51 protein-coding genes (2 of these 51 cut by a window edge) are annotated in these 56,234 nt (G+C 59.9%); 27 read left to right on the top strand and 24 right to left on the bottom strand.

From position 1 onward, the window contains the following. On the bottom strand, positions 1-232 hold the start of the coding sequence (locus ABD919_RS04030; RefSeq protein ID WP_345234017.1) for a DUF2851 family protein. 1,070 nt of this gene lie to the left of the window's left edge; the window shows 232 of its 1,302 coding nt (coding positions 1-232); its start codon is at positions 230-232; the stop codon falls past the left edge of the window. Here ABD919_RS04030 and ABD919_RS04025 point away from each other — a divergent pair. After that, positions 212-1,126, top strand: coding sequence for a tetratricopeptide repeat protein (locus ABD919_RS04025; protein ID WP_345234016.1), 915 nt, complete (start codon positions 212-214; stop codon positions 1,124-1,126). The genes ABD919_RS04030 and ABD919_RS04025 overlap by 21 nt on opposite strands. Positions 1,127-1,203: 77 nt before the next feature. Here the strand turns inward: ABD919_RS04025 and lolA1 are convergent, their stop codons facing one another. The 3 genes from lolA1 to xerD form a co-directional block, all read right to left on the bottom strand. Next, entirely contained in the window at positions 1,204-1,851 is a 648-nt protein-coding gene (lolA1, locus tag ABD919_RS04020; RefSeq protein WP_345234015.1) for an outer membrane lipoprotein periplasmic chaperone LolA1, read from the bottom strand. A gap of 161 nt (positions 1,852-2,012) precedes the next feature. Then, positions 2,013-5,009, bottom strand: a complete 2,997-nt coding sequence (locus tag ABD919_RS04015) for an FtsK/SpoIIIE family DNA translocase (protein ID WP_345234013.1) — start codon at positions 5,007-5,009, stop codon at positions 2,013-2,015. A 316-nt stretch (positions 5,010-5,325) separates the two neighbouring features. Continuing rightward, the gene (gene xerD, locus ABD919_RS04010) at positions 5,326-6,225 is read right to left on the bottom strand and encodes a site-specific tyrosine recombinase XerD (protein ID WP_345234011.1); all 900 of its coding nucleotides are present in this window, start codon (positions 6,223-6,225) and stop codon (positions 5,326-5,328) included. 164 nt (positions 6,226-6,389) lie between these two features. Here xerD and aroQ point away from each other — a divergent pair, with 164 nt between their 5' ends. The 5 genes from aroQ (at position 6,390) to ABD919_RS03985 (ending at position 10,067) form a co-directional block, all read left to right on the top strand. Further along, on the top strand, positions 6,390-6,836 hold the full coding sequence (aroQ, locus tag ABD919_RS04005) for a type II 3-dehydroquinate dehydratase (protein ID WP_345234009.1): 447 nt from the start codon (positions 6,390-6,392) through the stop codon (positions 6,834-6,836). A gap of 203 nt (positions 6,837-7,039) precedes the next feature. Continuing rightward, positions 7,040-8,107: an aminotransferase class V-fold PLP-dependent enzyme gene (locus ABD919_RS04000; protein ID WP_345234008.1), complete on the top strand. Its 1,068-nt coding sequence runs from the start codon at positions 7,040-7,042 to the stop codon at positions 8,105-8,107. A 90-nt stretch (positions 8,108-8,197) separates the two neighbouring features. Continuing rightward, positions 8,198-8,758 carry a MarC family protein gene (locus ABD919_RS03995; protein WP_345234006.1) on the top strand — a complete coding sequence of 187 codons (561 nt, stop codon included), beginning with the start codon at positions 8,198-8,200 and terminating at the stop codon, positions 8,756-8,758. A gap of 95 nt (positions 8,759-8,853) precedes the next feature. After that, positions 8,854-9,327 carry a ribonuclease HI gene (gene rnhA, locus ABD919_RS03990; protein WP_345234004.1) on the top strand — a complete coding sequence of 158 codons (474 nt, stop codon included), beginning with the start codon at positions 8,854-8,856 and terminating at the stop codon, positions 9,325-9,327. Positions 9,328-9,347: 20 nt separating this feature from the next. After that, a complete protein-coding gene (locus ABD919_RS03985) occupies positions 9,348-10,067 on the top strand; it encodes a tRNA1(Val) (adenine(37)-N6)-methyltransferase (RefSeq protein ID WP_345234002.1) in 720 nt (239 codons plus the stop codon). A gap of 7 nt (positions 10,068-10,074) precedes the next feature. Here the strand turns inward: ABD919_RS03985 and ABD919_RS03980 are convergent, their stop codons facing one another. The 3 genes from ABD919_RS03980 to ABD919_RS03970 form a co-directional block, all read right to left on the bottom strand. Then, positions 10,075-10,770 (bottom strand): ABC transporter ATP-binding protein, encoded by a 696-nt coding sequence (locus ABD919_RS03980; protein WP_345234000.1) that lies wholly within the window; start codon positions 10,768-10,770, stop codon positions 10,075-10,077. Positions 10,771-10,782: 12 nt separating this feature from the next. Next, positions 10,783-11,721, bottom strand: coding sequence for a hypothetical protein (locus tag ABD919_RS03975; RefSeq protein ID WP_345233999.1), 939 nt, complete (start codon positions 11,719-11,721; stop codon positions 10,783-10,785). A gap of 67 nt (positions 11,722-11,788) precedes the next feature. Further along, positions 11,789-13,138, bottom strand: coding sequence for a saccharopine dehydrogenase family protein (locus ABD919_RS03970; protein WP_345233998.1), 1,350 nt, complete (start codon positions 13,136-13,138; stop codon positions 11,789-11,791). Between the two features lie 72 nt (positions 13,139-13,210). On the opposite strand from ABD919_RS03970, the gene ABD919_RS03965 reads away from it, so the two are divergent. Together ABD919_RS03965 and ABD919_RS03960 are read left to right on the top strand one after the other, a co-directional pair. After that, complete coding sequence (locus ABD919_RS03965; protein ID WP_345233996.1) at positions 13,211-13,708, top strand: cytidine deaminase; 498 nt, start codon at positions 13,211-13,213, stop codon at positions 13,706-13,708. A gap of 72 nt (positions 13,709-13,780) precedes the next feature. Beyond that, positions 13,781-14,437, top strand: coding sequence for an alpha/beta hydrolase (locus ABD919_RS03960; protein ID WP_345233995.1), 657 nt, complete (start codon positions 13,781-13,783; stop codon positions 14,435-14,437). A gap of 66 nt (positions 14,438-14,503) precedes the next feature. Here ABD919_RS03960 and ABD919_RS03955 read toward each other — a convergent pair whose 3' ends face one another. From ABD919_RS03955 to ABD919_RS03940, 4 genes are all read right to left on the bottom strand, one after another. Next, a complete protein-coding gene (locus tag ABD919_RS03955) occupies positions 14,504-15,250 on the bottom strand; it encodes an SDR family NAD(P)-dependent oxidoreductase (RefSeq protein ID WP_345233994.1) in 747 nt (248 codons plus the stop codon). Between the two features lie 145 nt (positions 15,251-15,395). Continuing rightward, positions 15,396-16,190: a type IX secretion/gliding motility protein PorT/SprT gene (gene porT, locus ABD919_RS03950; RefSeq protein WP_345233992.1), complete on the bottom strand. Its 795-nt coding sequence runs from the start codon at positions 16,188-16,190 to the stop codon at positions 15,396-15,398. Further along, the gene (gene ubiE, locus ABD919_RS03945; protein ID WP_345233990.1) at positions 16,139-16,867 is read right to left on the bottom strand and encodes a bifunctional demethylmenaquinone methyltransferase/2-methoxy-6-polyprenyl-1,4-benzoquinol methylase UbiE; all 729 of its coding nucleotides are present in this window, start codon (positions 16,865-16,867) and stop codon (positions 16,139-16,141) included. Before ubiE ends, porT begins: the two co-directional genes overlap by 52 nt. 143 nt (positions 16,868-17,010) lie before the next feature. Next, a complete protein-coding gene (locus ABD919_RS03940; protein ID WP_345233988.1) occupies positions 17,011-19,233 on the bottom strand; it encodes an OmpA family protein in 2,223 nt (740 codons plus the stop codon). Positions 19,234-19,725: 492 nt separating this feature from the next. On the opposite strand from ABD919_RS03940, the gene yihA reads away from it, so the two are divergent. The 3 genes from yihA (at position 19,726) to ABD919_RS03925 (ending at position 21,623) form a co-directional block, all read left to right on the top strand. Continuing rightward, on the top strand, positions 19,726-20,343 hold the full coding sequence (gene yihA, locus ABD919_RS03935) for a ribosome biogenesis GTP-binding protein YihA/YsxC (RefSeq protein ID WP_345234061.1): 618 nt from the start codon (positions 19,726-19,728) through the stop codon (positions 20,341-20,343). A gap of 89 nt (positions 20,344-20,432) precedes the next feature. Continuing rightward, a complete protein-coding gene (locus ABD919_RS03930) occupies positions 20,433-20,891 on the top strand; it encodes an energy transducer TonB (RefSeq protein ID WP_345233986.1) in 459 nt (152 codons plus the stop codon). 108 nt (positions 20,892-20,999) lie between these two features. Continuing rightward, positions 21,000-21,623 carry a DUF5606 family protein gene (locus ABD919_RS03925; RefSeq protein WP_345233984.1) on the top strand — a complete coding sequence of 208 codons (624 nt, stop codon included), beginning with the start codon at positions 21,000-21,002 and terminating at the stop codon, positions 21,621-21,623. 75 nt (positions 21,624-21,698) lie between these two features. Here the strand turns inward: ABD919_RS03925 and fbp are convergent, their stop codons facing one another. After that, complete coding sequence (gene fbp / locus ABD919_RS03920) at positions 21,699-22,715, bottom strand: class 1 fructose-bisphosphatase (protein WP_345233983.1); 1,017 nt, start codon at positions 22,713-22,715, stop codon at positions 21,699-21,701. 194 nt (positions 22,716-22,909) lie between these two features. Here fbp and ABD919_RS03915 point away from each other — a divergent pair, with 194 nt between their 5' ends. The 5 genes from ABD919_RS03915 to rsgA all read left to right on the top strand — a co-directional run bounded on the left by ABD919_RS03915 (position 22,910) and on the right by rsgA (position 28,039). Next, a complete protein-coding gene (locus tag ABD919_RS03915) occupies positions 22,910-24,193 on the top strand; it encodes an aspartate kinase (RefSeq protein ID WP_345233981.1) in 1,284 nt (427 codons plus the stop codon). Positions 24,194-24,279: 86 nt separating this feature from the next. Next, complete coding sequence (locus ABD919_RS03910; protein ID WP_345233980.1) at positions 24,280-25,053, top strand: enoyl-CoA hydratase-related protein; 774 nt, start codon at positions 24,280-24,282, stop codon at positions 25,051-25,053. A gap of 118 nt (positions 25,054-25,171) precedes the next feature. Next, the gene (locus ABD919_RS03905; protein WP_345233978.1) at positions 25,172-25,753 is read left to right on the top strand and encodes a peroxiredoxin; all 582 of its coding nucleotides are present in this window, start codon (positions 25,172-25,174) and stop codon (positions 25,751-25,753) included. Positions 25,754-25,790: 37 nt separating this feature from the next. Further along, positions 25,791-27,038, top strand: coding sequence for a 3-deoxy-D-manno-octulosonic acid transferase (locus ABD919_RS03900; protein ID WP_345233976.1), 1,248 nt, complete (start codon positions 25,791-25,793; stop codon positions 27,036-27,038). Positions 27,039-27,112: 74 nt separating this feature from the next. Then, a complete protein-coding gene (gene rsgA / locus ABD919_RS03895) occupies positions 27,113-28,039 on the top strand; it encodes a ribosome small subunit-dependent GTPase A (RefSeq protein ID WP_345233975.1) in 927 nt (308 codons plus the stop codon). Positions 28,040-28,253: 214 nt separating this feature from the next. Here the strand turns inward: rsgA and ABD919_RS03890 are convergent, their stop codons facing one another. Next, positions 28,254-28,895: a fasciclin domain-containing protein gene (locus tag ABD919_RS03890; protein ID WP_345233973.1), complete on the bottom strand. Its 642-nt coding sequence runs from the start codon at positions 28,893-28,895 to the stop codon at positions 28,254-28,256. Positions 28,896-29,038: 143 nt separating this feature from the next. On the opposite strand from ABD919_RS03890, the gene ABD919_RS03885 reads away from it, so the two are divergent. Both ABD919_RS03885 and ABD919_RS03880 read left to right on the top strand, forming a co-directional pair. Continuing rightward, complete coding sequence (locus tag ABD919_RS03885; protein WP_345233971.1) at positions 29,039-29,497, top strand: peptidylprolyl isomerase; 459 nt, start codon at positions 29,039-29,041, stop codon at positions 29,495-29,497. A gap of 145 nt (positions 29,498-29,642) precedes the next feature. Then, a complete protein-coding gene (locus ABD919_RS03880) occupies positions 29,643-30,845 on the top strand; it encodes a hypothetical protein (RefSeq protein WP_345233969.1) in 1,203 nt (400 codons plus the stop codon). A 13-nt stretch (positions 30,846-30,858) separates the two neighbouring features. Here ABD919_RS03880 and ABD919_RS03875 read toward each other — a convergent pair whose 3' ends face one another. Then, positions 30,859-31,428 carry a DUF3109 family protein gene (locus tag ABD919_RS03875; RefSeq protein WP_345233967.1) on the bottom strand — a complete coding sequence of 190 codons (570 nt, stop codon included), beginning with the start codon at positions 31,426-31,428 and terminating at the stop codon, positions 30,859-30,861. A gap of 194 nt (positions 31,429-31,622) precedes the next feature. On the opposite strand from ABD919_RS03875, the gene ABD919_RS03870 reads away from it, so the two are divergent. From ABD919_RS03870 to ABD919_RS03855, 4 genes are all read left to right on the top strand, one after another. Then, on the top strand, positions 31,623-33,875 hold the full coding sequence (locus ABD919_RS03870; RefSeq protein ID WP_345233966.1) for an ATP-dependent helicase: 2,253 nt from the start codon (positions 31,623-31,625) through the stop codon (positions 33,873-33,875). Between the two features lie 232 nt (positions 33,876-34,107). After that, a complete protein-coding gene (locus ABD919_RS03865; protein ID WP_345233964.1) occupies positions 34,108-34,830 on the top strand; it encodes a DUF4290 domain-containing protein in 723 nt (240 codons plus the stop codon). 120 nt (positions 34,831-34,950) lie between these two features. Beyond that, the gene (murA, locus tag ABD919_RS03860; protein WP_345233962.1) at positions 34,951-36,255 is read left to right on the top strand and encodes a UDP-N-acetylglucosamine 1-carboxyvinyltransferase; all 1,305 of its coding nucleotides are present in this window, start codon (positions 34,951-34,953) and stop codon (positions 36,253-36,255) included. A 134-nt stretch (positions 36,256-36,389) separates the two neighbouring features. Further along, a complete protein-coding gene (locus tag ABD919_RS03855) occupies positions 36,390-37,313 on the top strand; it encodes a DUF4349 domain-containing protein (protein ID WP_345233960.1) in 924 nt (307 codons plus the stop codon). A 103-nt stretch (positions 37,314-37,416) separates the two neighbouring features. Here the strand turns inward: ABD919_RS03855 and ABD919_RS03850 are convergent, their stop codons facing one another. From ABD919_RS03850 to ABD919_RS03820, 7 genes are all read right to left on the bottom strand, one after another. Continuing rightward, positions 37,417-37,755, bottom strand: coding sequence for a phage holin family protein (locus tag ABD919_RS03850; protein WP_345233958.1), 339 nt, complete (start codon positions 37,753-37,755; stop codon positions 37,417-37,419). A gap of 26 nt (positions 37,756-37,781) precedes the next feature. Continuing rightward, positions 37,782-38,876 carry an agmatinase family protein gene (locus ABD919_RS03845; RefSeq protein WP_345233956.1) on the bottom strand — a complete coding sequence of 365 codons (1,095 nt, stop codon included), beginning with the start codon at positions 38,874-38,876 and terminating at the stop codon, positions 37,782-37,784. Between the two features lie 124 nt (positions 38,877-39,000). Beyond that, positions 39,001-39,636 (bottom strand): chemotaxis protein CheC, encoded by a 636-nt coding sequence (locus tag ABD919_RS03840; protein ID WP_345233953.1) that lies wholly within the window; start codon positions 39,634-39,636, stop codon positions 39,001-39,003. Positions 39,637-39,693: 57 nt separating this feature from the next. Next, complete coding sequence (locus ABD919_RS03835; RefSeq protein ID WP_345233952.1) at positions 39,694-41,334, bottom strand: chemotaxis protein CheA; 1,641 nt, start codon at positions 41,332-41,334, stop codon at positions 39,694-39,696. 105 nt (positions 41,335-41,439) lie between these two features. Then, a complete protein-coding gene (locus ABD919_RS03830; protein ID WP_345233950.1) occupies positions 41,440-41,826 on the bottom strand; it encodes a response regulator in 387 nt (128 codons plus the stop codon). A 79-nt stretch (positions 41,827-41,905) separates the two neighbouring features. After that, entirely contained in the window at positions 41,906-42,430 is a 525-nt protein-coding gene (locus ABD919_RS03825) for a chemotaxis protein CheW (RefSeq protein WP_345233948.1), read from the bottom strand. 39 nt (positions 42,431-42,469) lie between these two features. Next, a complete protein-coding gene (locus ABD919_RS03820; RefSeq protein WP_345233946.1) occupies positions 42,470-46,996 on the bottom strand; it encodes a methyl-accepting chemotaxis protein in 4,527 nt (1,508 codons plus the stop codon). Positions 46,997-47,274: 278 nt separating this feature from the next. On the opposite strand from ABD919_RS03820, the gene topA reads away from it, so the two are divergent. From topA to ABD919_RS03795, 5 genes are all read left to right on the top strand, one after another. After that, entirely contained in the window at positions 47,275-49,722 is a 2,448-nt protein-coding gene (topA, locus tag ABD919_RS03815) for a type I DNA topoisomerase (protein WP_345233944.1), read from the top strand. Between the two features lie 155 nt (positions 49,723-49,877). Then, positions 49,878-50,453 (top strand): magnetosome magnetite crystal formation protein family, encoded by a 576-nt coding sequence (locus tag ABD919_RS03810; protein ID WP_345233942.1) that lies wholly within the window; start codon positions 49,878-49,880, stop codon positions 50,451-50,453. 117 nt (positions 50,454-50,570) lie between these two features. Further along, positions 50,571-51,734, top strand: a complete 1,164-nt coding sequence (locus ABD919_RS03805) for a serine hydrolase domain-containing protein (protein WP_345233940.1) — start codon at positions 50,571-50,573, stop codon at positions 51,732-51,734. Positions 51,735-51,856: 122 nt separating this feature from the next. Continuing rightward, positions 51,857-52,771: a DUF4846 domain-containing protein gene (locus ABD919_RS03800; RefSeq protein WP_345233938.1), complete on the top strand. Its 915-nt coding sequence runs from the start codon at positions 51,857-51,859 to the stop codon at positions 52,769-52,771. Between the two features lie 128 nt (positions 52,772-52,899). After that, positions 52,900-53,157: a hypothetical protein gene (locus ABD919_RS03795; protein ID WP_345233936.1), complete on the top strand. Its 258-nt coding sequence runs from the start codon at positions 52,900-52,902 to the stop codon at positions 53,155-53,157. A 40-nt stretch (positions 53,158-53,197) separates the two neighbouring features. On the opposite strand, the gene ABD919_RS03790 is transcribed toward ABD919_RS03795, so the two are convergent. The 3 genes in view from ABD919_RS03790 to ABD919_RS03780 are tightly spaced (at most 56 nt apart) and all read right to left on the bottom strand, a layout consistent with a single transcriptional unit that may run on beyond the window. Continuing rightward, the gene (locus tag ABD919_RS03790) at positions 53,198-54,085 is read right to left on the bottom strand and encodes an MORN repeat-containing protein (RefSeq protein ID WP_345233934.1); all 888 of its coding nucleotides are present in this window, start codon (positions 54,083-54,085) and stop codon (positions 53,198-53,200) included. 18 nt (positions 54,086-54,103) lie between these two features. Further along, positions 54,104-56,089, bottom strand: a complete 1,986-nt coding sequence (locus ABD919_RS03785; protein WP_345233933.1) for a hypothetical protein — start codon at positions 56,087-56,089, stop codon at positions 54,104-54,106. Positions 56,090-56,145: 56 nt separating this feature from the next. Further along, positions 56,146-56,234 carry the 3' end of a tetratricopeptide repeat protein gene (locus tag ABD919_RS03780; RefSeq protein ID WP_345233931.1) on the bottom strand. It continues 1,042 nt past the right edge of the window, so the window shows 89 of its 1,131 coding nt (coding positions 1,043-1,131); its start codon lies off the right edge, out of view; it ends in the stop codon at positions 56,146-56,148.

Here is a 56,234-nt window from a genome sequence, read left to right as displayed (position 1 = left end):
GGTCGGTTTGGTGGCTGTGCCGGGCCCAGTCGGAAGCCCGCAGGTGTATCTCCACGGCGCCGTTCCACTCCACCTTGCCTACCCGCAGGCGGGCACCCAGAAAGTCGGGGCCGGCATCGGCATTGCGGTAGCCAGGCTGCAGCACCTGAATTTCCTCGCCCGCCGCCGTGCACAGGTTGGTTTTGTCGAAGTACTGGTGCTGCCAGACGTAGTGGAGGAAATCTTCTTTCATAACTTGCATCAAGTGGGTAGAACTAGAGCCATTTTAGAATATCGACGCCCAAGAAACCGCAAATTATTGACTAGCGAACATAATCAGCCTTTAATTAACCGCCTGGTTCGGACAATAAACCGCGCTTATTTCGGCCGCTACATCTCTAAACGCTTCATTGGCAGAGTAGCGCTTTTGTTGGAAGGGCTAGCACAGGAGGGCAATGCGCTAGCCGCATACTGGTTAGCTACCATTAACTGGGAGGGCTGGGGAGTTCCGACTAACCCGGAGAAAGCTCTAGAGCTCTTTCATTTGGCAGCCGAACATGGCAACCGTGTTGCTCAATACAACCTGGGCGTAGCATATGATAATGGGCTTGGCATCACCAAGAATCAAGCAACAGCCTTTGGATACTTTTTTGAATCCGCCAAACAAGGTGAAACAGAGGCAATGCACTCTGTGGGGAGCATGTATTACTGGGGCCACGGAGTGGTGCAGAATTATTCCAGAGCCAGCTATTGGTACCGCAAAAGCGCAAAGCGTGGGTTTGCAACTGCAATGTGTGACTTAGGTAGATGCTACCAACGGGGTGTAGGTGTCAAGAAAGACCTTCAAAAGGCAATAAATTGGTTTACCAAAGCAGTGAAGGCGGGTGATGTGAGGGCCAAGACCTGGCTTGGCCTGGCTTATACCTGCTTGCCTGACCCAAAGTGGAAATTAGCTCGCTACTGGCTGGAACAAGCAAGTGAACAAGAGCAGGTGCATGCTATGTATCTCTTAGGCGCCTGGGCTGAATCTGGCTGGAACGGGAACGAGAACCTGGCAGATGCTCAGTTTTGGTATAGCCACGCTGCAGAGCTAGGCCACACACGTGCAGCACTATGCTTGGCAGAACTAAAGGGTGAGAATTTTTAAACAATACGGCCCGCCTCTCGCGAGACGGGCCGTATTGTTTAATCAGACTATAGAACTAAAGTCTGTGAAGCAGTGAATTAGCGCAAATCAACCACTTTCACCCCCTTATACTTAGTCTTGTCGAAGGCGAAGGTGTTGGCATCCACGGCGGGGTTAGGCTTGAAATCCTTGATAAGGAAGGTGTAGCGGTTGCCGTTCTTCTTGAACATCTGCCAGCTTTTTACCGAGGTGTCCTTCTTGCGCACCTTCAGCCGCACCTTAAACACGTCATTTTGGCGGTTTTCCGGCGAAAGCTCAATTACATCGAGGGCTTCGCCGCCTTCCTTCACCTCCTGTACATAGGTGTACTTGTACCCCTTTTTGTACATGGTGTAAATCTGGGAAGGCGACATCTCCTGGGTGTCGGGGTCGGAATCCGAGATGTTGACTTCGTTCTCGTTCTTCAGGTAAGTCCAGGTAGTAGTGCCGTTGTTGATAACCTCCTGGCCGCTCATCTTCAGCCGGAACTTCTGGCCGCTGACGGTGATATCGCCGGTCAGGTTCTGCTTCTGCCCTTTCAGGCCCGGGCTTTCCAGGGTTTGGGTGAAGCTGGCCGAGTAGGCTTTCAGCGCCTGGTATTTGGCGCTCATCTGGTCGAGTATTTTACCCGCTTTGGGGTCTTGCTGCGCAACCGCCGGTAATGCGAGTGAGGCCGAAAGCAACAGCAGGGAGAGGAATTTCTTCATTTGAAAAGGGTACGATTAGAGCAGACTTTCTGCTCAGATAGCCTGAGTACGTTGCTGGTTTAACAAATGGCCGGCCAAAAATACTCCCTAACGGCAGAAAGGCGTGATACCCGGCTTTTTTTACCCGGGCATCACGCCTTTTGCACTCACTTTCAACGTCCTTACTTGGGCAGTGAATTCAACAGCTGCTCCAGCTGGTATTCATCCGGAATAAGCACCTCGCGGGCCTTGCTGCCCTCGAAGGGCCCCACAATGCCGGCGTGCTGGAGCTGGTCGATAAGCCGGCCGGCGCGGTTATAGCCCAGCTTGAGCTTGCGCTGAATAAGGCTGGTGCTGCCCTGCTGGTGCAGCACAATGCACCGGGCCGCTTCCTCAAACATGGAGTCGCGCTCGGAGGGGTCCATCTCCTCGTTGCCGCTGCCGGCGTCGCCATCGGCTCCGGCCACTTCGGGCAGCAGGTAGGCATCGGAGTAGCCCTGCTGCTCGCCGATGTAGTCGCACACGCGGTCCACTTCGGGGGTGTCGATGAAGGCGCACTGCACGCGAATCAGGTCGGAGCCGGCCGAGAACAGCATGTCACCCTGCCCGATGAGCTGGTCGGCCCCGCCCGTATCCAGGATGGTGCGCGAGTCAATCTTGCTAGTCACCTTAAAGGAGATACGGCAGGGGAAGTTGGCTTTGATGATGCCCGTAATAACGTTTACCGAGGGGCGCTGCGTGGCCACAATCAGGTGAATGCCAATGGCGCGGGCCAGCTGGGCCAGGCGGGCAATGGGCGTTTCCACTTCCTTGCCCGCCGTCATCATCAGGTCGGCCAGCTCGTCGATTACCAGCACAATAAAGGGCAGGTAGCGGTGCCCTTTCTTGGGGTTGAGGCGGCGCTCCACAAACTTGTGGTTGTACTCCTTCAGGTTGCGGCAGCCGGCTTCTTTCAGCAGGTCGTAGCGGCGGTCCATCTCCATGCACAGCGAGTTGAGCGTGTGCACCACCTTCTTGGTGTCGGTGATGATGGGCTCTTCGGTGTCGGGCAGCTTGGCCAGGAAGTGGCGCTCAATCTTGTTGAAAATGCTCAGCTCGACCTTTTTGGGGTCGACAAGCACAAACTTGAGCTGGGCGGGGTGGCGCTTGTAGAGCAGGGAGGCCAGAATCACGTTCAGACCTACCGACTTACCCTGCCCCGTGGCACCGGCCATGAGCAGGTGGGGCATCTTGGCCAGGTCGGCCACAAATACCTCGTTGGTAATGGTGCGGCCGAAGGCGATGGGCAGGTCCATCTCGGAGCGCGCAAACTTCTCGGAGCCCAGCACCGAGCGGATGCTCACCATCTCCTTTTTGGTGTTCGGCACCTCAATGCCGATGGTGCCCTTGCCGGGAATGGGCGCGATGATGCGAATGCCCAGGGCGGCCAGGCTCAGGGCAATGTCATCTTCCAGGCTCTTGATTTTGGAGATGCGAACCCCCACATCCGGCACAATCTCATACAGCGTGACGGTGGGACCGATGGTGGCCTTGATGCTGGCGATGTTGATGCCGTAGTGGCCCAGCGTCTCCACAATCCGGTCCTTGTTGGCTTCCAGCTCTTCTTTGGTTACCTGGGCCTTGGGGATGCCATAATCGTTGAGCAGGTCCAGCGTGGGGTACACGTAGCGCGACAAGTCCAGCGTGGGGTCGTAGTTCACGTTGGGCATGGCATCGGCATCCTCGTCTTCGTCGGCCACCGCGGCGATGTCGGCCCCGGCGTTGGGGTCGAGGTCGTCGCGGCTGGGCACGGTGATTTCCAGCTTCTGGTTGCTGGTTGCCGGCTGCGGGCTTAGGCTGGCAGCTGGCAGGGGGCCATCGGCCAGGTCGGCCAGGGAAAGCGGGGTGGGTATGGTTGCCGCTGGCGGGGCCGGAGCAATTTCCACCGCTTCCGGCTCGGCTACGGGCAGCTCGAAGGAAAAGGCCGGGCCGCTGGCCGCGGCAGATGCCGCAGCGAGGGCAGCTACCCCGGTACCAGCTGAGGTGGTTGCGCCTGCGGCTACCGTACCGGCCACTGCCGCAGCCAGGGGAGTTACGCTCAGGGCCAACCCATCAGCCACCGTGGGCGCAGGCTCAAACTCCGCACCGGGGGCCACCTCCAGGGGCAGCTCATCGGCTACGGGCAGCGCCGGCGCCGGCTCGGGCTTAGGAGCCGGGGCGCGGTTAATGAGCTCCATGCCACCGGCTTCCACGCGAGCACCCGACGACGCTGCCGAGGCCTGAGGCTCGGGTGAAGCCATGGGCTTTTTGCTGGCGGCTGCCGCAGCGGCCTGCTCGGCAGCAATTTCAGCGGCCAGGGCGGCATCTTCATCGGCATCTGCCCCACTTGCGCTGCCAAAGCCCAGGTTGAGGCTGGTGACATTGAAGAAGAACACCACAAACGAAATCAGGATAAACGCCAGCAGCAGCACCGTGCCCCAGCCAATGAGGCTATCGAGCCAGGAAGCCATCTCGAAGCCCACCCCGCCGCTTAGAAAGTCCAGGCGATGGGCCAGCGCCGGGTCGGCCCCGGGCGTAGCCAGCGTCACCACTACGTAGCCCAGCAGCACGCTCAGCCAGGCCATGCTAAACAGGCCCAGGGCCAGCACATAGCTCACCGAGCCCACGGCCGTGCGGAACACGATTTTGTAGCCCAGGAAGAATACCACCGGAATCAGGGCGAAGGCCGCAATGCCGAACAGCTTGTAGATGAACAGCTCGGCGGCCCAGGCGCCCAGCAGCCCCAGCCAGTTGCCCGACTCCTGCCCGGCTTCCTTCAGCGGCGTATTGCCCAGGCTGCCCACCACACTCTGGTCGGCGTGGCCGGTGAAGAGGAAAGAGGTGAAGGCAATGGTAAGGTAAAGGCTGCTCAGCAAAAAGCCGAAGCCAATGAACAGGTGAAAGCGGCGGTCGCGCAGCACACTCAGCAGCTGGGGCGCACCGGGCAGTGGACCACGGGGGGCCCGGGGGGGCTTGGGTGCCGCCACGGGCTTGGCTCCTTTGGGCACGTTGGCCGCGCGGGGGGCAGCCGGGCGTGCCGGCTCGGGGGCAGAAGCAGGAGTATCCCGGGGCTCGTTGCGCCGGTTAGGGCGCGGCGCCGCGTCCACAGGGCGGTTGGAGGCAGGTCCGGGAGGAGGGTTTCGGTAACGATTATCGGCCATTCGAATAGCAGCGTAAAAGCCAAATTTACGCAATACAGGCCGGAAAACGGGCAGTGAAAGGTTTTGGCAGCGTTAGCGGGCGCCGCAAGAAGGTGAAGCGGCCCTTCTTACCCAGGAGGGAATGCCTCAGCTATTGCTGAAACGGGAGATGGTTGGGCCGCCTGCGCCGGTAGGACCAGTCGTTTGGGTGTCGTTCCGGTATCGTTCAACGAATTCAACCACCCCAGTCAAGCCTGGAGGCTTGACTTCCACTCCTCTTCTGAGGAGAGGCTCTTTGTTCTACCTATTCTCTTTATCACCACCATCGACTTATCCCCTAACTCCGCGGATGAAACTCGGTGATGACCTGACGCAGGTAGTCGCGGTCGAGGTGGGTGTAGATTTCGGTGGTGGTGATGGAGGCGTGGCCCAGCATTTCCTGCACGGCCCGCAGGTCGGCGCCGCCTTCGATGAGGTGGGTAGCGAAGGAGTGGCGCAGGGTGTGGGGGCTGATGGTTTTGCGCAGGCCGGCCTGCTCGGCTTTGTCTTTGAGCATGGTGAAGACCGTGATGCGCGAAAGCTGCCGGCCGCGCTGGCTTAAGAACACAAAGTCTTCGTGACCGGGCTTGATATCGAGGTGGCCGCGCACGCCGCTGAGGTAGAAGTTGAGGTGCTTCAGGGCCTCGCGGCCAATAGGCACAAGCCGCTCCTTGTTGCCTTTACCCAGCACTTTCATAAAGCCCTGGTCGGCGTAGATGTTAGACAGGCGCAGGTCACATAGCTCGCTTACCCGCAAGCCCGAAGAGTACAGCACTTCAAGCAAAGCTCTAGCCCGGAGGCCTTCATCGGTGCTCAGGTCGATGATGGCCAGCAGCTGCTCAATCTCGGGGTAGCTGAGGGTGTCGGGCAGGTGGCGCCCGGTTTTGGGTGCTTCCAGCGTGTCGGTGGGGTCCAGCTTCAGCAGGTCTTCCATGATGAGGAAGCTGAAGAAAGCCTTGAGACCCGACAGGATGCGGGCCTGAGAAGTAGCGCCTAGCCCCAGTCCTTCGAGCGTTGCCAGAAAGTCGCGGAGCAGGCGGGTGGTTACCTGGTCGGGGCGGGCATGCACGCGCTCGGTTATCAGAAACTGCTGCAGCTTGGTGACGTCGCGCACATAGGCATCCACCGAGTTGGGCGAAAGCGACTTCTCCAGCCGCAGGTAACCTTCAAACTGTTTTATTGCCTGGGGCCAGGTCATTTTTTAATGAGCAGTGAACAGTGAACAATGTGCAATTGCCCTGTAACAGGTCTAGCTTGCGGCTGCAAAGGTCCATTCAAAAAGGCAGACTAAGCAGTTCCTCCCGAGCCCTGCGTGCCTGTTTCAACTGCTCATTGCTCACTATTCATTGCTCATTGACTTAAATGGAAATTCTGGTTCTTAATGGCCCCAACCTCAACCTGCTGGGCCGCCGCGAGCCCACCCTCTACGGCACCCGCTCGTTCGACGACTTTTTCCCGGAGCTGCAAAGCGCTTTTCCCGACTTCGCCCTCTCCCACTTCCAGTCCAACCACGAAGGCGCGCTTATCGACAAGCTCCACGAGGTGGGCTTCACTTACCACGGCATCGTGCTCAATGCCGGCGGCTTCACGCACACCAGCGTGGCCCTGGCCGACGCCATAGCGGGCATTGCTACGCCCGTAGTGGAAGTACACCTCACCAACCTGGCGGCCCGTGAGGAGTTCCGGCAGAAAAGCCTGGTGGGGCGCTACTGCAAGGGCAGCATTGCGGGCTTTGGGCTCGAAAGCTACCGCCTCGCCGTGCAGTGGTTTCAGAATATTCAGCCCCGTCGGATGGGCTTCCGGGTCTGAGTCGTGGATTTTTTGGATTAATCGGATTCCGCGGATTTTGTAGACGATTTGCAGGCGAACTTTGTGCGCTTAGCGTTTACAGGGGTAAAAGCTTTTGCCCCTTGGTGGGCTCTCGCGCCTTTCAGAAGCCGCTGCCGCTCGTAGAGAATCGTCTGCAAAATCCGTGAAATCCGAAAAATCCGCGTCATTCCGTGGTTCAGAAAATGTACACCTTCAACCCTGGCCCTGCGGCCGTTTACCCCGCCGTTCGGCAATACCTTCAGGATGCGTTTGACCAGGGCTGGCTTTCGGCCCCGCACCGCTCCGAAAAAGTCATCAGCCTGGTTCGCCAGACTGTCGCCGACCTGAAAGTAAAGCTCAACATCCCCCAGGACTACACCGTGCTGTTTACCAGCTCGGCTACCGAGTGCTGGGAGATTCTGGCCCAAAGCCTGACGCCCCGCCGCTCGTTTCACCTCTACAATGGCGACTTTGGCCAGAAATGGCTGAAGTATGCCCAGGCCATCCGGCCCGAGAGCACCGGCCTGCAGTTTGGCCTGGAAGAGCTGCCCGATGTGGCCCGCCTGCCCTTCGGGCCCGAAGACACCGACCTCGTGTGCATCACCCAGAATGAAACCAGCACCGCTACCCAGCTGCGGGAAGGATTTATTCTGAACCTGTTCAACCGCCTTGGGGGTGCCCTGCTGGCCGTGGACGCCACCAGCAGCATGGGCGGCCTCAACCTGAAGTTCATTAAGGCTGACATCTGGTTTGCCTCGGTGCAGAAAAACTTCGGCCTGCCGGCTGGCCTGGGTATTCTGGTGCTCTCGCCCCGGGCCGTGGCCCAGGCCAAGCAGATTGGGGAGAAAGGCCACTACAACAGCCTGACAGCCATGCTGAGCCAGATGCTCAACCATCAAACCAACTATACGCCCAACGTGCTGGGCATCTACCTGCTCAGCCGCATCATGGCCGAGCGGGAGCCCATCAAAACCGTGCACCAGCACCTGGTAGACCGCGCCGAAAAGCTCTACCAGTTTTTCGAGCAGGCCACGCCCCTTACCCCGCTGGTAGCCAACTCCGAAACCCGCTCCACAACCGTCATCGGCCTGCGCGGAGAAGCGGCGCTTATCGAGGAAATCAAGCGCCGCGCCCTGGAGCAGGGCCTGCACCTGGGCAGTGGCTACGGGCCTTTAAAAAGCACTACCATCCGCATTGCCAACTTCCCCGCTGTGCCCGATGCCGCCATGGAAGCCCTGGTGCAGTTCTTCGTAAAGGAGTTTCCGGGTTGAGTTATGAATTATGAGTTATGAATTATTTGTCCGACCTGAGGCGCAAACAACTCCTAACTCATAATTCATAACTCATAACTCCCCTTACCTATGTTCTCACTTCAGCAAATCTTTTCGGTCACGCTCACGCTGTTTGCCGTGATTGATATCATCGGCTCCATTCCGATTATCATTCAGATTCGGCAGCGGGAAGGGCAGATTAAGGCCGGGCTGGCCACGGTGGTTGCCGGTGGCATTATGATAGGCTTTCTGTTTCTGGGGCAAAGCATCCTGGGCTTGTTTGGGGTAGATAACCAAAGCTTCGCGCTGGCCGGCGCCATCATCATCTTCCTCATCGGCATGGAGATGATACTGGGAATTGAGCTGTTTAAGTCGAGCAATGCTACCTCCACCGGCTCCATTGTGCCCCTGGCGTTTCCCCTCATTGTGGGGGCCGGCACCATGACCACCCTGCTTTCGCTGCGCGCCGCCTACTCCCTGCCCAACGTGCTGGTAGGCATTGTACTAAACCTGATTTTCGTGTACCTCGTGCTCAAAACCAGCCCCTGGATTGAGCGCAAGCTGGGCAAGGCCGGCGAGGATATCCTGCGCCGCGTGTTCGGCGTGATTCTGCTGGCCATTGCCATCAAGCTGTTTAAGTCAAATTTTTAAAAGGGTCTTGGGGACTTGGGGTATTAGGGTCTTGGATGTTGAATAATTCCTAAGTCTCTAAGTCCCCGAGTCCCCGAGTCCCCAAGTTCCTAACAATGATTTACCTCTACACCGACGGCTCGGCCCGCGGCAATCCGGGACCGGGCGGCTACGGCGCTATTCTGCGCTACGGGCCCCACGAGAAGGAGCTCAGCCAGGGCTACCGCCTTACCACCAACAACCGCATGGAGCTGCTGGCTGTCATTGTTGGGCTGGAGGCCGTAACCCGGCCCGAGCTGCCCATCCTGGTGGTATCCGACTCCAAGTATGTGGTGGATGCCGTGGAGAAGCGCTGGGTGTTTGGCTGGGCCAGCAAGGCTGATTTTGGCAAAAAAGCCAACGAGGACCTGTGGCGGCGCTTCCTGAAAGTGTACAAGCAGCGCAGCGTGAAGTTTCACTGGATAAAAGGCCATGCCGGCCACCCCGAAAACGAGCGCTGCGACCAGCTGGCGGTGTCCAGCGCCCTGGGCAAAGGCCTGCCCGCCGACGAAGGCTATGAGCGTATCGCAGCGGCCCAGTCGCTGCTCTAGGGCCTTGCTCCTCCCCTATCGTGGCTAACGACTACTTCCAGTTTCAGCAGTTTCGCATCGAGCAACGTCACTGCGCCATGAAGGTGAGCACCGATGCCTGCCTGCTTGGCGCGGCGGCCGACCTGCACGGGGCTACCCGCCTGCTCGACATTGGCACTGGCACCGGCCTGCTGGCTTTAATGGCGGCGCAGCGCCATTCGTCGGTGCAAATTGAAGCCATAGAGATTGATGAGGCGGCGGCCCGGCAGGCGGCCGCCAATGTGGCAGCAAGCCCCTGGGCCAGCCGCATTTGGGTGAGGGGCCTGAGCTTATCGGCTTATGCGGTGCAGCAGCCGGTGCCCTTCAGTCATATCATCTGCAACCCGCCCTTCTTCCGGCATTCCCTTCTTTCCCCGGATGCAGCACGCAGCACAGCCCGGCATGCTGGGGAAGCGTCGCTGTCGTTTGCGGAGCTGGCAGGGTTCGCGGCCGCCTACTTGCTGCCAGCTGGCAGCCTCACGGTGCTGCTGCCACCCACGGAAATGCAGGGTTTCGCCAGTGAAGCCCAGGCAGCTGGCCTGCACTTACAGGGCGAGCTGCGAGTGAGGCACCGACCGGGCGGGCGTATAACTCGCCATATCAGCCGGTTCGGGCTCACACTATCTGAACCTAGCCGGCAAGAGCTGGCTATTCAAACCGCTGGCGGAGAGTATTCGGCGGCGTTCCAGGAGCTACTGGGGGGATTTTACCTGGCTTTGTAAGGCCAAATCAGGCCAGCAGCTCCGCCAGGTGGCGCAGCTTGCCCTGGTGCATGGCATCAAGCAAGTCGGCTTCCAGGCTATGAAACTCATGGGCCAGGTAGTGCCGCTGCACCTGGCCAGCTACCAGCACCGTTACTTCATCGGCAACTTCCGTCATGGCACCCAGGATGTGGGAGGTGAGCAAAATGCCGGTGCCGCGCTGCCGAAGTTTGCGTAGTATTTCCCTCAGCAGCAGGTTGGCCTCCATATCGAGGCCATTGAAAGGCTCATCGAGGATGAGGTAGCGAAAGTCCTGCACCAGCACCGCCAGCAAAGCCAGCTTCTTGCGCATACCAGCCGAGTACTCGTCCGCGTATTGGTCGAGGGGTAGCTCCAGCAGCCGGTTCCAGCCACTGAAGTCGACCACCTTATGGCCGCGGGCCTGCAGGCAAAATTCCAGGTATTCGCGCCCGGTAAGACGGGGGTAGAAATACGGCTCGTAGGGCAGCAATCCCGTAAGCTGCCGCAACGGCTGGCCCGAGCTTTCCCGCACCGAGCCAGTAAAGCGGCTTTCCAACCCGTAAAGGCAGTTGATGAGCGTGGTTTTTCCGGCTCCATTGGCTCCTACCAGCCCGTGAATAGTTCCCGGCCGCAGGCGCAGACTAACCTCCCGCAGCACCTGCTGGCTGCCGAAAGACTTGGAAAGCTTATCAATTTCAATCATACGGCTGCGATTTTACGATGTACGCTCACCAAGCTGCTGGCGAACCCGCCGCCGGCTTTGCCAGCTTAGCCCTGCCACGGCCACAATGAGCAAGCATGGATATACCGGGTTGCCCGGCATCGTTAGCGCCACTCCTAATACCAGGGACTGCGTAAAGCGGAACTGGAGCTGGTTGGGATAAAAGGCATACTTGGCCAGAATAAGCAACGCAGCAAGGAATAGCCAGGCCAGGCCTACGGCAAAAGCACCACCTACTCCGGCTGAGCTGCTGCTCATAATCCACAGAAATGGCAGTATGGTGAGGCTCCCATAGCCAAGCCCCAGCAACAAACGCCGCCGCAGAAAGCTATTGGCGCTTGGCGCCGCAATGGCCAGCATGGTTAGCGGCTCGGCCACGGAGTAGCAGGCCAGAAATACCAGCATCCAGATTACCAGCGCTGCTACCGGCCCCAGCGGGCTCTGGTGCTGCCAGGCAGCCAGCCCCAGCAGAGCTAGCCACAACAACACGCCCCGGCTGGCCCGCATGCCACTCACCCACTCAAAGGCCTCGCTGCGAAACAAGCTGCGCGGGCGCCGGCTACTTGGGCTGCGCTCCCGCGGCGGATTGGTCCAGGCGGCCCAGGGCGCCACCACTACGGTAAGCAGGCCCGCAGCCGCCGCGCCCAAAGCAGCCATTGCCGTTGCCACCGGCAAAGCCAGCAGCCCATACTCCACGGCCAGCCAGGGCCGAAATCCCGGGGTGGTTGTCGTAAGAAAGCGCAGGGCGTCCCGCTGGCGGTGGGCACTTAGCATGAGGCCGCCCATTACTACCGGCACCGCCCACTGGCCCTGCGGGTGCCGGGCAGCCCGGCCCAGTGCATTGCCAATGACTATCAGCAGCATGGCCCCCAGGATAAGCAGCCGCAACCAGCCTATCTCGCGCAGCTGCCGGCCCAGGGTGAGGCAGCGCATCCATAAATAAGCCCGTAATGCTAGCATATGCGGCCATCAACGACTGGGTTGGTCTGGTATTGCCCGGCTAGGCCATGGCTTCCTCCTCGTGAAAATGGATGGCGTAGTCCTGCGCCAGCTCGTCGAGAATGGGCTCGTACAAGTCGGCCTGCACCGGAATGACAACTCCGCGCTGCGTAAGCAGCCCTTGGGCCAGTCGGCGCACGGCCATGCCCAGCGGAAGGCCAACGGTTTTGGCCATGGCGGTGTGCGTGGCATCGTCGCCCTTCACCGTCAGCGACGACGTCAGGCGGTGCTGCTGCCCATTTAGCTCGAAGTCGAACAGGTGCTGCATCACAATCAGGTCATGGTCGTGGGGCTGCAGGGCCCACTTCTCGGTCAGCAGGCGCTCCAGAAGCTGGGCCGGGGTGGCATTGGCCATTCCCACGGGGCGCTCCGAAAACAAGCCCAGCCAGTTCAGGCGGCCCATTACCTCCCCGGCGGGGTCGAGGCCCAGATAGGTGGCCAGGCGCAGCGGCAGCTCCAGCTGCTGGGTGGTGGCGGGCAGATAGGCTTCTACCAGCTCCTGCCAGGTCATGGTTTCGGGGTTATCGAGCTTCACGGTGTCGTCGGTGAGGCCCAGCCGTACCAGGGCATGCCAGGCGGCACAGTAGCCCGGGCGGCGCAGGGTGCCGCGCAGAATGGTCGGAATATCATCCAGCCCATACGGCGCCCGGTAGCTCAGGGAGTCGCGGTTGGCATAGCCTTCGTAGTCGCCATACCCGGGCACGGTCAGGGTTTCGGTACGGGCAAACAGCTGCTGGTAAGGGATAAAGCGGGGGTGGCCTTTTTCCAGGTACTTGGCCGTGCTTTGCCCGGCCAGCACCACGTTGCGGGGGTTCCAGGTAAACTTATACTGCCAGGGGTTGTCGGCCTCGGCCTCCGGCGCCAGCAAACCGCCGCAGTACGACTTAAAAGAAGTAAGCCGGCCACCGCGGGCCCGGATGTGCTCAATGGCCCGCATGGCCGACATATGGTCCAGGCCGGGGTCCAGCCCGCACTCCATCAGGATGGTGATATCCGCTGCAATGGCCTGTTCGTGCAGGTCCCGGATTTCGGGGCTTACATAGCTGGCCGTGGCCAGGTGCCGGCCGTGCTGCACGCAGGCCTGCGCTACCAGCGGGTGAAACAGGGCCGGCAGCATGGAGATGACAATGTCGGCCTCGCCGACGAGGCTGCTCAGCAATTTTTCGTTTTCAATAGCAAAGGGCACCACCCGGGCATAGGCGCTGTGAGCAGCCAGCACAGGTGCCAGATGGGCCGGATTAACGTCGGCCACGGTCAGAAACCAGCTTTCGGTGGGCGCGTAACGGAGGAGGTACTCAATGAGGGACGAGGCCGAGCGGCCGGCTCCAAGTAGTAAAAGGCGGGAAGTCATGGGGCAAAAGTAAGCCGACCCTCGCGCCAATTCCGCTATTTGCCTACCTTCGCCGCCCCTATCCCACTCTGCATGGCACTTCACCCGCGCACGCTGCATCTTTCTTACGACGAGCTGGACTCAGTTCAGGACCTTAGCCCGGCCGAGCTGGCGACGTGGCAGGCCGCCCGTACCGCTACGGACCACGCCTATGCGCCTTACTCCGGCTACCACGTGGGCGCCGCCTTGCTCCTAGCCGATGGCAGCATCTTCCAGGGTACAAACCAGGAGAACGCAGCCTACCCTTCCGGGCTTTGTGCCGAGCGCACGGCCCTGTTTGGCCTGGCGGCTGCCCACCCCGGCCATGCTCCCATCGTGGGCATGGCGGTTGCGGCGCGCCCGGCCCAGGGCGAGTTCGGGGCCGCCCTGCCCTGTGGCGCCTGCCGCCAGGTGATGCTGGAGTACGAAGCCCGGCAAAAGCGCGCTATTCCCCTGCTGCTCCCCGGCCGCCAGAACACCATTCTGCGCTTCCGCTCCCTGGCCGATTTGATGCCTTTCAACTTCTCGGCCGACGACCTCCCCGCCGTATAAGCTGCTCCACCACTAAGGCTAACCCAGCGCATATTGCGGCCCGGGGCTCTGTGCTGCGCATTCGTATTGCTCATGACTGAACATCATTTTGCCGTGCGCCGCACGGCGCGCTATTACCAGCTGGGCGAGCTCCGGCCCGCTACGCGCGAACTATGGGTGGTATGCCACGGCTACGGGCAGCTGGCTTCTTATTTCAGCCGCCATTTTGCCTTTCTCGTCGAAAACGACCCGCAAACGGTCGTAGTAGCTCCCGAGGGCCTCTCCCGCTTTTACCTGAACGGCACCAGTGGCCGGGTTGGCGCTTCCTGGATGACCCGTGAGGACCGGTTAACGGAAATTCAGGACCACATTGCCTTCCTCAATCAGCTACTTGACTCCCTATTAACGCAGTGCGCCGCTGATGTAAAAATTACTGTTCTGGGCTTTTCCCAGGGCACGGCTACCATTAGCCGCTGGCTGGTCCAGCCCGGGCGCCACTGGCCACTGCATAAGCTGGTATTGTGGGCCGGCAGCTTTCCCGAAGATATTGCGCCCGACGCCGCCCAAGCCCTGCTCAGTGCCCAACCGGTTACGCTGGTATGTGGCCGGCAAGATGAGTACATCAGCCCGGAAAAGCTGCTGCAGCAAGCCGACACCCTGCGCCACCTTGGCGCGTCCCTGTCGCTGCGGCAGTTCGATGGCGGCCACGAGCTAAACCGTGAGGTTCTGCAACAGCTGGCCAACAAGTAAAAACAGCACACAGCCGGCTCTTCTCAATTCCCAGAGAAGCGACATTAATCAATACCTTTTACCTAATTACTTCCTCAGGATAGTGGTAGCCGCACTCTGTGCGCCGGCCAGCACCAGCACTTCGGCAATGGTGACGTGCGGTGGCCGCGTTACCATAAAGGCAATAATCTCAGCTACGTCTTCGGGCCGCAGAGGCTCGAAGCCTTGATATACCTTCGCTGCCCGTTCGGCATCGCCCTTGAAGCGCACCTGCGAAAACTCTGTCTCCACCGCGCCGGGGTTTACCTCGGCCACCTTAATGCCGGCAGGCAGCAAATCCAGCCGCATGGTTTTGGTAAGCATGGCTACGGCCGCCTTGGAGGCGCAGTACACATTGCCATTGGCATAAGCCTCCTGCCCGGCTATGGAGCCCACATTGACGATAAAGCCCGTTTGGCGGGCCGTCATACCCGGCAGCAGGGCGTGCGTCACGTTAAGGAGCCCACGTACGTTAGAGTCCAGCATCTGGTCCCAGTCGCTGGGGTCGCCGGCCTGAATCGGATTAAGGCCGTGGGCACCACCGGCGTTGTTTACCAGCACATCGACGGCCTGAAATGCGAGTGGCAGCGCCGCCACGGCCACGCTAACAGCTCCCCGGTCGCGAACGTCAAACACCAGAACGTGAACCGGAACCGGGGCCAGCTCTGCAGCCAGCGCATCCAGCCGCTCGCGCCGGCGCCCGGCCACCACCAGTTGAAACCCGGCTGCCGCCAGCGCCACGGCGGTAGCCCGCCCTATGCCCGACGATGCGCCAGTAATAAATGCTGTTTTCATTATCGGGGTCTTGGGTACTTAGAGACTCTGGGGGTGGGGCTTTGGTATTGGCAGCTTATGGTGCTTCGAATGCCGCCAGAACACAAACCTTAGAAGTCTATCTGTGTGCTAAGCCTCCAAGACCCAATTTCCCAAAGCCTCCAAATCAGTTTTGAATATTGATGTACAGCGTCACCGCGTTGGTGCGCAGGCTTTGCAGGCTACGGCTGAAGATGTCGCTGCGGTTTATCAGAATGTTGCCCAGGCCATGCGAAAAACGCAGCTCCGGAGCAAATTTGAACAACGGATAGAACAGGTCCAGCCCCACGCCATACTCAATGGTCAGGTCTGAATCTGTCACGCGCAGCACGTTGCGCAAGCCGTCATCCCGGCGGTTGCCCACTGTCAGGTTGGGGCTGATGCCTGCAATCATGTAGGCCCGGGTGTTGCGTCGGCGGTCCGACTGGTATTTCAACAGCACCGGAAACTGCAATACCGTGGACGTTATTTCCTGGGTTACAACGGAATCGGGCGCAGGATAGCCGCTAGATTCAAACTCTACCCGCCGTGAGGAGAAGAGCACTCCCGGCGCGAAGCGCAGGATAAAGGGCGACTTGGGTCCTCCCAGCCGGGCATCGCCAATAAGCCCCACACCGAAGCTTGGGCTCACGATGGAATTGGCCGTAACCTGCTTGGTGTCGATGTAATACTGCGACTGCTCCAGCATAAAGCGGGTGCCGCTAAAAGCCAGGTACAAGCCGGGATGAAACCACCGGTCATCGTAGGCTGGCAGGTTGTTTACCGTAATGCCGGTGACTTTGCCTTTGCGGGAGCGTTCTGCTTCGCGTTGCGCGTGGGCAGTGCCAGGGAACAGACCAGCTACGAAAATGCCCAGTACCGCCAGCCGCTTTAGTTGTGGGCGGTGTAGATGGAGCTGATGCCAAAAGTTAGGGGTTGCCATGCAGGTTCTTTAAAGCCAACCTTGGTCAGAATCGCCAGAAAGTCGGGGCCGTCGGGGAAAGCCTGCACCGATTCGGGCAGGTAGGAATAAGCCGCCTGGTCCTTGGAAATCATCTTTCCAAACACCGGCAGCACCCGGCGGAAATAAAAATTATACGCTTGTTTGAGGGGAAAGGCTGTAGGCTTGCTGAACTCGAGTATCACCAGCTTGCCACCGGGCCGCAGCACCCGCTGCATTTCGGCCAGCCCGCGCTCTAGATGTTCGAAGTTGCGCACGCCAAACGAAGCCGTCACGGCATCGAATTCGCCATCTTTAAACGGCAGATTTTCCGAATCGCCCAGCTCCAGCCGAATCCGGTGCCCCAGGCCTTTATCGGCCAGCTTGCGGCGCCCTACCTCCAGCATGCCTTCCGATATATCCACTCCGGTTACCTGCGCATCCGGCGCTGCGGCCCGCAACGTCTCGATGGCAAAGTCAGCGGTACCCGTAGCAATATCCAGGATGCGTGCCGGTCGCAGGGCTTTCAGCTCATCCACCGCTTTGCGCCGCCAGTAGATGTCGGTGCCGGCACTGAGAAAGTGGTTGAGAAAATCGTACTTGCCCGCGATGCTGTTGAACATCTGGGCTACCTGCGACTTTTTGTCGGCAGAATTGTCTTTGTAGGGTACTACGGCCATATGCGAAAGCAAAGAACGGAAGTGGCGCGGGAAAATTGTGTTAGCCTAACGCCCACACAGCTCAGAATGTTGGCTGCTTCAGGTAAAAGAAAAACGGGCCGGACATAATGCCCGGCCCGTTCAGCTACTTAGCGCAAGCGCGATTAGTCAACCTTGGTTTTTACTTTGGTTTTTTCGCCGCTGGCATCTTTCATTTTAGCATCCAGCTCGCCGTTCTTCATCTTGGTTTTCGACTCCGAGCCGTTCGGGCCTTCGGTCTTCACCTTAATCTTGTCAGAGTCCTCATCCACCTTGATTTTCACCTTGGTGCCGTCGGCCATCTTCACCTTGCTTTTGCCAGGAGCCAGCTTGGAGCCACCAGACGTGCCGGCTGCACCAGTGCCAGTGCCCATACCAGCGCCGGTAGCACCAGCGCCTTTGCCGGCTCCGGTAGTGCCCGTGCCCATGTTGAGCACCGGCATTCTCTCACCCTCTTTCAGGATGATGCGGAACTCGTCACGACGATTGAGCTGCATGTTCTCCGGCGAATCGTTGGGAGCAGCCGGACGGCGCTCACCGTAGCTAACCGTCGCCATGCGGGTCTGGGTAATGCCTTGCTTCTTCAGGAAGTTGTAAGCTGCCTGGGCACGGTTCTGACCCAGCACCATGTTGTACTCGTCGGTATTGCGCGAGTCGCAGTGGCCCTCAATCGAGATGTTAACCCCGGGGTTGGCCTTCAGGATGCGGGCCAGGTTGTTCAGCTCGCGAATCGACTCCGGACGCAGGTTGTACTTGTCGGTATCGAAGTAGATGTTCTTGAAGCGGTTGCCGGCAATATTCGTCGTGTCGATGTAGTCCACGTAGAAGTTCTTCACGATGGTCGTGGTGTCGTTGGTCGACACGGGCACCGCAAACTCCTGCGTTTCAATGTTCTTACCATCCTTGCTCACTGCCACCTGATAGGTACGGCCCGAAAGTACCGTAACCCGGTAGTCGCCGTTGGGCGCCTTGGTCACGTCGCGGAAGCTGATGGCCGTTTTGTCGGCCTGCGTGCCGCTGAACACCAGCTCCGCACCGGGGATGGTGGAAGTGCTGTCGCGCTTCGAGAACACCTGACCTTTGATGATGGCGTTCTTGATGTAGTTGATGGTGTAGATGTCCTTTTCGCCATAGCCACCGAGGCGGTAGCTGCTCAGGTAGGCATACGAGCCATCGGGGCTCAGGCGGTAGTAGGAGTCATCATCGGGCGAGTTGATGGGGTAACCCATGTTCTCGGCCCGGCTCCACTTGCGGCCAATGCTGTCCCAGCGCGACTTAAAGATGTCGTACCCGCCCATGGTGTTGTGGCCGCGCGAAGAGAAGTACAGCGTTTTGCCATCGCGGCTCAGATACGGGCTGTCGTCGTCGTACTTGGTGTTGATATTACCACCCAGTGACTTGGCCGGGCCCCAGTCGCCGCCGGGCTGACGGGTAGAGTAGTACAGGTCCAGGGTGCCATCTTCCGAATAGCGACCGGTCGAGAAGTACAGCGTCAAGCCATCGGGAGTAATGAAAGCATCCGACTCGAAGGCATTCGAGTTTATGTTGCCATTGAGCCGGGTAGGCGCAGTCCAGTCACCGCCCGTTTTCTCAGTCATAAAGATGTCGCCGTTGTTATCGTTCCGATACAGCAGCATCTTGGTGTCGTTGTCAAACACCTGAATGGAAGCGTCGTGGCCTTTGCCGTTCAGCACACCGCTCAGCGAGCGGGGCTTCTCCCAGTTATCAGCGTCAATGCGGCGGGTCTCGAAGATGTCTTCGTAGTATTCACCGTCGGCAGCGATGCTTTTGTTTTTCTTGCCGCTGGCGTTACCAGATGCCCCCGTTACGTTTTCGCCACGGGAAGTAAACAACAGCAGCTTGTCGTCGGCCGAAATCACGGGGCTGTGCTCCGAGTACTGCGTGTTTACGGTGGGGCCCAGGTTTTTCAGCACTACATCCTTGGGCGAGTTAAACTGCACCTTGGCGTTTTTGCTGTATTGAATCAGCTGGGCCAGCTCTTCCTTGCGCTGGTCATTTTTCTTCAGCGTGGCATTGTAGGCCTGGTAGTGGGCAATGGCCTCGTCGAAGTTGAAGTTGAGGTGGTCGACACGACCAAGCCAGTACTCCACGTCTTTCGAAACCTTCGGCTTAATTTTTTGCGCCTTGTAGATGTAGTCGCTGGCTTTTTCTTTGTCGAACGACATGTAGGCAATGCCGGCGTTAAACAATGCTTTGGCATTGTTGGGGTCCTTGGCCAGCACCTTCTCGTAATAAGGAATAGAAGCGCGGTAATTTTCCTGCTCGAAGAACTTGTTGCCGGTTTTGAGGTCCTTTCGCGCACTTTGAGCTGCGGCAGGAGAAGCCACAGCAGCGGTGAGAGCAACAGCGCACGACACTTGCAGTAACCTTCTGGATAAGTTGTCCATTGGAGGAGGGTTTTGAGAAAAAGAAATTTCTGAAGGGTTTTGTAGGAGGACGATATCCCAGACGGGAGTGCAGCACCGAAATGCTTTATGGTGGCTTATACTGAAAAAAAGCGGCAGGGTTAGGGTTCTACCTAGCCTGTAGCGCATTTTGGGCTAAACACAGCCACTTTTTGCATGGCAAGCCCAGCCATCGCCAGTAGCTGCGGCGGGCAAAGATATGTTTTTTGAATGTTGAAAGTGTTTTTCAGGTAAGAATAAACTACAAGGGGAAGCAGGCGTACAGAGAAAATGCCTGTAAAATGCGGTAAGCAAGCCGCGCAAATATAGAAGCGCCTGCCAAATTGCAATTCGTTTCTAATTTTTTAGTTGGCTATCCATCCTTTTTCTAATGGTATTTTTGCTGGCGCCTTTGCCAGTCCTTTTTATAAAACCATGCTGATTCGTGATGCCCGCTTTTTGACCAGCAACACCCGGGTTGAGCTTTGCCCAGCTCCTATCCTACCGGAATATGCCTTTATTGGGCGCTCCAATGTGGGAAAATCATCACTCATTAATATGCTTGTTAGCCGGCAGGGATTGGCTAAAACTTCGGCTTCACCAGGTAAAACACAGCTCATCAACCATTTTCTAATTAATGAAAATTGGTATTTGGTTGACTTGCCCGGCTATGGCTATGCGAAAGTGAGTAAAGTGGCCCGTGCCGAATGGGGGCGAATGATTAATTATTATTTGCGCAAGCGCGAAAATCTGGCTTGCGTATGTGTGTTAATCGATTCCCGCCACCCTCCCCAGGCCGTAGACCTCGACTTTATGGAAAAGCTGGGAGTGGAGGGCATCCCATTTGTAATTATTTTTACAAAGGCCGACAAACAATCGGCTGCCCAGACCCGGGAATTAATTTCCAGCTATTTGCGCAAGCTCAGCGAGAGCTGGGACGAGCTGCCCCGCCACTTTCTTACTTCTTCCGAAACCGGACAAGGACGCGAAGAAGTGCTAGCCTTCATAGATGACGTAAACCGGCAATGGGCACAAGCGGACGCGAATGCGTAGATTGGCCCTTTAATTGCAAGCGCCGGGCGGCTTTGGCCCCCCTGCACTACTCCTCTCCCTCGTCACAACTTCAACCACCCCTACTATTTATGTTTAAGAACTCATTATCGCTGCTGGCCCTGGGCCTGCTGCTGGCTGCGGCTGCCCCCGCCGTAGCTCAAACCGCTCCTAACACCAAGCCGGCGGCTCCCAGCCAGGCTGAAAAAGGCACGGGCACGGGCACTATCACCAAGACGATTCCGGTAGCGGAATACTACGAAGGCGGACAGGAAGCCATGTACGACTTCATTGCCAAGGAGTTGAAGTACCCGCTTCTGGCCAAGCGCAACCGCATTCAGGGTACCTGTATCGTAAGCTTCACCCTGGCCGAAGACGGCACCATGCAGGGCGTGAAGCTGGTGAAGCAGGTAGGTGGCGGCACCGGCGAGGAAGCCCTGCGCGTGGTACGTCTGCTGAAATTCAAAAAGCCCGAGTACCCCATTCTGACCAGCCTGCCCATCAGCTTCAAGCTGGGCGTGACTGGCTCCAACGCCACCGAAGGTCAGTAAAGCGTACTTTTGTAATGAGGAGTGAGGAATGAGGAATGAAGGTCTGCTGTGGCAGCCGGCATTCTTCATTTCTCATTCCTCATTCTTCATTCCATTTCCCTTCTTAAGATGCCTTACGAACTACAAGAGCTGGCCGCTATCAGCGGCATGCCCGGCCTCTACCGCCTGATTCGCGCCGCCCGTCATGGTGTGCTGGTGGAATCACTGGACGAACGCGCAACCCGCTCCCTGGCGCCGGCCCGCAACCGGGTGTCGCTGCTATCGGAAATCTCCATCTATACCCAGGACCCCGACCAGACGGTACCCCTTACGGAGGTATTCGAGCGCATTCATCAGCAGCACGGACAAGAGCTGGCCATCACGGCTAAGTCGAGCGAAGCCGACCTGACGTCATTCATGGCCGCCGTGATTCCGGACTACGACCGGGACCGGGTGTACCTGTCCGATATCAAGAAGCTGGCCAGCTGGTACGGCATCGTTAGCAAGCACCTGCCTTACCAGGAAACGGCCACCGCCGCCAAAGCCGAAGAAGCCGCTACCGATGCTTCGGCCGAGACGGCTGAGGACGAAGCCCAGAAAGCCAAGCGTAAGAGCAGCAAGAAAACCGAGGAGCCCGCTCCCGGCGAGCCCCTCAGCACGGGCGGAGTTATTGCCGAGCAAGACCCCGATGCGGAAGCTGCTGGCAACCCCGAGGCGGCAGCTTCTAAGAAAAGCCGCAAGAAAGCCGAGTAGGCTTCTTTACGCAGCATAAAAAAGTCCCCCGTGTAAACGGGGGACTTTTTTTATTCAAAGCCGGGGCCTGCCTTGCTAGGCTACCACAGCTTCCTTCTCCTTGGTGAGGAAAGCCTCGGCTTTCTCTACCAGCTCTTTGCTACCGATGAAAACCGGGCAGCGCTCGTGGGGAGTGTTGGGCTCAATTTCCATGGTGCGCTGGAAGCCATTGGAGCTCTTGCCACCGGCTTGCTCAACAATAAATGCCAGCGGATTGCACTCGTACATAAGGCGCAGTTTGCCCTGCGGGCCCTTAGCCGTGGCCGGGTAGATGTAGATACCGCCCTTGAGCAGGTTGCGGTGAAAGTCGGCTACCAGGGAGCCGATGTAGCGGGCCGAGAACTTGTTGTCTTTGCAATCCTTCACGAAGGCCGCTACTCCCGGCGAGAACGACTCTGAGCTTCCCTCGTTGATGGAATAGATGTTGCCGGTCTGGGGGGTGGTGATGTCGGGGTGGGAAAGGAAAAACTCTCCCAGGGAAGGCTCATAGGTAAAGCCATTAACGCCATTCCCCGTGGTGTACACCATCATGGTGCTGGAGCCGTAGATGACATAGCCGGCGGCCACCTGGTGGGTGCCAGGCTGCAGGCAGTCGGCACTGGTGCCTTCGCGGCCAGTGGGTGACACCCGGCGGTAGATGCTGAAGATGGTGCCGATGCTGACGTTGACGTCGATGTTGCTGGAGCCATCGAGCGGGTCGATGGCCACCACGTACTTGCCCTGGTTGTTGCCGGTCTGAATCATCTCCTCGTCTTCTTCGGAAATGATGGTGCAAACCTCCCCGCCGTTGCGCAGGGCGCGGATAAAGCGGATGTTGGCAATAACGTCGAGCTTTTGCTGGTCTTCGCCCTGCACGTTGCGGTTGCCATAGGCACCGGCAATGTCGATGAGGCCAGAGCGGTTGATTTCGCGGTTTACGATTTTAGCAGCGAGGGCAATGTCGCGCAGCAGCTGCGACAGCTCCCCGGTAGCGTAGGGGAAGTCTTCCTGCTTGCGCATGATAAAGCGGTCGAGGGTGGTGCCGACCGGCAGGGCCAGTTTGTTGTGGTCCATAAAGGATATTAAGTGGGACAGCGGGATGCAAATTTACCTCCTTATTATCTAGCAACCTACTACCAGCCCGCGAACCTGCAAACGATTGTGGTCAGGCAGGCATTTGGTGCCGGCTGGGTTTTCGCATTGGCTCAGGCGTACCGAGCAGGTCAAAAAATAGGCCTTTCCACCGGGTCTGCCTACTTTTGGGGCCTATGAGTGAGTTGACTGACCTGCAGGTCTACAAATTCGGCGGGGCATCGGTGAAAGATGCGGCCGCTATCCGCAATCTGCGCAGCATTGTAGTTGACCATGCTGGCGGCCGTCCCTTGCTGATTGTGGTGTCGGCCATGGGCAAGACCACCAATGCCCTGGAGGAGCTGTTCGGGCTGGCATACGACGGGCTGGATTATGCCCTGCCGTTGGCTGCGCTGCAAAATTTCCATCTGAGCGTAGCCGCGGAGCTGGACATGGCCATCAGCACCCGGCAGCTGCCGGATAGCGGCACGCCCCTGGCTCCTACCCTGCCCGAGCTGCTCACCGAGCTGGCCGACCGCCTGGCTACCGTGGGGCAAGGCGACTATGACCGGCAGTATGACCAGATAGTAAGCTACGGCGAGCTGCTGGCCACGCGCATTGTGGCGCATGCCCTGGAGGCGCAGTGGGTAGACTGCCGCCCGCTGATACGAACCGACCACAGCTGGCGGGAAGGCCGCCTCGACTGGCCAACCACCGAACGCAACGTGCGCGCAGCCTTGCCGCTCCTGCTGGCCACTGGCCCGGTAGTAACCCAAGGCTTTCTGGGCGGAACCGCCGGGGGCGCAACCACTACCCTGGGCCGCGAAGGGTCCGACTACACAGCGGCGATTTTCGCTTATTGCCTGCGGGCCGAATCGGTAACCATCTGGAAGGATGTGGCCGGCCTGTTGAATGCCGACCCCAAAATCTTTGCAGATACGGTGCGCTACCCCGAAATCAGCTACCGCGAAACCATTGAGATGGCGTATTACGGGGCGTCGGTTATTCACCCCAAAACCCTGAAGCCGCTGGCCGACCGCAGGATTCCGCTGCGCGTGAAGTCGTTTGTGGACCCGGCTGCTGAAGGCACCATTATTCATGAATGCCAGCACCCGCTGCTGGCGCCGGCTTTTATCCGCAAAACCGACCAGTGCCTGGTTTCCTTCGAGAGCAAGGACTTCGCGTTTATCAACGAGGAAAACCTGGAGGTGATTTTCGGTGCCCTGGCGCAGGCCCGGCTTAAGATAAACGTGATGCAGAACTCGGCCATCAGCTTTTCGGTGTGCACCGACTTTTCGGAGCGGCGCATTGCCCGGCTGCTGGAGCTGCTGCGCGAACAGTTTACCATGTACTACAACACCGGGCTGACCCTGTTCACCATCAAGAACTACGACGCAAGCAGTGTGGCGCGGCTGACGGAAGGCAAAAAGCTTTTGCTGGAGCAGCGTACGCGGAGCACGTTTCAGTTTGTCTGCAAGTAGTGCGGGCTTTTAGTCTGTGCTACTTGCTTTTCGCTTGAATCATTAACTACTGTTCATTCGCGGCCTGAAAGTCCGCGCTCCCTCTTATGGAATTCATCCTCGTCAGCCCCCAGGCCCGTCCCGGCGTTGCCCTCATTCAACTCAACCGACCCAAGGAGCTCAATGCCCTCAACCTGCAGCTGATGGGTGAAATCCGCGATGCGCTCAAGCAGCTGGACGAAGACGACGAAGTACGCGTGGTGATTATTACGGGCAATGAGCGGGCCTTTGCGGCCGGGGCCGACATCAAGCAGATGGCCGGCAAAACGGCCGTGGACATGCTCATCACCGACCAGTTCTCGACCTGGGACCAGATTCGCAAGTTCAAAAAGCCGCTAATCGGGGCGGTGTCGGGCTTTGCCCTGGGTGGCGGCTGCGAGTTGGCCATGACCTGCGATATGCTGGTAGCCTCGGAGACGGCCCAGTTTGGGCAGCCGGAAATCAAAATCGGCACCATGCCCGGCGCCGGTGGTACGCAGCGCCTGACCCGGGCCGTGGGCAAAGCCAAAGCCATGGAAATGGTGTTGACCGGCGAGTTTATCCCGGCCCAGGAGGCCCACCGCGTGGGCCTGGTAAACCGCGTGGTGCCCGTGGGCCAGTACCTGGAAGAAGCCTACCGCCTGGCCGCCAGCATCGCTGCCATGAGCCCGGTAGCTGCCCGCCTGGCGAAAGAATCCGTAAACCGGGCCTTCGAAACCCACCTCGACGAAGGCCTGCACTTCGAGCGGAAAAACTTCTACCTCACCTTCGCTTCCGAAGACCAGAAAGAAGGCATGGCCGCTTTCGTAGAAAAGCGCAAACCAGACTTCAAGGGGCGGTAGGCGCCTTCAATTAAAAATTGACAATCAAAAGTCTGGCCGCTCAGGTAGCCAGGCGTTTGATAACCTGCCCAGCACCTCAATTTTTAATTCATAATTTTTAATCTTTAATTCTCAGAACATGGCCGTACTCGTTGGCAAGCGCGCTCCTTCCTTTAAAGCCACTGCCATTATCGATGGCAAAACCGAAGAAGACTTCTCACTTGACCGCTACCTGGGCAAAAAGCATGTGGTGTTTTTCTTCTACCCGGCTGATTTCTCGCAGGTGTGCCCCACCGAGATTCTGGCGTTTCAGGACCGCCTCGATGAGTTTGAAAAGCGCGGCGTGGCCATTGTGGCTTGCTCCACCGACTCCCACTACACCCACCTGGCTTGGCAGCTGCAGCCCCGCGACCGCGGCGGCATCATGGGCGTGAAATACCCCATGGTAGCCGATGCGTCCAAAACCATTTCGGCCAACTACGACGTGCTGGGCGGTCATTACGACTACAACGAGCAGGGCGAAATGACTTACATCGGCTCGCCCATGGCTTACCGGGGCCTGTTTTTGATTGACCGCGACGGCATCGTGCGCCACCAGCTCGTAAACGACCGGCTGCTGGCCCGCAGCATCAGCGAAACGCTGCGGGTGGTGGACGTGCTGCAGTACCTGGAAAAGAACGGCGAGGCCTGCCCGGCCGACTGGACGCCGGAACAGATTTAAGGACTGACGGCTATAAGCCCAAGCACAAGCGACAATCTTGGTATTCCTCTACGATATTGCCCTGCATGCCTACGCGCTGTTGCTGCAGCTGCTGGCTCCCTTTGTGCCCAAAGCGGCAGCGTGGGTGGCAGGCCGCCGTGGGCTGCTGGCTCACATCCGCCAGGCGTTGGCGGCCGACCCGGCACCGCGGGTGTGGTTTCACTGCGCCTCGCTGGGTGAGTTTGAGCAGGGCCGGCCGCTGATTGAGGCCTACCGCCAGGCATACCCCGGCACCAAAATCGTGTTGACGTTTTTCTCGCCCTCCGGCTACGAAATACGCAAAAGCTGGCCCGGGGCCGACTACATCTTCTACCTTCCCCTGGATAGCCGCCGCAACGCCCGGGCTTTTCTGAACGCGGTGCAGCCCCGGCTCGCAGTATTTGTAAAATACGAGTTCTGGTACCACTTCCTCGCGCAGATGCGGGGCCGAGGTATTCCATCCATTGTCGTGTCGGCCATTTTTCGCCCTGAACAGGTGTTTTTCAAACCCTGGGGAGGATTTTTTCGCCGCATTCTGGCCAGCTTTGCCCACATCTTTACCCAAAATGAAGACTCTGCCCAGCTATTGCGCGGCATCGGTATCGGGCAGGTGAGTGTGGCCGGCGATACCCGTTTTGATACGGTGGCCGCTACTGCAGCAACGCCGCCCCGGTCTCTTCCCATTGTGGAAGCCTTTGTGGCCGACCAGGCACCGGTGCTGGTGGTGGGCAGCAGCTGGCCCGAAGACCTGCCCGCGCTGCGGCCGCTGCTGCAACGCTACCACCAGCAGCTACGGGTGCTGGTTGCTCCCCACGAAATCACGGAAGCCAACCTGCAGCTGGTCGAACAAGCCCTGCCCGGGCAGGTGGTGCGCTACTCCCAGGCCCAGGCCGCTACGGTGGCTCAGGCCCGGGTGCTCCTTTTCGACAACGTTGGCTTGCTCAGCCAGCTGTACCGCTTTGGCAAGTATGCCTACATCGGCGGGGCCTTTGGCAAGGGCCTGCACAACACCCTCGAAGCTGCGGCCTTTGGGCTGCCCCTGTTCTTTGGGCCCACCTATAGCAAGTTTCAGGAAGCGGTAGATTTGGTAAAGCTGCGCTGTGCTTTCCCGGTGCAGAACGCTGCCGAGCTTGAAACAGCCTTTGCCCGCCTCTGGCAGGACGAAGCCCTGCGCCTGCGCCTGCAGGATACCATGCTCGACTATGTACACGGACAGGCGGGCGCTACCACCCGCATTATGCGGGAAATTATGAGTTATAAGTTATGAGTTATGTCCAGCCTGTCGCCCCTAACTCGCTCCAGTACGCTATCTAACTGTCTGTTATTCATAATTCGAAGCCAATGACTGGTACCGTTGTAAAATCTACTGGCTCCTGGTACGTGGTACGCGAGCTGTCCACCGGCCAGCTGCACCGCTGCCGGCTGCGGGGCAAGTTCAAGATAAAGGGCCTGAAGGCCAGCAACCCGCTGGCCGTGGGCGACCAGGTGGAGTTTGGTGTAGAAGACCAGACCGAGGGCGCCGGCGTTATTTCCCAGATTGCGCCGCGCCGTAACTACATCGTGCGGCGCTCGGTGCACAAAACCGGGCATGTGCACGTAGTAGCGGCCAACATCGACCAGGCCATGCTGGTGGTAACGCTGGTATCGCCGGCTACGTCATTCGGCTTTATTGACCGGTTTCTGGTAACGGCCGAGGCCTACCACATCCCCGTGACGCTGCTCTTCAACAAGATTGACTTGTACGACGAGGACACGGCCGACTACCAGACCCAGATTATGGACATGTACGCCCGCATCGGCTACCCCAGCCTGGCCTGCGCGGCTCATACCGGAGAAGGTGTGCCCGCCATTGATGCCCTGCTCGATGGCAGGGTGAGCCTGCTCTCCGGGCATTCGGGCGTGGGAAAAAGCACGCTTATCAACGCCCTGATACCCGACCTGGACCTGAAAACCGCCGAAATAAGCGAGTTCTCCGACAAGGGCGTGCACACTACCACATTTGCCGAGATGCTGCCCGTGCGGCCCGGCACTTTCATCATCGATACGCCCGGCATCAAGGAGCTGGGCCTGGTGGACTTGCCACCGGCGGAGCTGGCCGGCTATTTCCCCGAGATGCGCGCCCTGCTCAACCAATGCCGCTACCACAACTGCCAGCATACCCACGAGCCCGGCTGCGCCGTGCGCGAAGCCGTTGATAAGGGTGTCATTGCCCTGCCCCGCTACGACAGCTACGTAAGCATGCTGGCCGGGGAGGACAATCGCAAGTGATGGGGTGATGGGGTGAGAAGGTGAATGGCGTGTCATTGCGAGCACAGCGAAGCAATCCGTCCTCTAGCACCCGGAAACCAGGTATGCCCACACATTAAAAAGCCCCAATGCCAGCGCTGGCGTTGGGGCTTTTTAATGTGTGGGCTGGGCGCTGAGAACCGAACAAATTGCTTCGCTGTGCTCGCAATGACACGCCATTCACCTCATCACCTCATTACTTCCCCAGCGGCAGCACCACGCCATCGATTACGTGGGTGACCCCGTTGGAGGAAATAACGTCGGCGATTTGCACCGTGGCGGGGGCATCTTTGCCATTGCTCACCATCACCTTACCATCTTTTACGCTGATAGTCAGTTTTTCACCGTTCACGGTGGTAAGCTGCTGCCCATCTTTCAGGTCGGCGGCTACCAGGCGGCTGGGGATGACGTGGTAAGTGAGCACGCCTTTGAGCTTCTCTTTGCTTTCGGGCTTCATCAGGCCCGCTACCGCTCCTTTGGGCAGCCTATCGAAGGCCGCATTGGTGGGAGCAAACACAGTGAAGGGACCGGAGCCGCTCAGGGTTTCCACCAGCCCGGCTTGCTTGACGGCGGCTACCAGGGTGCTGACGCTCTTGGCGTTCATGGCATTTTCCACGATGTTCTTATCGCCGGTCATGGCCACGCCGTCCACCATCACGCCCTCTGGCTTGGCCATGCGGGCGGAGTCGCCGGCAGCTGCGGCGATGGAATCGGCCGGGTTTACATTATTGGTGGCCGTGGTTTCGGTTTCGGTAGTGGCGCTGTTGTCGCTGCCGCAGCTGGCGAAGGTCAAGGGTACAGCCACTGCCAGGGCCAGAGAAAGAATCTGTTTTTTCACGGGGGTGAGTAGGTTAAAAAAAGGTTGGTGTTGTGAAAAGGCTTTACGGTACTGCCCACCTTGTCGGATTATTCCCGTAAGGCAAGCTGCTACCTTTGAGCCGGCAAAACAAAGCCCAATTCCCACTTTTTGTTTTTCACCTGATGAAAACCGCAGAAATCCACACCAAGAAAGGCGTCATGAAAGTAGAGTTCTACGAGCAGGACGCGCCCAATACCGTTAAAAACTTCACCGACCTGGCCAAGAAAGGCTTCTACGATGGCCTGAAATTCCACCGCGTCATCCCCAACTTCGTGATTCAGGGCGGCTGCCCCAACACCCGCGCCGGCGCTACCGGCCGCCCCGGCACCGGCGGCCCGGGCTACAAAATCGACTGCGAAACCAAAGGCGGCAAGCAGTACCACGAGCGCGGCGCCCTCAGCATGGCCCACGCCGGCAAGAACACGGGCGGCTCCCAGTTCTTCATTGTACACTCGCGCGACCAGACCTCCCACCTCGACGGCGTGCACACCGTGTTCGGCAAAGTAGTGGAAGGCGTCGACGTTATCGACCAGATTCGCGCCGACGACGAAATCGAGAAGATTGTGGTGAACGAGGAATAGTAGTCACCCCCTGCAAGCTCAAAAAGGCCGGCTGCTTAGCCGGCCTTTTTCTTTACATTCAAGAGTAGCACTGCTCTCAATGCCGGGCTTACCGTGGGCTACAACCGGGCAGGCATATATGCTGGTAGCCGTTTATTTTCGGCTTATGAATAAGCTGCTACCCCCGCCCTCCCCGGCCGCGGCTGCGTTGAATGCAGTGGCCGCCTCCGCACTCATCGGTGCCTTGCTGGGCCCGGTGCTGTACCCGCTGGGTGCCAGCGCGGGCCTCTGGCAGGAGCTGGCACGCACGGCCAGCAGCTCCGGCGATGCACCTGCTGATTTTGTAATGGCTGGCCTGGGGGCCCTGGTGGGTGGCGTTGCCGGGGCAGTGGTGGCCGCCGCGCAGCTGCGGCTGGGCCGGGGCCGGGCCTTTGGCGCCGTAGCAGTGGACTTGCTGCGCTTCTATCTGGCGTTCATAGTGCTGGGCTACGGCCTGGTTAAAGTGTACGCCGCGCAGTTTCCTCAGCTCTGGGCCAACCTCGACACCCCGCCCGCTGACTTGTCGCCCATGCGGGTGGCCTGGCAGTTTTTTGGCTACTCCCGCCCCTACCAGCAGTTTCTGGGCTGGGCCGAAGTAGTGGCCTCCCTGCTGCTGCTGCCCCGTCGCACAGCCACCCTCGGCGCCCTGCTCATGCTCGTGGTGATGGGTAACGTCTTTGCCATCAACCTCTTTTTCGATGTGTCCGTCAAGCTTATGTCGGGCTTGTACCTGGCTGCTGCGCTGCTCATCCTGCTGCAGGACACGGGCCGGCTTTGGTACTTCTTTATCGGAAACCAGCCGGTGCCTTCCCGGCGGGTGGCTACCGACTGGTTTGAAACCCGCCGTGGCCGCCGCCTCTACCGCGGCCTTACCCTGGGCGTGCTGGGCCTGATGCTACTGGCGTTTATGGGGGATTTCCAGGGAATTCGCGAGCAGGCCGGCTCCCAGCAGCCTACTCCAATTACAGGGGTGTGGCAGCCAATGCGGGCCGAGCGCTGGCGCAACGGCAGCTGGCAGCGCCTGCCCCCCACCGATTCCCTCTACCCGCGCCGGCTGTACTTCCAGGCCGGGCAGGCCGTGCTGCGCAACGAGTTCTACCGCGACCGGTTTATGTGCTACGTCGACAGCGCGGCCAGCACGGCCGATATGCTGCCCCGCAACGAGCGCAACGAGTTTCTCCCGGCCCGCACCTGGCAATACCGCCGCCCCGGCCGGGGTGACTCGCTTCACATCGCCGGGAGCTGGCGCGGCGACTCCCTGCGCCTGGCCCTGGTGCCGGCCCGGCTGGGCACCCTGCGCAGCGGCTCGCCCCGCACCGGCGCCCAGTAGCTTCGTGCAGCGGCTAGGCCGTTGGTGCTTCTATTTCCTTTACCAGCTCGCCGTACCAGGCCTCGCCGTACTTGCGAATCAGCGGCTCCTTCAGGAACTGGTACACTTTTACACCCAGCGAGCCGCCGAACGAGCAGGCCGGGTTGCAGATGCCCCACCGGTCGTAGTTGAGGGCGTCGAACTCTTCGTACTTGGTGATGCGAATCGGGTAAAGGTGGCAGCTGATGGGCTTTTTGAAGGTGGTGGCCCCGGCCAGGTAAGCCTGCTCGATGCCACACTTGAGAATGCCGCGCTCGTCGTAGAGCGCATAGGCGCATTCCTTGTCGTTGATGGTGGTGGTGCTGTAGTCGTCTTCCCAGTCCTTGATGTACAGGCCCTGCTCCCTGATGGCGGCCCGGCCGGCCTCGGTCAGGTAAGGCTCAATGGCCGGGTATTCCTGCTCCAGAATGCGCAGCTCGGCTTCTTCGAGCGGGGCGCCCAGGTCGCCTTCCACGCAGCAGGCGCCCTTGCAGGCCTCAAGGTTGCAGACAAAGAAGTTGTCGGCGATGTCGTCGGAGATAACCGTTTGCTGGATGATAATCATAGTGCAAAGATAACCCCGGCCCTACCCGGGAAAATTCCTTTCCGACCGCACCCGGGAGGCCGTATCTTTGTTGAACCGCCTAAACGGCGTCAATTGCTTCCCTACCACGCCTCACTTCTACGCCTGGCTCCCCTCCCTACCGGGGAGGGGCCGGGGGTGGGGCCCCGGTTCCCGCAACCGCATTCTCTCAGCTGATGGCTCTCGACTATCTTTCCCTTCTAAACCCCTCGCAGGCCGGCGCAGTGATGCAGACCGAAGGCCCCTGCATGATTATCGCCGGCGCCGGCTCGGGCAAAACCCGGGTGCTGACTTACCGCATTGCCCACCTCATCGAGCAGGGCGTCGACCCGTTCAACATCCTGGCCCTCACCTTCACCAACAAGGCCGCCAAGGAGATGCGCGCCCGCGTAGAGAAAGTTGTGGGCCCCAACGCCCGCAACCTGTGGATGGGCACCTTCCACTCGGTTTTCGCCAAAATCCTGCGCTCGGAGGCCGACAAGATTGGCTACCCCCGCTCCTTTACCATTTACGACACCCAGGACTCCAAAACGCTGATTGGGCAGATTGTGAAGGAGCTGGAGCTCGACGACAAGCTCTACAAGCCCAGCCTGGTGCTGGGGCGCATTTCGGCCGCCAAAAACAAGCTGATTTCGGTGAACCAGTACCTGCACGACCCGGCCATCAAGGCCGACGACGAGGCAGCGCTGCGTCCTAAAATCGGGGTGCTCTACCAGCAGTACCAGATGCGCTGCTTCAAGGCCGGCGCCATGGACTTCGACGACCTGCTCTTCAACACCAACGTGCTGTTCAAGGAGCACGCCGACGTGCTGAACAAGTACCAGAACCTGTTCCGCTTCGTGATGGTGGACGAGTACCAGGACACCAACTACTCGCAGTACCTCATCACGCGCAAGCTGGCGGCCAAGGAGCGCAACATCTGCGTGGTGGGCGACGACGCCCAGAGCATCTACGCCTTCCGCGGGGCCGACATCTCCAACATTCTCAACTTCGAGAAAGACTACCCCGAGCTCAAGGTGTTCAAGCTGGAGCAAAACTACCGCTCCACCAAGAACATCGTGTGGGCGGCCAACTCCGTTATTAAGAACAACCAAGCCCAGCTGCGCAAAAGCGTGTTCTCCGAAAACGAGGACGGCACCCTGATTGAGGTGATTAAGGCCGCTTCCGACAACGAGGAAGGCAAGCTGGTGGCCAACTCCATCTACGAGGACAAGATGAACCAGCATCTGTCCTACGACAACTTCGCCATCCTCTACCGCACCAACGCCCAGAGCCGGGCCATGGAAGAAGCCCTGCGCAAGCTCAACATCAAGTACAAGATTGTGGGCGGCCTGAGCTTCTACCAGCGCAAGGAAATCAAGGACCTGGTGGCCTACCTGCGCCTGACTGTAAACCAGAACGACGAGCAGGCCCTGCGCCGCGTCATCAACTACCCCAAGCGCGGCATCGGCGACACCACCATCAGCAAGCTCATCACCACGGCCGACGAAGCCAACCACACCCTCTGGGAAGTGGTGGCCAACGCCGACCAGTTCATGCCAGCCCGCGTGGCCAACCCCGTGGTAGGCTTTGCCGAGAAAATCAAGAGCTACATGGTGGTGGCCCAGAAGGAAGACGCCTTCGAGGCTGCCAAGTTCATCGCCAAGAACTCGGGCATGCTGGAGGAATTGTATGCCGACAAGAGCATTGAGGGCCTGTCGCGCTATGAAAACATCCAGGAGCTGCTCAACGGCATCAAGGAGTATGTCGACGACCCCGAGCGGGAGGATAAGGGGCTTGCGGCCTTCCTGCAGGACATTGCACTAGTGACGGACTCCGACGTGAAAGATGCCCAGCAGGATGGCGAAGCGGTGACGCTGATGACCATCCACTCGGCCAAGGGCCTGGAGTTCCGCAACGTGTACATCGTGGGCATGGAGGAAAACCTCTTCCCCAGCCAGATGATGATAACCTCGCGGGCCGACCTGGAAGAAGAGCGCCGCCTGTTCTACGTGGCCATTACCCGGGCCGAAAAGAAGCTGACCCTCTCCTACGCCACCTCCCGCTACCAGTGGGGCAACCTGCGCAGCTGCGAGAAGAGCCGCTTCCTCGACGAAATCGACCCGCAGTACATCAACTTCAAGTTTGCCCCGCCCACCGGGCCCGGCAGCGGCGAGTCGCCCTTCCAGCACGTATTCGAGCGCCGCTCCAACCTGGTGGCCACCCCGCCGCGTAAGCTCGCCGCCACCAAGTACGTGGCCCCAGCCGACTTCAAGCCCTCCGACACGTCCAACCTCCAGACCGGGCAGCGCGTAGAGCACCCCAAGTTCGGCTACGGCACCGTGAGCCAGCTCGAAAACCAGCAGGGCACCACCAAGGCCACCATCCAGTTTGAGGAAGTGGGCGAGAAAGTGCTGCTGCTCAGCTTCGCCAAGCTGCGCGTGCTGTAGTGCGGGCTCTGCGAGTCCGCGCCCAAGGTTCGTGCAGAAGGACAAGTGGTAGCGGCTCCCCAGTACACCATGGCTCCATCCGAGGTGTCTTCCAGGCCACGCTGTGCCCCTGTGTCGGCCTGAGCAGGCCCGCCTGCGCCTGCAATTTGTCGTAGCCTGTGGTTCAGCGTAGGCCACACAGTATCTTTAGCCCCCGGATGACAGCTCCCAGCAGCTTCCTCCCCTTGATTATATGACCGACATCACCTCCCTGCCCTTTCACCAGCAGCTGCTGGTGCGCGAATACGGGCACAGCACCTACCAGCTTATCCTGGGTTTGCGCGACATCGAAGACGTAGCCGAGCGCAGCAAGCGGGCTGGCCTCATCATTCAGCTCATGCTGCGCCTGCAGCCCAGCCTGCGCGAGCAAACCGAGGTGCAAACCAAGCTCTGGAACCACCTGCACGTGCTGCTGGGCGAAGACGTATCCCTGGAAGCTCCCGTGCCCCTGAAAAGCTTCTCGCTGCGTACGGAAAAGCCCGGCCGGGTGCCCTACCCCACGCGCGGCCCCAAGCTGCGGGCCTACGGCAGCGCCGTAGAAGCACTCATTGCCAAGGCCCTTACCCTGGAAGATGAAACCGAGCGCGAGCAGGCCACCATTCAGATTGGCCGCACCATGAAGTTCCTCTACCGCCAGCACAACAAGGAAAACGCCAAGGACGTGACCATCCTGCGCCACCTCGGCGAGCTCTCCGGCGGCCAGCTCCGCCTCGACCCCGCCCAGGTGGAAAGCCAGAACCTGTTTGAGATGCCCAACAGCGGCCGCACCCCGGCCTTCATCGTGCCCCAGCCCACCCAGCAGCGCGACCGCCGCGAGGGCAACCGGGAAGGCAGCCGCGACGGCCGCGACCGCAAAGGCGGCAAAAAGCGCAAAAAAGGCGGCCGCGGGCCCGAGCCCCAGCAGCCTCCGCAGTAGCCGGGTTTGGTTGTCAGTTGTTAGTTGTCAGTTGTCAGAATTACCCTGACAATCCATTAGAACATACTGACAACCGACAACTAACAACTGACAACTGACAACTAACAACACCTAAATACAATGTCTTCTTTCGAAGTACGCGGCGGGCGCAAGCTGCGCGGCGAAATCACGCCCCAGGGCGCCAAAAACGAAGCGCTGCAGATTCTCTGCGCCGTGCTGCTCACGCCTGAGCTTGTTACCATCAGCAATATCCCCGACATCCGCGACGTCAACAAGCTCATCGAGCTGCTGCGCGACATGGGCGTGAAAGTGGAAAAGCTGGCCCCCGATACCTACACCTTCCAGGCCGACGAAGTAAACCTCGACTACCTCGACACGCCTGAGTTTATTGCCCAGGCCGGGTCCCTGCGCGGCTCCGTCATGATTCTGGGCCCCATGCTGGGCCGCTACGGCCGCTGCCAGCTGCCCAAGCCCGGCGGCGACAAAATTGGCCGCCGCCCCATGGACACCCACTTCCTGGGCCTGGAAAAGCTGGGCGGCAAGCTCACCCTCGAAGGCACCGACTTCTACCGCATCAAAGCCGAGGGCAAGCTGCGCGGCACCTACATGCTGCTCGATGAAGCCTCAGTAACCGGCACGGCCAACATCCTGATGGCCGCCGTGCTGGCCGAAGGCACCACCACCATCTACAACGCCGCCTGCGAGCCTTACCTGCAGCAACTTTGCCGCATGCTCATCCGCATGGGCGCCAACATCACCGGCACCGGCTCCAACCTGCTGGTAATTGAGGGCGTGGACAGCCTGGGCGGCACCGAACACCGCATGCTGCCCGACATGATTGAAATCGGCTCCTTCATCGGCCTGGCGGCCATGACGGGCTCCGAAATCACCATCAAAGACTGCCAGATTCCCGAGCTGGGCCTCATCCCCGATACCTTCCGCAAGCTGGGCATCCGGCTCGAGTTCCGCGGCGACGACATTCACATTCCGGCCCAGGACAGCTACGAAATCAGCACCTACCTCGACGGCTCCATCCTTACCATCTCCGACCACACCTGGCCCGGCTTTACCCCCGACCTGCTCAGCATCGTGCTGGTAGTGGCCACCCAGGCCAAGGGCACGGTGCTCATTCATCAGAAGATGTTTGAGAGCCGCCTGTTCTTCGTCGACAAGCTCATCGACATGGGCGCCCAGATTATCCTCTGCGACCCGCACCGCGCTACCGTTATCGGCCTCAACCAGCAGAAGCAGCTGCACGGCATCACCATGACCTCGCCCGACATCCGCGCCGGCGTGGCCCTGCTCATCGCTGCCCTCTCGGCCGAGGGCAGCAGCCGCATCCTCAACATCGAGCAGATTGACCGCGGCTACCAGTACATCGACCAGCGTTTGAACGCGTTGGGCGCGGATATCCGGCGGGTGTAGCTCCCTCTATCTGATTAAAAACTAAAACTCCCGGCCAGCCGCCGGGAGTTTTTTTGTGGCCTTATACGAGACCCTTCCTTCTGGTCGTTAGCATAAAAGGGGCTCTCAACTCCGAACTTTTACTGGTAACTATCATGAATAAGCTCGCCTATTTCCTGGTGCTCCTGACTTGCCTGACCGCCTGTAGCCAGGACAAGCAAATGGCGACAATGACCGCACCGGCTACGGCTGCCGTTCGCTTTACGCCGCCGGTAGTTGTAAAAAAAGAGGAGGAAGTAACCCGGGAACTTCCCGGTGCGCAGGACTTAGAAGAGGTAGCCGCCGCTCCAATCACTGCAGGGGCCGGCGCAGCGCCTTCTGCTCCGGCCCAGCGCCCACCTGCAGCTCCACGCCTGCTCATCTACCACGCCGAGCTGCGCCTCAAGGTAGCTGGCCTGGCTCAAGCTACTGCTCACATAGATAGCCTGGTACGTCGCAAGGGCGGCTATGTAAGCGCCGCCGAGGAAACCCGCGACGACGACAGCAACGAATGGAGGCAGGAAATGACCATTCGGGTGCGTCCCGGGGGCTTCGAGTCCATGCTGGCTGCAATCGGCCGGCTTGGCACCGTCGAGAGCAAGAAGCTTACGACTGACGACGTTACAGCCCAGCACGCCGATGTATCGGCCCGGCTGCGCACCAAGCGGGCCGTGGAGCAGCGCTACGTGGCCCTGCTGGGCCAGGCCCGTAAAATCCAGGATATCCTCGACATTGAAGAGAAAATCGGGGAAGTGCGCGAGGAAATTGAAAGTACCGAAAGCCGGTTAAAAACGTTGAACGATGAGGTTGCTTACTCCACCATCACCCTCACCTGCTACCAGCCCCTGGCCCGCCCTACCCCCGACGCGCCCATCGTGTCGCTGGGCAGCCGGGTGGTCGAAGCCTTCTACAACGGCTGGACGCTGCTGACCGGGCTGTTCATTGGCATGATTTCCATCTGGCCGCTGCTGCTGCTTGGTATGGCCGGGCTCTGGGCCCTGCGCCGCTGGCGGCGCAACCTGAAAGCTGCCCGAGCTTAGCGCCAGCACTGGTTTAAACCTTGCCTCTTCTATCAAAGCAACCAATGAAAAGGCCTTCCGCTGGATAGCGGAAGGCCTTTTCATTGGTAAGCTATAAACGGCTTTAATCAAAAATCAGGTCTACCACGGCATTCACTACTGCCAGGGCCAGGCTAAACAGCAGGGCGTTGAGAAACCCATGCACATCGAAGCTGCTCATCAGCCAGTCGGCTAGCTTCACGATGATGACGTTGATGACCAGCAGGAAAAGCCCCAGGGTGACAACGGTAATTGGGAAGCCGATAATCTTGAGGATGGGCTTCACAATGGCATTGAGCAAACCCAACACAATTACCAGGATGGCTGCGCTACCAATGCCGCCCAGCTGCACGCCGGGCAGCACCGTGCTCAGGCCGTACACCAGCACGGCCGTGAGAATGAATTTGAGGATGAAGCTTATCATGGTTGAAAGCTAAAGAGGAAATTGTCTTAATCGGCCATGCCCTTGGCCACCAGTTTTCCCTGGGATACGGCCATCCAGTTGCAAAGTTGGTACAAGAGGCGGGCGCCCACAATGCCGTTCCACTCGGTGTCGCCGGGCGCCACCTCGTTCAGGTCGCAGCCAATAATCTGGATGCCGGCCCGCACGATGGAGCGAATTAGGTAAGTGGCTTCCTCAAACTCCAGCCCACCGGGTACGGGGGTGCCGGTGCCGGGGCAAAGCTTGGGGTCCAGCCCGTCAATATCGAAGCTGATGTACACCTTGGGCGGCAGCTGGGCTATGATTTTGCCGCAGACCTTCTTCCACGACTTCTTGCCAAACTTCTCCTCGCTCAGGAAGCGCTGGTGGAACAGGGCCACGCGGCCATTGGAAGTGTGAATAACCTCGGCTTCCTGCTCGCTCATATCGCGGATTCCTACCTGCACCAGCTTCTTCACCTGCGGCAGCTGCAGGGCATTGGTCATGATGCTGGCGTGCGAATATTGGAAGCCCTCGTAGGCCGGGCGCAGGTCGCAATGCGCGTCAATCTGCAGGATAGCGAATTCTTCGTGTCGCTCGGCCAGGGCGTGCATAAAGCCCAGGGGCGTGCTGTGGTCGCCGCCCAGCACGGCCACGGCCTTGCCCTGGTCGAGCAGGGCGCCGGTTTTGTCCTTTAGCCACTTCAGCAGCTTGGTTCCTTCGGTGGTGACTTTCGCAGGCACGCCACTGTGCTTGCCCAGGCCGGCTTCCGGCTGCCCGGCTTCCAGCCATTTAATGTAATCCGAAGCCAGGGGGCGCAGCTGCCGGCTCAGGTTGGCAATGGTTTCGTCTTCTTCCTCCATGGCCAGGCCCAGCTTCCAGGCATCGGGCAGGTCGGGGTCGTAGAGGTCTACCTGCAGGGAGGCTTCGTGAATGGCGGCTGGCCCCTGGGCCGTGCCGGCGCGGTAGCTTACGGTAACTTCCCACGGCACGGGCACTACCACCACCTGGGCTTCTTCCGGGGTGAAGGGCAGGCCAAACAGGCCACCGGCTGCGTCGCCGGGTGCGTTGGGGTCGAAGCTGGCAATCTTTTTAGCCAAGGCGGCTGAGGAGTTAGTTGGCATCGGGGGTAAGGAGCTAAGTGAAAGAAAGGGAAAGGGCAAAGGGCTGCTACGTCGGCACCTGACGCAACAGCCCTTTGTAGTTAAGCAGGAAAAGCAGGGAAGCCCGGCATCGTCACTTTCGCGGCTAGCCGGCGGCCGTATGGCTGCCCAGGAAGTCGTAGCTGCGAATAATCTCCAGAATCTTGGCGAAAGTAACCCGGTCGAAGAACAGCATCAGCGGCAGCTCCACGGAGTTGTCTTTGTCGGAAAACTGCGTGATAACCGAGAAAATCAGCGGCTGCATCTGCTGTTGCGGCATCAGGCTTTGAATCGTATCCGCAATATCGCCTCCGGGTGCGGTGGGCGGTGCGCCGTAGATGTTGGCCTTGAGAATATTGGCCAGCTGCGTCACCAGGGCCCCGGTAATGATGTTGCTGATTTCGAGAAGCAGCGACTCCTGCAGCTCGTTCAGCTGCAGCGTTTCTTCGGTTTGCATGCGCAGGCATACCCGGGAAAGGCGTTGCACGTGCTGCCCGGAAAAGAACATGAGCGTGGTTCCGTTGAAATCACCCCGGATATCCGACTGAATGGCGACATGACGGGACTGGTATTCCCGCACCTTGCGCAGGATATTCTCGCTCATGAGCAAGTCAATGTTGGGAACTTCGAGCAATACCTTCTCTTGAGCGATGACGGCAAAAGAGTCGGCCGCACGGGCAAGGCCGATGTTTAAAATCTCGCGGATAATGTCGCGCTCCAAATCGGTCATCGATAAATCCATAACGGCAAAGATAGGGGGAAGGCAGCGGCGAAGCGTCGGGGTGAAAAGAAACGAAAATTAAGGGCGCTTATTGATAAACAAGCGGGTAAGCGCGGGAACGTCGAGAACCAGGCATACCTGCCCGCTGCCCAGAAGCGTAACGCCGCCAAAAAGGTCAATGCTGTCGAGCGGCTTGCTCAACGGCTTAATCACGATGTTCTGCTGACGCTGAAATCGGTCGACCAGCAGGCCAAGCCGCCGGTTGTTGTAGTTTACTACCAATACATGCTGCGGGCCGTGCAGGTCATCTTTCGATGCGAGCGGGAAAGGCTCATTGCCTTCGTCGTGCAGCAGCAAGCGCAAGGGCACAATGGGCACCGCCTGCTCCTGAAAGTGGGTCACCAGCACGCCGCCCACCACCGAGATTTGCCCGGGGTGCAAGGCCAGCACGGTATCGGTGTGCAAGAGTGGCACAGCGTAGGGCCGCTCTTCTACCTCTACCAGCAGGGCGCCTTTCACGGCAATGGAAGTGGGGAGCACCAGGGTAAAAGTGGTACCTTTTCCCATCTCCGATTCTACCCGCAGCTGGCCTCCGAGCGAATCCAGGGCCAGCTTTACTACATCGAGACCAACCCCGCGGCCGGACACTTCCGTCACCTGCTGCGCCATGGAGAAGCCCGGCTCGAAGAGAAAGGCCCAAATGGCTTTCTCATCCAGGCTGGCAGCGGCCCGCTCCGTGGTCAGGCCGCGCTCAATGGCTTTGCGCCGTACGGCTTCGGTATTAATCCCCCGGCCGTCGTCGCTTACCTGAATCAGCACGTCGTCGCGCTCGGTCAGTGCCGAAAGGGTCAAATGCCCAAGTACAGGCTTGCCCGCCTGACGGCGCTCCTCCGGCGTTTCAATACCGTGGCTGACGGCATTACGCACCAGATGCAGCAGCGCATCGGTAATAATCTGCAGGATGTTGCGGTCAATCTGTACGTCCTGCCCGCTTAGGGTAAGCTCTACCTCTTTGTTTTCGGTCGAGGCCACGTCCCGTACTACGCGCGGAAACTTGTTGAGCAACACCCCCACTCCTACCAGGCGGGCATCCATTACGCTGTACTGCAGGTCGTCGGAGATGCGGAACAGGTGCTGGGCGGTTGCGAGCAGCGCCGGGTTGTCCAGCTCCTGGGCCAGGGTCAGGATGCGGTCACGGTCGATTACCAGCTCTCCCACCAGGTTGAGCAGGTTGTCGAGCTTTTTCACCTGAATGTAAACCAGGTCCGAAAGCTCCAGCTTGCGGTTGGCTTCCTCGTCGGTTTCGGGCTCCTCGGCCTCGGCCAGAACCGGAGCTTCCCCCCGCACGAGGCGGTCGAGGTTGCCGAGCAGCTCGCCCGCGCTTGGCATTTCCTGGCTGGCGCCAACGGCGCGAATCATGTTCCCCAAGGCATCTACGCCCTGAAACACGACGCGCACCAGCGGCCCGGAGAAGGTGCGTTCGCCGCTGCGAATCAAGCCAAACAGGGTTTCGAGGTGGTGTGCCACCTCGCCCAGGTCGGTAAATCCCATGGCCCGGGCGTTGGCCTTGAGGTTATGCATCAGGCGAAACAGCTCGTTAAGCGCAGGCCCCTCGCTGGGGTTACGCTCGAGCTCGCTGAGGTGGCGGCTCATGGAGTCATAGTACTCCAGGGCCTCCGCCATAAACATTTCCCGGTATTCCTGGTCGCGCGTCTTCATCGGATTCGATTAGTTAGCGCACTTCCCGGTACCAGCACCCCACGCCAAAGCTGCCCATTCCGAAAAATGGGTTCCAGCGTGCGAATGTGTTTGGAAAAGAGCAATTTATGAAGCTTGTTCAGTCGTGTCATTCTGCAGGGCAGCCCCTACAATCTCCAGCACCTTTTCTTCAGAGAAAGGCTTGACAATGTAAGCCAGGGCACCATTCTCGATGGCTTCGTTGACAATAACCTCCTGCCCTACTGCGCTGCACATCACTACCTTGGAATCAGGCTTGAGCTGACGCAGGCTCTTGAGCACATCCAGCCCGGTGTTGTCGGGCAGAATAACGTCGAGCGTAATCAGGTCGGGCGAGGTTGAAGCTGCCATTTCCAGGGCCTGCTCGCCATTGGCTGCTTCGCCAACTACTTCGTAGCCAGCATCGCTGAGCATATTTTTGAGCATCGTCCGCATGTAAAAGGAGTCGTCGACGATGAGAATGCGCTTGTTCATTGGAAGGGTAAGGTGAAAAGTAAAAAGTAAGCAACGCTAACCGCCACAGCGGTCAGGGCGTTGTACGGGGCGGCGCCCGCTAAGATGCTGCCTTACCGGGTAAGCGCATGACTTCGGCCGGGGAAAGCAGCTTGCGCATATCCAGAACGATGATGATTCCACCTTCGGGCAGCTTGGCGATGCCTTCCAGGTACTTATCGCGGGCATTGCTGTCCTGCACAAACTCCGGCGCCGGCTCAATCTGGCTTAGGGGCATGGTAAAGGGCCGGGGCACCTCCCGCACCATCAGGCCCAGGGTGTAGTCGGCCGCTTCCACGGCCACGGTGTAGCTCCGCTCCGGAATAGGCCGGCCCATGGGGCGCAGCCGAAACCGCTCCTCCAGGTCGAGAATGGCAATAATGTCGCCGCGGAGGTTGGCAATTCCTTTAATGAAAGGAGGTGTCTTGGGCATACGCGCTACCTCCGGAGTCACAGTCACTTCCTTCACCTGCTCGATGCGGATACCGTAATCCTCGTCGCCGAGGCGGAACACAATGAGCTGTACCATGGCCTCCGGCGTATTCCGGTCGGCCTTGGGAGCAGCGTTCACTTCAATTTCAGCCATTTGATAAAAAAGAGTTAACCAAGCGGTTCGACTGAAATCTTACTTAGACCGGGCTTTGCTGCCGCCTTTCTCCTTGCCTTTGGGCTCGTCGTTTTTAGCAGCTGCCTTGTCTGCAGCTTTATCTGCTGTTCTGGAGCCACGGGGGGAAGCTGCCGGTGCTGCGGAGGCGGAGCCAGCATCCCGGGCTTGCCGCCGGGAGGGTGCCGGAGCCGCTTCTTCCCGGGCCGGGCGGCCCGCTGCGGCGGCCCTTCTGGGCCGCCCCTGCGCATCGGAAGGCGCGGCTACATCGGCCTGGGCATTACGGCTGCGCTGCCCCACACTGTGCTGGCGGCTGCCAGCCGTGCCAGCGCGGGTGCTGCCCGTTTCCGGGGTGCCGGGCGAGCGGCGCCCTGCGGCGCCATCACGCGAGCTGCCGTTGCTATTGCCGTTGCCATTATAGCCGTTCCCATTGCCGTTGCGGCTGCCGGCAGAGCGGCGCACCATCACCGGCTCGGGCTCGTAGGAGCTGAGCTGGAAGGTTTCCAGGCCAGCCTGCAGGTCGTCGGCAATGTCGGTGAGGCGCTGCGAGCTGGTAGTCAGCTCCTGCATGGCCGTGGAGAGCTGCTTGGCCGTGCCGGCCACCTGCTGGGTGCCGGTGGCCGTCTGCTCGGCAATGGCTACCACTTCTTCCACGTACTTCACCACGTCGCCAATCGAGGTTTTCTGTACCTCGGTGGCCGTGAGGATGTCGCGGGATGTGCGGAGCGTTTCGCCCGAGCTGGTGGCAATGTTCTTAAAGGCCGAGCTGGCCTCGAAGGTGGCGTTCTTTCCTTTCAGTACCCGGCCTTCCATGGTCGAAATTGCAGTTGCGGCCGAGGTCGTATCTTTTTTAACGTCCTCTACCAGGGTGGCAATCTCGTTGGCCGACTTGCGGGAGCCTTCGGCCAGCTTGCGGATTTCCTCGGCTACTACGGCGAAGCCGCGGCCGGCTTCCCCGGCGCGGGCGGCTTCGATGGCGGCGTTCAGTGCCAGCAGGTTGGTTTGCGAGGCGATGTCGGTGATAACGCCCAGCGACTTGCTGATTTCCTGCGAGCGGGTGCTCAGTACTTCGATGGTGCGCGAGGTCTGCACGGCGGCGCTGGAGATTTCCTCCATGTTCTTTACCACTTCAGCCACTGTTTTCAGACCCAGCTGCGAGGTTTGCTCACCCAGAATAGCGGCCTTGTTCACCACATCGGCCTTGTTGGCCGTTTCCTTGGTGGCCTGCATGATTTCTTCAATCAGCTTGAAGGCCTGGTCGGTTTTCAAAGCCTGGTTCTGGGCACCTTCGGCCATCTGCTGCATGGCCAGGGCCACGTCGACGGTTACGCGGCTCATCTCCTGACCTTTGCCGGCCATCTCTTCCGAGGAAGTACCCACAATCTGCGACGACTCGTTGATTTCGCCGAGCAGCTCGTTCAGGTTGTCGACGGCGAGGTTCAGGGCGCTGGCCATGGCGAGGATGTCGCCGGTGGTGGGCACGTCCACGTACTGCGTCAGGTCGCCTTCCGAGATGGCGCGTACCACACGGGATACTTCGAGTACCGGCGAGGCAATGGATTCGAGCAGGGCGTTGAGGGTATCCACCAGCTCTTTCCAGCTGCCCGATACACCCGTTACCGTAGCGCGTTCCGTCAGCTTGCCTTCCACACCGGCCACCTTTGCCACGCGGCTAACTTCCGACGCGAGGCGGTTAAGGTCGTCCACCATTCGGTTGATGGTGTCGGCCAGGTCGGCCACTTCGCCTTTCGCCTGCAGGGTCAGCTTCTGGGTCAAGTCACCTTTCGATACCGCCGTTACTACCTTCACGATGCCTCGTACCTGAGTAGTCAGGTTGGCAGCCATGGTGTTTACGTTGTCGGTCAGGTCTTTCCATACACCGGCCACGTTCGGCACGCTCGCCTGGCCACCCAGCTTTCCTTCCGTGCCTACTTCCTGGGCCACACGGGTTACCTCGCCGGCAAACAGGTTCAGCGAGTCCACCATCTGGTTCAGGTTTTCCTTAAGCTGCAGGAACTCCCCTTTTACATCTACCGTGATTTTCTGGCTCAGGTCGCCTTTTGCTACCGCGGTTGCCACGTTGGCAATGTCTCGCACCTGAGAAGTCAGGTTGAGGGCCATCGTGTTTACGTTGTCCGTCAAGTCTTTCCAGGTACCGCGAACGTTCGGCACGCTCGCCTGGCCGCCCAGCTTACCCTCGGTACCCACTTCGCGGGCCACGCGGGTTACTTCGTCACCGAAGGTGTTTAGGGAGTCCACCATTTCGTTGAGGTTCTCCTTGAGCTGCAGCAGCTCGCCGCGCACGTTTACCGTGATTTTCTGCGAGAGGTCACCTTTTGCTACCGCGGTGGCCACGTTGGCGATGTCGCGCATCTGCGAGGTCAGGTTCGAGGCCATCGTGTTCACGTTGTCCGTCAAATCCTTCCAGGTGCCGCTTACTTTCGGCACGTTGGCCTGGCCGCCCAGAATACCTTCGGTACCCACTTCGCGGGCCACGCGGGTTACTTCGCCGGCAAAGATGTTCAGCGAGTCCACCATCTGGTTCAGGTTGTCCTTCAGGTCGAGCAGCTCGCCTTTTACGTCTACCGTAATCTTCTGCGAAAGGTCACCTTTCGATACGGCGGTGGCTACGTTGGCAATGTCTCGTACCTGAGAAGTCAGGTTCGAAGCCATGGTGTTTACGTTGTCGGTCAGCTCCTTCCAGGTACCACCTACGCGGGGCACCACGGCCTGGCCGCCGAGTTTTCCTTCGGTACCTACTTCGCGGGCCACGCGGGTTACTTCGTCGCCGAAGATGTTGAGCGAGTCCACCATCTGGTTGAGGATGTTCTTCAGCTCCAGGATTTCGCCCTTCACGTTTACCGTCATCTTCTGGCTCAGGTCGCCGCGGGCTACGGCAGTGGCCACGTTGGCAATGTCACGTACCTGCGAGGTAAGTGCCGCGGCCATGTCGTTTACGTTGTCGGTAAGGGCTTTCCATACGCCGGCCACATTGGGTACGGAGGCCTGGCCACCCAGCTTTCCTTCCGTGCCTACTTCCTGGGCCACGCGGGTTACCTCGCCGGTGAAGATGTTGAGCGAGTCCACCATCTGGTTCAGGTTCTGCTTCAGCTGAAGCAGCTCGCCCTTAACGTCTACCGTGATTTTCTGGCTCAGGTCGCCTTTGGCTACGGCGGTTGCCACGTTGGCAATGTCTCGTACCTGAGAAGTCAGGTTCGAGGCCATGTTGTTTACATTATCCGTCAGGTCTTTCCATACACCGGCCACGTTCGGCACCACGGCCTGACCGCCGAGGCGGCCTTCGGTGCCTACTTCCTGGGCCACGCGGGTTACCTCGCCGGCAAACAGGTTCAGCGAGTCCACCATCTGGTTCAGGTTCTGCTTCAGCTGCAGGAATTCCCCTTTTACGTCTACCGTAATCTTTTGCGACAGGTCGCCTTTTGCTACGGCGGTTGCTACGTTAGCAATGTCTCGAACCTGAGAAGTCAGGTTCGAGGCCATGTTGTTCACGTTATCCGTCAGGTCTTTCCATACACCGGCCACGTTTGGTACCACGGCCTGACCGCCCAGCTTACCCTCGGTGCCTACTTCCTGGGCCACGCGGGTTACCTCGCCGGCAAACAGGTTCAGCGAGTCCACCATCTGGTTCAGGTTCTGCTTCAGCTGCAGGAACTCCCCTTTTACATCTACCGTGATTTTCTGGCTCAGGTCGCCTTTGGCTACGGCCGTGGCTACGTTGGCAATGTCTCGCACCTGAGAAGTCAGGTTCGAGGCCATGTTGTTTACGTTGTCGGTGAGGTCTTTCCAGATACCACCAACGTTTGGTACAGAGGCCTGGCCACCCAGCTTTCCTTCGGTACCTACTTCCTGAGCCACGCGGGTTACCTCGCCGGCGAAGATGTTGAGGTTATCAATGGTTTTGTTGATGGTTTCGGCCATCACCTTGAAGTCGCCCGATACCGGAATCTGGAAGCTTTCGTCCAGGTTACCACGGCTGATGTTCTTCAGTACCTTGCCTACTTCGAGTACCGGCACGGCGATGGAGTCTACCAGGCCGTTGATGTTGTTAATCATGTCGCGCCAGAAGCCGGCGGCGCCTTCGGCCGAGGCGCGGGCTTTGAGGTTACCCTCTACCCCGGCCACCTTGGAGATGCGCGACACCTCGCCGCCTACGCCGCCAATCATCTCCACCATGGAGTTGTAGGCTTCGGCGATTTCGGCGAAGATGTCGTCGTTTTGTTTGGTCAGGCGCACCGAAACGTCGCCCTTTTTAAAGGCGTCGAGGGCAAACAGGACGCGGTTTAGCTGCTCGTTGATATAGCCGGGGTCCTGCGAGTCCTCGGAGCCTCGTTTAATGCCGCGCTTCCGGGTTTGGTCGCTGGAGGTGCGTATCGTATCAATAGCCATGTTGGCACCGGCAGACGACGTTCCGGATGCCTTCCCGGCCTTAGCGGCCGAAGAGCCCGGGGTACCGACGGTAGCCTCCGGTGTATCGGCCGGAGCTGCGGGGCTGGCGGTAAGAGCCGGGGTGGGTTTAGCTTTAGCCATATAGTAAGGAAGGAGACGAAATCGAAGGAGGGGCGGAAATAGAAGGCGAAAGTAAGGCCCTTTGGCGGGAATAAACAAAGGTAGGCTGTAGAGCCAGCCAATTGAGAAAAGAACCCGTTTTAGGTAAGGTATTGAAACTATCCCGGCGAGATTCTTGCTCGGGGCGGCGCTCCGCTGGGATTATTCCGGCATCTTTGCGGCCAATTTCAACTTTTAGCAAAGGGCATTCGTTGTTTGTTTAGTTCCCTTTCCTTTCTGCCCAACTCTTACCCGCCCACATGGTCAAGAATTTAGTAATCGTCGAGTCGCCGGCCAAGGCCAAAACCATTGAAGGCTACCTCGGCCAGGACTTCGTGGTGAAGTCCAGCTACGGCCACGTGCGGGACCTGCCCAAGGACAACAACGCCGTTGATATTGCCAACGGCTTTAAGCCGACGTATGTCGTTTCGTCCGACAAGAAAGAATTAATTGCCCAGCTGAAAAAACTAGCCAAGGAAGCCGAAATGGTGTGGTTGGCAAGTGACGACGACCGCGAAGGCGAAGCCATCAGCTGGCACCTGGCCGAGACTCTGAACCTGAGCCAGGCCAAGACCAAGCGCATCGTATTCCGCGAAATCACGAAAAGCGCCATTCTCAACGCCATTGCCACGCCCCGGGAAATCGACCTGAACCTGGTGAATGCCCAGCAGGCCCGCCGGGTGCTCGACCGCCTCGTGGGCTTTGAGCTGAGCCCGGTGCTGTGGAAGAAAGTAAAGGCGGGCCTTTCGGCCGGCCGCGTGCAGTCGGTAGCCGTGCGCCTGGTAGTGGAGCGGGAGCGCGAAATCAGCCAGCACAAAAGCAGCAGCGCCTACCGCGTGGTGGCCCGCTTCGATGCCGGCCGCGGGGCCGTGCTGGAAGCCGAGCTGCCCACCCGGTTCAAGACCCGGGAGGAAGCCGAGGGCTTTCTGGCCCGCTGCGCCGGTGCCAGCTATAGCATCGAAAGCCTTGATAAGAAGCCGGGCAAGCGCAGCCCTGCGCCGCCCTTCACCACCTCTACCCTGCAGCAGGAAGCCTCCCGTAAGCTGGGCTTCTCGGTAGCTCAAACTATGAGCGTGGCCCAGAAGCTGTACGAGGCCGGCAAAATCAGCTACATGCGTACCGACTCGGTCAACCTGTCGGAAGAAGCACTGGCGGGCGCCCGGGCGTCCATCACGGCGGCGTATGGCGCTGAGTATGCGCATACCCGCACGTTCAAAACCAAGTCGTCGTCGGCCCAGGAAGCGCACGAAGCCATTCGCCCCACCGACTTCTCGCTGGTGAAGGCGGGGGCCGACAGCCAGGAGCAGCGCCTGTACGACCTGATTCGCAAGCGCGCCATGGCCTCGCAGATGGCGGAAGCCACGGTGGAGCGCACCACGGCTACGATTGGCATCAGCACCCAGCCGGGTGTGGTGCTATCGGCCACTGGGGAGGTTATTACCTTCGAGGGCTTCCTGAAAGTGTACTCCGAAAGCAAGGACGACGAGGACGAGCAGCAGGACGGTGAATCCAGCTTCTCGCGCGGGCTGCCCCCGCTGACGGTGGGCCAGGGCCTGCCGCTGCAGCGCCTGAGCGCCACCGAGCGGTTTACCTCGCCCCCGGCCCGCTACACCGAAGCCTCGTTGGTAAAGAAGCTGGAGGAAATGGGCATCGGCCGACCATCTACCTACGCCCCCACCATCAGCACCATTCAGAAGCGCGGCTACGTGGAGAAAGACACCCGCGAGGGCAAGGAGCGCAAGTTTCACGTGCTAACGCTGGAAGGCAGCGAGGTGCAAACCGAAGTAAAAACCGAGAACTACGGCGCCGAGAAAGCCAAGATGTTTCCGACCGATACGGCCATGGTGGTCAACGACTTCCTGGTGGAGCACTTCCCCGTGATTGTGGACTACCAGTTCACGGCTAAGGTAGAAGACGAATTCGACCAGATTGCCAATGGCCACGAAGACTGGGGGCAGATGCTGGCCGGCTTCTACGGCACCTTCCACGAAACCATCGAGCGCGGGCAGGACATTGAGCGCAGCACCCTGGGCAGCACCCGCGAGATTGGCGTGCACCCCGAAACCGGCGAGAAAATCATTGCCCGCCTGGGCCGCTTCGGGCCTTATGTGCAGCTCGGCGAGGCCGAGGGCGAAACCAAGCCGGCGTATGCCAACCTGCGCAAAGGGCAGTTTATCGAAAGCATTACGCTGGAGGAAGCCCTGGACTTGTTTAAGCTGCCGCGGGTGGTGGGCGAGTTCGAAGGCAAGGACATGACGGCCGCCCTGGGCCGCTTTGGCCCCTACATCCGCCACGACAGCAAGTTTTACTCCCTGACCAAGGAGCAGGACCCGCACACCATCACGGCCGAGGAAGGCGTGGCCCTGATTGAAGCCAAGCGCAAGGCCGAAGCCGAGCGCCTCATCAAGGCCTTCCCGGAAAACCCCGACGTGCAGGTGCTGAACGGGCGCTTCGGCCCCTACATCGTGTGTGGCAAGAAGAACGTAAAGATTCCCAAGGGCGAAGAGCCGGCCGGGCTGACGCTGGAACGCTGCTTGGAGCTGGCCGCCGCTACGCCCGACAAGCCCGCCAAAGGAGGCCGCTTCGCGAAAAAGGCCGAGCCGGCCAAGGCCGAGAAAGACTCGGACACGCCGGCGAAGAAAAAGCCCACGGCCAAGAAGGCAACCGCCAAGAAGCCGGCTGCTAAAAAAGCACCAGCCAAGAAATAGGCACTGGCCCGACATAAAAAAGTCCCGCTTTTCGGCGGGACTTTTTTATGTGCTTATGTTCCGGGGATGCCTTCGGCAGGCTTGTATTACGCATTGCTGCACGATTGTCGCTCTGGGACGCGAACTTCAGGGTTTGCGCTACTTCCTTTGCAGCCATGGATAAGGAAGCCGTTGCCCGAAATCTACTCTTACAGCGCCAGCAGCGGGGCTTAACCCAGGAGCAGCTGGCCGAGCGCGCGGGCGTTACCACCCGCACCATTCAACGAATAGAAGCGGGGAGCGGGGCCCCGCACCTGAGCACCTTAAGCTTGCTGGCGGGAGCGTTGGAGCTACCGGTGCAGGACCTGATGAAGAATCCTGAGCTGCTTGCTGACGGGCCGAAGGCGACGGTTGCCGGGTCAAACCTGATGCTGCTCCACCTGCTGCCTTTGCTGGGCTTGCTGCTTCCTTTTGCCAACGTGCTGGCCCCACTCTTCTACTGGCTGTATAAGCGCACGGACAACCGGTGCTACGACGCGCACGCCCCGGCAGTAGTGAATTTTCAGGCTACGATGACCTTCGGAATTGGGGTGGCCGTGGTGCTGCTCGTGCTGTATTTCCCGGTGGGCCTGCTGCTGCTCGGCTTATGCTACGGACTTATTGTGGGGTTTAGCATCCGGAATGCCCGGCGGGCCTGGCGGGGGCAGCCGGCCTGCTACCCCCTATCGCTGCCGTTGCTGAAAGGCAGGTAGAAGTATTGCTGGCGGGCAGATTTCGGGGAAATGTCGGCCGGGCGTCGGCACCATCTGCAGCTGATTGTCTGACTTTTGCACTTGCTGGCCGGTTAGCATCCCGGCCGGCCTGCGCTCATGAAAACCTACTTCGCCACCCTTATATTCTGGCTTATTTCGCTTACTTCCCCGGCCCAGGGAAGCCTGGTGGTCCGGCATCTGCGCGGGGCCGGCATCCCGGCCGACCAGCTCACTAACCAACTGACGCGGGTGGTGGACTCGGCCGGGGTGGCGGGCCTGTCGGTGCTGGTGCTGGACCATGGGCGGGTAGTATACGAGCAGTACTTCGGCACCAAAGACCGAAGCACCGGGCAGCCGCTCGACCGGGAAACGGTTTCCTATGCGGCCTCGCTGACCAAGCCCCTGGCCGCCTACTTGTTTTTGCGCCTCGTCGACCAGGGAGTTCTGGCGCTCGACACCCCCGTTTGCCGCTACCTTAAGCAGCCGATCGGGGCTTACGAGAAGTGGCAGGACCTGGCCCAGGACCCCGCATTTGCGCGCATCACCGCCCGCATGCTGCTGAGCCATAGCAGCGGCCTGCCCATACTGAGGGGCTTTTATGGGGAGAAGCTGGCCACCATTGCCCCACCCGGCAGCCGCTTCTTCTACTCCAACGAGGGCTACAACCTGCTGGGCGTAGTGATGGCCGAAAAAACCGGGCTCGATTTGCAGACCCTGGCGCAGCGGGAAGTGTTTGGGCCCTTGGCTATGGCCCGCACCAGCCTGGTGTGGCAGCCGCAGTTTGCCGCCAACCGGGCAGTGGGGCACGACTTTGCCGGCAAGGGGCTGGGGGCCCAGCAGCGCAGCAGCCCCCGGGCCGCCGGCTCGATGGTGACAACCCCGACCGACTACGCCGCCTTCCTGCGGCAGGTACTGGCCGGGAAAGGGCTTTCGCGGAAAGCCTACCGGGAATACCTGAGGCCGCAGGTGGCCGTGACAAGCCAGCGGGGCTGGGGGCCGCGGCGCGACAGCCTGGCCCGGCAGCCCCATCCGCAGGCTCTGGCCTGGGCGCTGGGCTGGAGCGTATTTACGTCTAAGTACGGCCCGGCCTTTTCGCACGGCGGGCACGCCGATGGCTGGCAGAACCTCGCCCTCAGCTACCCCCGCAAAAAGCTGGCGCTGCTGCTGCTCAGCAACAGCGACAACTTCGAGGGGGTAGCCGCCCAGGTGCTGCGCCGGTGCCTGGGCGACGCCGACGCTCCGCTGGAATGGGCGGGCTACTTCGATAATAGGCCCCGCTGAGGTTTAGCCTTTTTCGGGCTGCGCAAGGATGAAAGACCCGGATGCGAAATAAAGCCCGGTTGGCGGCGTTCAAGCCCGGTCAGTACCCGTGCGCCTTGCCGGCACATTGCTACCTTGCTTTCATGAGAACCCGACTGCTATTACCCATCCTGCCCCTGTTGCTGGCCTGTGGTGCGCTCGAGCCCGCCACCACGAAAGCCGCGGTGGCAGATGTGGCCCTCCCGGAGGCCCCACCCCTGCGCCCCGCGGCGCTGGCCTACCCCTGGCTTCCCGGGCCCGGCCCCATGGGGCTGAGCGTGGCGACCCGGTTTCCTGCCCCGGCCGGCACCCAGCGGGTGCCCGTGCCAGCCGGCTCCTGGGGCGAGTGGCTGCGCTGGCTGCCCCTGCTGCCAGCCGGCACCCCGGCCCGCCACTACGATGGCTCTGCAAAAAACCGGCAGGATGTGGTGGCCGCCGTGGTCAACATCGATATTGGCAAACTCGACCTGCAGCAGTGCGCCGATGCCGTTATCCGGCTGCGGGCCGAGTACCTGTTTGCCCAGGACCCCAACAAAATTCACTTTCACCTGACCACCGGCTACGACTTCTGGTTTTCGGACTATGTGGGCGGCAAGACGTTTAAGGTGCGGGGCGAGGAAGTAACCCCCGCCCCCAAAGCGGTTGAGAAGCCAACGCACGAGGCCCTGGGCCGCTACCTCATCCCCACCTTTGGCTACGCCGGCACGCTGTCGCTAAGCCGGGAGCTGCGGCCGGTGCCACTGGCCGGCATCCAGCCCGGCGACGTGCTGATTCACGGCGGAGCGCCGGGCCACGCCGTGCTGGTAGTAGACGTGGCCGAAAATCCCAAAACGAAGCAGAAGTACATGCTGCTGGCGCAGAGCTACATGCCGGCGCAAAACATTCACGTGCTGAAAAACCTGTATGCTGAAGAGCCGGCGCTGCGCAACGGAGCCTGGTTTGCCGTACCCGACGTGACCGACGGCCAGGTAGGCACCCCCGAGTGGACCTTCGGCACCAACGAGCTGGCGCGGTTTTGAGAATGGCGCATCCCGCAAGCAGCTGGCAGCCATTATAGTGCTAGGCACCACAGCAGGGCTGGCCCGGCAGCCTGAAAACCCTGGCAGGAAATGCGGCCGTAGAAGCGCCGAACATTTTTCCCGCAGCCATGCCCCTCCACCCCGAACTAGACAAAAAACTGAGCAAGTCGTTTGAGCCCTCTACCCGCATCGATGATGTCTTCAAAGGCTATGACATCACCTTCGTTACCAACGAAAACGGCGAGCCGGTACGGCTGTACTTTGGCAAGCGCCGCCCCGATGGGCTGATTGCCGGCGAGTACTACACCCGCACCATCAAGCGGGAACCTGATGGGGTAGCGGTGAAGTCCAGCCACTGGGACTTACGCGGTAAAATCATGCGCTGAGTACTGCTGGCGCTGCTTGTGTTCGAAGAGAAGGCCGGCTCTACTTTAGCTCCTGCAGCTTCTGCCCGGCCACGCTGCCCTTGCCGCCGCACTTGCTGCAGGGCCAATAGGTGGTCAGGCCTTTGCTGGTATAAGTCTGCGGCTCTTGAATCCAGCGGCGGTTGTTGTAGCCATCAGTGGTGTAGGTACCGCCAATGGTGTAGCTGTGGGGCTTACCAACCTGGGCCACGCTGCCTTTGCCTTCACAGGCGCTGCACTTCTCCTGGGTCTGCACCCAAACTTTGGGCGCCGGAGGCATCACAACCCGGCCACTCCTGGTTTCTACCCGCGTGCCGTTGTGGTTGACGTAGTAGCCGTTCAGCTCACGGCCGGCATCGTCGTAGGTGCCTACGTACTTTATTCCGTCGGCATACGTGAAAGTACCTTCGTGGGGGTGTCCGTAGGCAAAGGTGCCGCTGAAATGCTGGCCGCTGGGAAAGGTGACGGTGCCCTGTCCTTCTGCCTGCCCGTTGCGGAACTGGCCTTCGTAGCGGGCCCCACTGGCTTGCAGCTGCACCCCGCGCCCGTTGTAGCAGTCGCCGCTCTGGCAGCCCTCCACCCGAATGTTGCCCCCCACGGCCACCGGGGGGGCGGTGCTCTGGCGCTGGCCGGACTTGTAATACACGGCCGTTTGCTGGCCGTTTTTGGTGAAGGTACCAGCCCCGTGCTCCTGCCCGTTCACGAAGGCACCCCGGAAGCTTTCCCCGCCCCCGTAATCCATGGTCCCCTGCCCTTCCGGCTTGCCGTTTTTAAACTGGCCGGTGTAGGTGGCGTAGCCAAAGTCGAACGTGCCCTGCCCGTTCTGGCAGTCCCCTTTCAGGCACTGGGCCTGGGCGCCCAGGCCCAAAGCCGTCAGGCTGCAGGCCAACAATAAACCGAGGTGCTTCATGGCAATGCAGACGTAGAGCTAGTGGCAGGTTACATTGGTACGGTAGCCGCCGGCATTGCGGAAGTAGCTTTTGGCGCTTTCGCTGGCTATGTCACAGGTGCTGGTGGAAAAGTACACGCCGGTTTCTTCGCTCAGCTGCAATGCATTGCGGGCCCGCTGCAAGGCTTCGGCTTTACTGGTGCCGCTGGGATATTCAAAACATTCGATGCTGCGGATGGTGTTGTCGGAGCGCAGCAGGGCCAGGCATACAGTGGTTTTTCTGAAAGCACTCATATCGGCCGTAGAGAAGCTAAAGCGGCCGGAGGAGGAGCTGCCCGAACTGCCGGAAGAAGAGCTGCCGGAGCTTGAATAAGTGGACGTGCTGCGGCTGGCTGCCGCAGCCCGCTCTTCGGCAGCCAGCTTTTCGGCATGCTGGCGGTTCACCACATCCAGAGCCGCCTGGCGCGCCTGGGCTTCGGCCAGCAGGCGGGCCTTCGTTTCGGCTTCCTGCTTGGCAGCCAGGGCCTCAGCAGCTGCCTTGCGCTGCGCGGCGAAGCGGGCTTCCTCCTGGCCGTACACACGCACCGAGTAGATGGCAATGGCGCCCGGCTGCTGCCCACGCAGCTCCAGAACATTGCTGGCAAACTGATTACGTTTCCATGTATCAAGCAGGGCCTTTATGGCAAACGGCCCGCCCAGCGGCCGGTCGTCGACGTACACGCGGGCACTGTCGCGGTGCATAAACAAGCCCCAGGTGTGCATGTCGCCGGCGGCGCCCAGTACCGGGCCCGACTGGTTTACGCCCGCGCCGCTCTGGCGCAGCTGCCAGCCCGGCTGCTCGCCGCTGTAAAACAGGCCTAGAAGTCCATTGCCCAAACTCAGCTGAATGCTGCTGCGATTTTTGAGGCCAGCGCCCACCAACTGCGACTTCACTTCCAGCAGTACGGGCTGTTCGGCCACTCGTGCCATAATGGCCTCGGCGATGGTGCGGGATAGGCGCAGTCGGGTCAACCAGGTATCGGAGTAGCTGTCCTTCGCAGTTGAGCTTACTTCCAGGCGTCCGTCCTTCACTACATAGCTAAATGTGCCCGGAGCTTCCTGCTCCTGGCGAATGTTTTCCGCGGTGCGCTCGGCTACCAGCTCCAGACCAGGGGGCCGGGCGGCGGGCTTTTGCGCATCGCGCAGGGCCAGTAAGGGGGCCGAAAGGGCCTCGGCTCCTTCCGACAAGCGCACCTGAGTGATTTCGAGTGCCTGCCCGGGCCCGCCGGTGTAGGTTAGCAGCAGCTGCCGGGCATCGCGGCCACCCAGGCCGTTGGGGGTGCCGTTGGCGCCGTACACGCCCGCAATGGCGCCATCAACTACGGCAAACAAGGTGTCGCGGCGCAGCAGCCAGCCCACCGAGTGCGACGCCGGCTCGGCAGACTTCTCCGGGGCGAGCTGCCCATAGGGCCCGCCCCGGTGGGGGTGGTAAGCAGAAAAGCTAGAGGGGCAGTTGCCTTCTGCCGACCAGCCTATTTCAATGCCGCGCTCTTCCTTTGTAGAGTCGCGCCAGGACAGGCTGCCGCTGGCATCGGGGTTGAAGCGGGTGCGGCGCATTTCTACTTCCAGCAACAGTTCCTTGTGGTCGGCTGCCTGGCGCCAGGGCCCTTTCAGCAGGGGCGTCAGGTTGAGGGCACCGTAGTACACGGCTTTGCTGAAGGTCACGCGCAGGCGTCCCTCCTGCACACTTACCCCCGACGCCTGGGGGTACTCCCCTCCCACCATGGCCAGGCGGCTCAGCTCGCTGGGCTGCAAGCTAAGCACAGGCGAAAACCTTTCCCGGTTGAGTGGTTTAAATACGACCGGGGTGTAATGCGAGCAGGGCTCGGAGTCCCCTACGCTGGCCACGGGCCGGGCCTTTTTAGCGGGCGGGCGGGCGGCTGCTTTGGGAGCCGGGCCAACCGCTGCTTTGGGGGCCGCAGGGGCTGGCTTGCGGGACTGGCCCACCCCGGGCTGGGCCAGCAGCAGCGCGGCTGCGAGGGGCATCAGGTAACGTAAGTAACTTATCATCTTTAAATTACTAGCTGAGTAAGGTCTGGACATTACTTGCCAGGCTCGCTGCCTCTGCCCTGGGCAGTAGCCAGCTCGCGGGCTTTGGCGCGGGCCTGCTCTGCTTCCTGGGGGCGGTTCA

It is taken from the genome of Hymenobacter saemangeumensis, from assembly GCF_039541835.1.
Classification (GTDB): domain Bacteria; phylum Bacteroidota; class Bacteroidia; order Cytophagales; family Hymenobacteraceae; genus Hymenobacter; species Hymenobacter saemangeumensis.
This window is presented reverse-complemented; position numbering and strand designations above follow the sequence as displayed.

What these genes read in the sequence shown, in the direction of transcription:
- lolA1 (WP_345234015.1), bottom strand. Translation starts at nt 1,851, where the DNA reads ATGAAGAAATTCCTCTCCCTGCTGTTGCTTTCGGCCTCACTCGCATTA.
- ABD919_RS04015 (WP_345234013.1), bottom strand. Translation starts at nt 5,009, where the DNA reads ATGGCCGATAATCGTTACCGAAACCCTCCTCCCGGACCTGCCTCCAAC.
- xerD (WP_345234011.1), bottom strand. Translation starts at nt 6,225, where the DNA reads ATGACCTGGCCCCAGGCAATAAAACAGTTTGAAGGTTACCTGCGGCTG.
- aroQ (WP_345234009.1), top strand. Translation starts at nt 6,390, where the DNA reads ATGGAAATTCTGGTTCTTAATGGCCCCAACCTCAACCTGCTGGGCCGC.
- ABD919_RS04000 (WP_345234008.1), top strand. Translation starts at nt 7,040, where the DNA reads ATGTACACCTTCAACCCTGGCCCTGCGGCCGTTTACCCCGCCGTTCGG.
- ABD919_RS03995 (WP_345234006.1), top strand. Translation starts at nt 8,198, where the DNA reads ATGTTCTCACTTCAGCAAATCTTTTCGGTCACGCTCACGCTGTTTGCC.
- rnhA (WP_345234004.1), top strand. Translation starts at nt 8,854, where the DNA reads ATGATTTACCTCTACACCGACGGCTCGGCCCGCGGCAATCCGGGACCG.
- ABD919_RS03980 (WP_345234000.1), bottom strand. Translation starts at nt 10,770, where the DNA reads ATGATTGAAATTGATAAGCTTTCCAAGTCTTTCGGCAGCCAGCAGGTG.
- ABD919_RS03975 (WP_345233999.1), bottom strand. Translation starts at nt 11,721, where the DNA reads ATGCGCTGCCTCACCCTGGGCCGGCAGCTGCGCGAGATAGGCTGGTTG.
- ABD919_RS03970 (WP_345233998.1), bottom strand. Translation starts at nt 13,138, where the DNA reads ATGACTTCCCGCCTTTTACTACTTGGAGCCGGCCGCTCGGCCTCGTCC.
- ABD919_RS03965 (WP_345233996.1), top strand. Translation starts at nt 13,211, where the DNA reads ATGGCACTTCACCCGCGCACGCTGCATCTTTCTTACGACGAGCTGGAC.
- ABD919_RS03960 (WP_345233995.1), top strand. Translation starts at nt 13,781, where the DNA reads ATGACTGAACATCATTTTGCCGTGCGCCGCACGGCGCGCTATTACCAG.
- ABD919_RS03955 (WP_345233994.1), bottom strand. Translation starts at nt 15,250, where the DNA reads ATGAAAACAGCATTTATTACTGGCGCATCGTCGGGCATAGGGCGGGCT.
- porT (WP_345233992.1), bottom strand. Translation starts at nt 16,190, where the DNA reads ATGGCAACCCCTAACTTTTGGCATCAGCTCCATCTACACCGCCCACAA.
- ubiE (WP_345233990.1), bottom strand. Translation starts at nt 16,867, where the DNA reads ATGGCCGTAGTACCCTACAAAGACAATTCTGCCGACAAAAAGTCGCAG.
- yihA (WP_345234061.1), top strand. Translation starts at nt 19,726, where the DNA reads ATGCTGATTCGTGATGCCCGCTTTTTGACCAGCAACACCCGGGTTGAG.
- ABD919_RS03930 (WP_345233986.1), top strand. Translation starts at nt 20,433, where the DNA reads ATGTTTAAGAACTCATTATCGCTGCTGGCCCTGGGCCTGCTGCTGGCT.
- ABD919_RS03925 (WP_345233984.1), top strand. Translation starts at nt 21,000, where the DNA reads ATGCCTTACGAACTACAAGAGCTGGCCGCTATCAGCGGCATGCCCGGC.
- fbp (WP_345233983.1), bottom strand. Translation starts at nt 22,715, where the DNA reads ATGGACCACAACAAACTGGCCCTGCCGGTCGGCACCACCCTCGACCGC.
- ABD919_RS03915 (WP_345233981.1), top strand. Translation starts at nt 22,910, where the DNA reads ATGAGTGAGTTGACTGACCTGCAGGTCTACAAATTCGGCGGGGCATCG.
- ABD919_RS03910 (WP_345233980.1), top strand. Translation starts at nt 24,280, where the DNA reads ATGGAATTCATCCTCGTCAGCCCCCAGGCCCGTCCCGGCGTTGCCCTC.
- ABD919_RS03905 (WP_345233978.1), top strand. Translation starts at nt 25,172, where the DNA reads ATGGCCGTACTCGTTGGCAAGCGCGCTCCTTCCTTTAAAGCCACTGCC.
- rsgA (WP_345233975.1), top strand. Translation starts at nt 27,113, where the DNA reads ATGACTGGTACCGTTGTAAAATCTACTGGCTCCTGGTACGTGGTACGC.
- ABD919_RS03885 (WP_345233971.1), top strand. Translation starts at nt 29,039, where the DNA reads ATGAAAACCGCAGAAATCCACACCAAGAAAGGCGTCATGAAAGTAGAG.
- ABD919_RS03880 (WP_345233969.1), top strand. Translation starts at nt 29,643, where the DNA reads ATGAATAAGCTGCTACCCCCGCCCTCCCCGGCCGCGGCTGCGTTGAAT.
- ABD919_RS03875 (WP_345233967.1), bottom strand. Translation starts at nt 31,428, where the DNA reads ATGATTATCATCCAGCAAACGGTTATCTCCGACGACATCGCCGACAAC.
- ABD919_RS03870 (WP_345233966.1), top strand. Translation starts at nt 31,623, where the DNA reads ATGGCTCTCGACTATCTTTCCCTTCTAAACCCCTCGCAGGCCGGCGCA.
- ABD919_RS03865 (WP_345233964.1), top strand. Translation starts at nt 34,108, where the DNA reads ATGACCGACATCACCTCCCTGCCCTTTCACCAGCAGCTGCTGGTGCGC.
- murA (WP_345233962.1), top strand. Translation starts at nt 34,951, where the DNA reads ATGTCTTCTTTCGAAGTACGCGGCGGGCGCAAGCTGCGCGGCGAAATC.
- ABD919_RS03855 (WP_345233960.1), top strand. Translation starts at nt 36,390, where the DNA reads ATGAATAAGCTCGCCTATTTCCTGGTGCTCCTGACTTGCCTGACCGCC.
- ABD919_RS03850 (WP_345233958.1), bottom strand. Translation starts at nt 37,755, where the DNA reads ATGATAAGCTTCATCCTCAAATTCATTCTCACGGCCGTGCTGGTGTAC.
- ABD919_RS03845 (WP_345233956.1), bottom strand. Translation starts at nt 38,876, where the DNA reads ATGCCAACTAACTCCTCAGCCGCCTTGGCTAAAAAGATTGCCAGCTTC.
- ABD919_RS03840 (WP_345233953.1), bottom strand. Translation starts at nt 39,636, where the DNA reads ATGGATTTATCGATGACCGATTTGGAGCGCGACATTATCCGCGAGATT.
- ABD919_RS03835 (WP_345233952.1), bottom strand. Translation starts at nt 41,334, where the DNA reads ATGAAGACGCGCGACCAGGAATACCGGGAAATGTTTATGGCGGAGGCC.
- ABD919_RS03830 (WP_345233950.1), bottom strand. Translation starts at nt 41,826, where the DNA reads ATGAACAAGCGCATTCTCATCGTCGACGACTCCTTTTACATGCGGACG.
- ABD919_RS03825 (WP_345233948.1), bottom strand. Translation starts at nt 42,430, where the DNA reads ATGGCTGAAATTGAAGTGAACGCTGCTCCCAAGGCCGACCGGAATACG.
- ABD919_RS03820 (WP_345233946.1), bottom strand. Translation starts at nt 46,996, where the DNA reads ATGGCTAAAGCTAAACCCACCCCGGCTCTTACCGCCAGCCCCGCAGCT.
- topA (WP_345233944.1), top strand. Translation starts at nt 47,275, where the DNA reads ATGGTCAAGAATTTAGTAATCGTCGAGTCGCCGGCCAAGGCCAAAACC.
- ABD919_RS03810 (WP_345233942.1), top strand. Translation starts at nt 49,878, where the DNA reads ATGGATAAGGAAGCCGTTGCCCGAAATCTACTCTTACAGCGCCAGCAG.
- ABD919_RS03805 (WP_345233940.1), top strand. Translation starts at nt 50,571, where the DNA reads ATGAAAACCTACTTCGCCACCCTTATATTCTGGCTTATTTCGCTTACT.
- ABD919_RS03800 (WP_345233938.1), top strand. Translation starts at nt 51,857, where the DNA reads ATGAGAACCCGACTGCTATTACCCATCCTGCCCCTGTTGCTGGCCTGT.
- ABD919_RS03795 (WP_345233936.1), top strand. Translation starts at nt 52,900, where the DNA reads ATGCCCCTCCACCCCGAACTAGACAAAAAACTGAGCAAGTCGTTTGAG.
- ABD919_RS03790 (WP_345233934.1), bottom strand. Translation starts at nt 54,085, where the DNA reads ATGAAGCACCTCGGTTTATTGTTGGCCTGCAGCCTGACGGCTTTGGGC.
- ABD919_RS03785 (WP_345233933.1), bottom strand. Translation starts at nt 56,089, where the DNA reads ATGCCCCTCGCAGCCGCGCTGCTGCTGGCCCAGCCCGGGGTGGGCCAG.